At 63.4% G+C, this 57,671-nt stretch carries 52 protein-coding genes and 1 pseudogene (2 of these 53 running past the window's edge); 16 read left to right on the forward strand and 37 right to left on the reverse strand.

Annotation, left to right across the window (positions count from 1 at the left end):
• From dnaE to rpsB, 16 genes and pseudogenes are all read right to left on the reverse strand, one after another.
• Positions 1–507: the 5' portion of a DNA polymerase III subunit alpha gene (dnaE, locus tag AC5WNI_RS15260; protein WP_175089664.1), read on the reverse strand. It extends 2,994 nt beyond the left edge of the window; the window shows 507 of its 3,501 coding nt (coding positions 1–507); it begins with the start codon at positions 505–507; the stop codon falls past the left edge of the window.
• Positions 508–938: 431 nt separating this feature from the next.
• Positions 939–1,583 (reverse strand): annotated as a pseudogene (rnhB, locus tag AC5WNI_RS15265) (ribonuclease HII); the annotation flags it as partial.
• Between the two features lie 101 nt (positions 1,584–1,684).
• The gene (gene lpxB / locus AC5WNI_RS15270) at positions 1,685–2,836 is read right to left on the reverse strand and encodes a lipid-A-disaccharide synthase (protein WP_107335918.1); all 1,152 of its coding nucleotides are present in this window, start codon (positions 2,834–2,836) and stop codon (positions 1,685–1,687) included.
• A gap of 2 nt (positions 2,837–2,838) precedes the next feature.
• A complete protein-coding gene (lpxA, locus tag AC5WNI_RS15275; protein WP_175089666.1) occupies positions 2,839–3,606 on the reverse strand; it encodes an acyl-ACP--UDP-N-acetylglucosamine O-acyltransferase in 768 nt (255 codons plus the stop codon).
• Positions 3,603–4,046: a 3-hydroxyacyl-ACP dehydratase FabZ gene (fabZ, locus tag AC5WNI_RS15280; protein ID WP_175089667.1), complete on the reverse strand. Its 444-nt coding sequence runs from the start codon at positions 4,044–4,046 to the stop codon at positions 3,603–3,605. The genes lpxA and fabZ overlap by 4 nt, the downstream gene beginning before the upstream one ends.
• A gap of 193 nt (positions 4,047–4,239) precedes the next feature.
• Entirely contained in the window at positions 4,240–5,277 is a 1,038-nt protein-coding gene (gene lpxD, locus AC5WNI_RS15285) for a UDP-3-O-(3-hydroxymyristoyl)glucosamine N-acyltransferase (RefSeq protein WP_175089668.1), read from the reverse strand.
• Between the two features lie 92 nt (positions 5,278–5,369).
• Positions 5,370–5,882, reverse strand: a complete 513-nt coding sequence (locus tag AC5WNI_RS15290) for an OmpH/Skp family outer membrane protein (RefSeq protein ID WP_175089669.1) — start codon at positions 5,880–5,882, stop codon at positions 5,370–5,372.
• 145 nt (positions 5,883–6,027) lie between these two features.
• On the reverse strand, positions 6,028–8,364 hold the full coding sequence (gene bamA, locus AC5WNI_RS15295) for an outer membrane protein assembly factor BamA (RefSeq protein WP_175089670.1): 2,337 nt from the start codon (positions 8,362–8,364) through the stop codon (positions 6,028–6,030).
• 245 nt (positions 8,365–8,609) lie between these two features.
• Entirely contained in the window at positions 8,610–9,965 is a 1,356-nt protein-coding gene (rseP, locus tag AC5WNI_RS15300; RefSeq protein WP_175089671.1) for a sigma E protease regulator RseP, read from the reverse strand.
• Positions 9,966–10,053: 88 nt separating this feature from the next.
• Positions 10,054–11,307 carry a 1-deoxy-D-xylulose-5-phosphate reductoisomerase gene (ispC, locus tag AC5WNI_RS15305; RefSeq protein WP_282627910.1) on the reverse strand — a complete coding sequence of 418 codons (1,254 nt, stop codon included), beginning with the start codon at positions 11,305–11,307 and terminating at the stop codon, positions 10,054–10,056.
• Positions 11,304–12,107 (reverse strand): phosphatidate cytidylyltransferase, encoded by an 804-nt coding sequence (locus AC5WNI_RS15310; RefSeq protein ID WP_175089672.1) that lies wholly within the window; start codon positions 12,105–12,107, stop codon positions 11,304–11,306. The genes ispC and AC5WNI_RS15310 overlap by 4 nt, the downstream gene beginning before the upstream one ends.
• Positions 12,107–12,850, reverse strand: a complete 744-nt coding sequence (uppS, locus tag AC5WNI_RS15315) for a polyprenyl diphosphate synthase (RefSeq protein ID WP_175089673.1) — start codon at positions 12,848–12,850, stop codon at positions 12,107–12,109. The genes AC5WNI_RS15310 and uppS overlap by 1 nt, the downstream gene beginning before the upstream one ends.
• Positions 12,851–12,904: 54 nt before the next feature.
• Positions 12,905–13,462, reverse strand: a complete 558-nt coding sequence (gene frr / locus AC5WNI_RS15320) for a ribosome recycling factor (protein WP_043333023.1) — start codon at positions 13,460–13,462, stop codon at positions 12,905–12,907.
• 4 nt (positions 13,463–13,466) lie between these two features.
• Positions 13,467–14,204: a UMP kinase gene (gene pyrH / locus AC5WNI_RS15325; RefSeq protein ID WP_253064173.1), complete on the reverse strand. Its 738-nt coding sequence runs from the start codon at positions 14,202–14,204 to the stop codon at positions 13,467–13,469.
• A 115-nt stretch (positions 14,205–14,319) separates the two neighbouring features.
• Positions 14,320–15,189, reverse strand: a complete 870-nt coding sequence (gene tsf / locus AC5WNI_RS15330; RefSeq protein ID WP_175089675.1) for a translation elongation factor Ts — start codon at positions 15,187–15,189, stop codon at positions 14,320–14,322.
• 179 nt (positions 15,190–15,368) lie between these two features.
• On the reverse strand, positions 15,369–16,103 hold the full coding sequence (rpsB, locus tag AC5WNI_RS15335) for a 30S ribosomal protein S2 (protein ID WP_175089676.1): 735 nt from the start codon (positions 16,101–16,103) through the stop codon (positions 15,369–15,371).
• 315 nt (positions 16,104–16,418) lie between these two features.
• Between rpsB and map the strand changes: the two genes are divergently transcribed.
• The 7 genes from map (at position 16,419) to AC5WNI_RS15370 (ending at position 24,643) form a co-directional block, all read left to right on the forward strand.
• The gene (map, locus tag AC5WNI_RS15340) at positions 16,419–17,210 is read left to right on the forward strand and encodes a type I methionyl aminopeptidase (protein ID WP_175089677.1); all 792 of its coding nucleotides are present in this window, start codon (positions 16,419–16,421) and stop codon (positions 17,208–17,210) included.
• A gap of 5 nt (positions 17,211–17,215) precedes the next feature.
• The gene (locus AC5WNI_RS15345; protein WP_175089678.1) at positions 17,216–19,927 is read left to right on the forward strand and encodes a [protein-PII] uridylyltransferase; all 2,712 of its coding nucleotides are present in this window, start codon (positions 17,216–17,218) and stop codon (positions 19,925–19,927) included.
• 195 nt (positions 19,928–20,122) lie between these two features.
• Positions 20,123–21,322 (forward strand): succinyldiaminopimelate transaminase, encoded by a 1,200-nt coding sequence (dapC, locus tag AC5WNI_RS15350; protein ID WP_175089679.1) that lies wholly within the window; start codon positions 20,123–20,125, stop codon positions 21,320–21,322.
• 87 nt (positions 21,323–21,409) lie between these two features.
• The gene (locus tag AC5WNI_RS15355) at positions 21,410–21,811 is read left to right on the forward strand and encodes an ArsC family reductase (protein WP_368447747.1); all 402 of its coding nucleotides are present in this window, start codon (positions 21,410–21,412) and stop codon (positions 21,809–21,811) included.
• Between the two features lie 40 nt (positions 21,812–21,851).
• Positions 21,852–22,877, forward strand: a complete 1,026-nt coding sequence (gene dapD / locus AC5WNI_RS15360) for a 2,3,4,5-tetrahydropyridine-2,6-dicarboxylate N-succinyltransferase (RefSeq protein ID WP_175089680.1) — start codon at positions 21,852–21,854, stop codon at positions 22,875–22,877.
• 156 nt (positions 22,878–23,033) lie between these two features.
• On the forward strand, positions 23,034–24,233 hold the full coding sequence (dapE, locus tag AC5WNI_RS15365; RefSeq protein ID WP_495928556.1) for a succinyl-diaminopimelate desuccinylase: 1,200 nt from the start codon (positions 23,034–23,036) through the stop codon (positions 24,231–24,233).
• Positions 24,230–24,643 (forward strand): hypothetical protein, encoded by a 414-nt coding sequence (locus tag AC5WNI_RS15370; protein WP_043333036.1) that lies wholly within the window; start codon positions 24,230–24,232, stop codon positions 24,641–24,643. Before dapE ends, AC5WNI_RS15370 begins: the two co-directional genes overlap by 4 nt.
• Before the next feature lie 96 nt (positions 24,644–24,739).
• Here AC5WNI_RS15370 and AC5WNI_RS15375 read toward each other — a convergent pair whose 3' ends face one another.
• Entirely contained in the window at positions 24,740–25,204 is a 465-nt protein-coding gene (locus AC5WNI_RS15375) for a cold-shock protein (RefSeq protein ID WP_043333039.1), read from the reverse strand.
• Between the two features lie 596 nt (positions 25,205–25,800).
• On the opposite strand from AC5WNI_RS15375, the gene AC5WNI_RS15380 reads away from it, so the two are divergent.
• A complete protein-coding gene (locus tag AC5WNI_RS15380; protein ID WP_175089681.1) occupies positions 25,801–26,052 on the forward strand; it encodes a SlyX family protein in 252 nt (83 codons plus the stop codon).
• A gap of 134 nt (positions 26,053–26,186) precedes the next feature.
• Here the strand turns inward: AC5WNI_RS15380 and trxB are convergent, their stop codons facing one another.
• The 3 genes from trxB to AC5WNI_RS15395 form a co-directional block, all read right to left on the reverse strand.
• Positions 26,187–27,143: a thioredoxin-disulfide reductase gene (gene trxB / locus AC5WNI_RS15385; RefSeq protein ID WP_175089682.1), complete on the reverse strand. Its 957-nt coding sequence runs from the start codon at positions 27,141–27,143 to the stop codon at positions 26,187–26,189.
• Positions 27,144–27,494: 351 nt separating this feature from the next.
• A complete protein-coding gene (locus tag AC5WNI_RS15390; protein WP_043333044.1) occupies positions 27,495–28,097 on the reverse strand; it encodes a peroxiredoxin in 603 nt (200 codons plus the stop codon).
• Positions 28,098–28,383: 286 nt separating this feature from the next.
• On the reverse strand, positions 28,384–28,749 hold the full coding sequence (locus AC5WNI_RS15395; protein WP_175089683.1) for a zinc ribbon domain-containing protein: 366 nt from the start codon (positions 28,747–28,749) through the stop codon (positions 28,384–28,386).
• 377 nt (positions 28,750–29,126) lie between these two features.
• Between AC5WNI_RS15395 and acnA the strand changes: the two genes are divergently transcribed.
• A complete protein-coding gene (gene acnA, locus AC5WNI_RS15400; protein WP_175089684.1) occupies positions 29,127–31,886 on the forward strand; it encodes an aconitate hydratase AcnA in 2,760 nt (919 codons plus the stop codon).
• 118 nt (positions 31,887–32,004) lie between these two features.
• On the opposite strand, the gene AC5WNI_RS15405 is transcribed toward acnA, so the two are convergent.
• From AC5WNI_RS15405 to radC, 11 genes are all read right to left on the reverse strand, one after another.
• Positions 32,005–33,684: an NAD-dependent malic enzyme gene (locus AC5WNI_RS15405; protein ID WP_175089685.1), complete on the reverse strand. Its 1,680-nt coding sequence runs from the start codon at positions 33,682–33,684 to the stop codon at positions 32,005–32,007.
• Positions 33,685–33,995: 311 nt separating this feature from the next.
• Positions 33,996–35,240 (reverse strand): YeeE/YedE family protein, encoded by a 1,245-nt coding sequence (locus AC5WNI_RS15410; RefSeq protein ID WP_254627087.1) that lies wholly within the window; start codon positions 35,238–35,240, stop codon positions 33,996–33,998.
• A gap of 250 nt (positions 35,241–35,490) precedes the next feature.
• The gene (locus AC5WNI_RS15415; protein ID WP_175089686.1) at positions 35,491–36,504 is read right to left on the reverse strand and encodes a tryptophan--tRNA ligase; all 1,014 of its coding nucleotides are present in this window, start codon (positions 36,502–36,504) and stop codon (positions 35,491–35,493) included.
• A 186-nt stretch (positions 36,505–36,690) separates the two neighbouring features.
• On the reverse strand, positions 36,691–37,812 hold the full coding sequence (ald, locus tag AC5WNI_RS15420; RefSeq protein ID WP_175089687.1) for an alanine dehydrogenase: 1,122 nt from the start codon (positions 37,810–37,812) through the stop codon (positions 36,691–36,693).
• Between the two features lie 143 nt (positions 37,813–37,955).
• Complete coding sequence (locus AC5WNI_RS15425) at positions 37,956–38,462, reverse strand: acyl-CoA thioesterase (RefSeq protein ID WP_175089688.1); 507 nt, start codon at positions 38,460–38,462, stop codon at positions 37,956–37,958.
• On the reverse strand, positions 38,459–38,815 hold the full coding sequence (locus AC5WNI_RS15430; protein ID WP_175089689.1) for a putative signal transducing protein: 357 nt from the start codon (positions 38,813–38,815) through the stop codon (positions 38,459–38,461). Before AC5WNI_RS15430 ends, AC5WNI_RS15425 begins: the two co-directional genes overlap by 4 nt.
• Before the next feature lie 174 nt (positions 38,816–38,989).
• Positions 38,990–40,180 carry a class I SAM-dependent rRNA methyltransferase gene (locus tag AC5WNI_RS15435; protein ID WP_175089690.1) on the reverse strand — a complete coding sequence of 397 codons (1,191 nt, stop codon included), beginning with the start codon at positions 40,178–40,180 and terminating at the stop codon, positions 38,990–38,992.
• A 131-nt stretch (positions 40,181–40,311) separates the two neighbouring features.
• Positions 40,312–41,127 (reverse strand): bifunctional DNA-formamidopyrimidine glycosylase/DNA-(apurinic or apyrimidinic site) lyase, encoded by an 816-nt coding sequence (gene mutM / locus AC5WNI_RS15440; protein WP_175089691.1) that lies wholly within the window; start codon positions 41,125–41,127, stop codon positions 40,312–40,314.
• A gap of 156 nt (positions 41,128–41,283) precedes the next feature.
• Entirely contained in the window at positions 41,284–41,439 is a 156-nt protein-coding gene (rpmG, locus tag AC5WNI_RS15445) for a 50S ribosomal protein L33 (RefSeq protein WP_016417370.1), read from the reverse strand.
• 92 nt (positions 41,440–41,531) lie between these two features.
• A complete protein-coding gene (gene rpmB, locus AC5WNI_RS15450) occupies positions 41,532–41,768 on the reverse strand; it encodes a 50S ribosomal protein L28 (RefSeq protein ID WP_043336270.1) in 237 nt (78 codons plus the stop codon).
• A 440-nt stretch (positions 41,769–42,208) separates the two neighbouring features.
• Positions 42,209–42,883 (reverse strand): RadC family protein, encoded by a 675-nt coding sequence (gene radC, locus AC5WNI_RS15455; RefSeq protein WP_043336272.1) that lies wholly within the window; start codon positions 42,881–42,883, stop codon positions 42,209–42,211.
• A 298-nt stretch (positions 42,884–43,181) separates the two neighbouring features.
• Here radC and coaBC point away from each other — a divergent pair, with 298 nt between their 5' ends.
• The 5 genes from coaBC to slmA all read left to right on the forward strand — a co-directional run bounded on the left by coaBC (position 43,182) and on the right by slmA (position 48,416).
• Positions 43,182–44,525, forward strand: coding sequence for a bifunctional phosphopantothenoylcysteine decarboxylase/phosphopantothenate--cysteine ligase CoaBC (coaBC, locus tag AC5WNI_RS15460; RefSeq protein ID WP_175089692.1), 1,344 nt, complete (start codon positions 43,182–43,184; stop codon positions 44,523–44,525).
• Complete coding sequence (dut, locus tag AC5WNI_RS15465; protein ID WP_043336274.1) at positions 44,526–44,984, forward strand: dUTP diphosphatase; 459 nt, start codon at positions 44,526–44,528, stop codon at positions 44,982–44,984.
• A 171-nt stretch (positions 44,985–45,155) separates the two neighbouring features.
• Positions 45,156–46,538: a phosphomannomutase/phosphoglucomutase gene (locus AC5WNI_RS15470; RefSeq protein WP_175089693.1), complete on the forward strand. Its 1,383-nt coding sequence runs from the start codon at positions 45,156–45,158 to the stop codon at positions 46,536–46,538.
• 230 nt (positions 46,539–46,768) lie between these two features.
• A complete protein-coding gene (gene argB, locus AC5WNI_RS15475) occupies positions 46,769–47,686 on the forward strand; it encodes an acetylglutamate kinase (RefSeq protein ID WP_495928557.1) in 918 nt (305 codons plus the stop codon).
• Between the two features lie 112 nt (positions 47,687–47,798).
• Positions 47,799–48,416, forward strand: a complete 618-nt coding sequence (slmA, locus tag AC5WNI_RS15480; protein ID WP_175089694.1) for a nucleoid occlusion factor SlmA — start codon at positions 47,799–47,801, stop codon at positions 48,414–48,416.
• Positions 48,417–48,548: 132 nt separating this feature from the next.
• On the opposite strand, the gene AC5WNI_RS15485 is transcribed toward slmA, so the two are convergent.
• From AC5WNI_RS15485 to ftsY, 5 genes are all read right to left on the reverse strand, one after another.
• Positions 48,549–51,179 (reverse strand): putative bifunctional diguanylate cyclase/phosphodiesterase, encoded by a 2,631-nt coding sequence (locus AC5WNI_RS15485; protein ID WP_175089695.1) that lies wholly within the window; start codon positions 51,177–51,179, stop codon positions 48,549–48,551.
• A 196-nt stretch (positions 51,180–51,375) separates the two neighbouring features.
• Complete coding sequence (gene rpoH / locus AC5WNI_RS15490; protein WP_175089696.1) at positions 51,376–52,251, reverse strand: RNA polymerase sigma factor RpoH; 876 nt, start codon at positions 52,249–52,251, stop codon at positions 51,376–51,378.
• A 258-nt stretch (positions 52,252–52,509) separates the two neighbouring features.
• Positions 52,510–53,592, reverse strand: coding sequence for a permease-like cell division protein FtsX (gene ftsX, locus AC5WNI_RS15495; RefSeq protein WP_175089697.1), 1,083 nt, complete (start codon positions 53,590–53,592; stop codon positions 52,510–52,512).
• Entirely contained in the window at positions 53,589–54,257 is a 669-nt protein-coding gene (gene ftsE, locus AC5WNI_RS15500) for a cell division ATP-binding protein FtsE (RefSeq protein WP_043336289.1), read from the reverse strand. Before ftsE ends, ftsX begins: the two co-directional genes overlap by 4 nt.
• Positions 54,254–55,669 (reverse strand): signal recognition particle-docking protein FtsY, encoded by a 1,416-nt coding sequence (ftsY, locus tag AC5WNI_RS15505; protein WP_438940924.1) that lies wholly within the window; start codon positions 55,667–55,669, stop codon positions 54,254–54,256. The genes ftsE and ftsY overlap by 4 nt, the downstream gene beginning before the upstream one ends.
• A 397-nt stretch (positions 55,670–56,066) precedes the next feature.
• On the opposite strand from ftsY, the gene rsmD reads away from it, so the two are divergent.
• On the forward strand, positions 56,067–56,741 hold the full coding sequence (gene rsmD, locus AC5WNI_RS15510; protein WP_175089699.1) for a 16S rRNA (guanine(966)-N(2))-methyltransferase RsmD: 675 nt from the start codon (positions 56,067–56,069) through the stop codon (positions 56,739–56,741).
• Positions 56,742–56,923: 182 nt separating this feature from the next.
• Positions 56,924–57,184 (forward strand): cell division protein ZapB, encoded by a 261-nt coding sequence (gene zapB, locus AC5WNI_RS15515; RefSeq protein ID WP_175089700.1) that lies wholly within the window; start codon positions 56,924–56,926, stop codon positions 57,182–57,184.
• A gap of 198 nt (positions 57,185–57,382) precedes the next feature.
• Here the strand turns inward: zapB and AC5WNI_RS15520 are convergent, their stop codons facing one another.
• A protein-coding gene (locus tag AC5WNI_RS15520) for a GNAT family N-acetyltransferase (RefSeq protein ID WP_175089701.1) crosses the window boundary here: on the reverse strand, positions 57,383–57,671 show its 3' portion. It continues 230 nt past the right edge of the window; only the last 289 of its 519 coding nucleotides appear in the window; the start codon falls outside the window, past its right edge — the gene reads right to left on this strand; it ends in the stop codon at positions 57,383–57,385.

A 57,671-nucleotide genomic window follows, 5' to 3' on the forward strand; every position in this document is an offset into this window, starting at 1 on the left:
CAGCTCCAGATAGAAGCGATCCCCGAACACCGACTTCCATTCACCGAGCAGTGCCCGAGCGCTGTCCTCGTGGTCCGACAGTAGATGACGGCCGATCTCGCCTTCACGGCCGCCGGACAGCACGATCAGGCCCTCGGCCTGCTCGAAGATCCACTCTTTCTCGAGGTAGGCGCGGTCCTGCTTCTGGCCATCGGTCCAGCCGCGCGAGATCAGCTCGGTGAGATTGCGATAACCGGTGTCGTTCATCGCCAGCAGCGTGAGGCGATACGGGCGCGTGGCATCTTGGAGATTGATCAGCCACATGTCGGCACCGATGATCGGCTTGATGCCGGCAGCGCGCGCATTGGAGTAGAACTTGACCAGCCCGAACAGGTTGGCCTCGTCAGTCACCGCGACAGCCGGCTGGCCCGCCGCGGCGGTCGCCTTGATCAGCGGCTTGACGCCGGGCAGACCATCGACGAGGGAGAACTCGGTGTGAACGCGCAGGTGAACAAAGGGCGTGGTCATGGAATCGGCTCGTGAAGTCGGCGTGACGGTGAAGGATTCGGTTGCGGCTGGTGCTGTCGTCGCTGCGGGTGACGGCGGCTGCGAGGCTGAAGGCTCGGGCTTCAAGGATAGCCTGTCAGCGCCATCGTCTGAAGGTGCAGCGTCTGGCCGGACAGGCTCGACTGACGGGGATGCCGCGGTCTCACTGGCATCAGTCAGACCACGGCTGGTGGCTTTTTTGCCGTGGAATACTGGCTCGTCTCGCTTGCATCGCTCAGCATCGCGCTCGGCTCTGGCGTTGGCTCGACCTGCACTCCTGTCTGCGGCCCTGCCGGCGTGGCGCTGTCATCCAGCTCTGGCGTCGCCATTTCTGGAATCGCAGCCTCCGGGGTCGGAAGCGCGATCAGCGCGTCCGGTGGCACGGCCTGTGGCACGTGCCCCGACATGAACAGCCGCTTGACCGGCCCGAAGCTCTTGCGGTGCAGGGTGAGGATGCCATGTTCCTTGATGGCGGCCTGGTGCTCACGAGTCGGGTAGCCCTTGTGACGCGCGAAGCCGTAGACGGGGAAGCGCGAATCCAGCGCCGCCATCTGGGCGTCGCGATGCACCTTGGCCAGAATCGAGGCCGCGCCGATGGCAGCGTGACGCAGATCGCCCTTCACCACCGCCATGCCGGGAATCTCGTGCCCCGGCAGTCGATTGCCATCCACCAGCAGGTATTCCGGGCGCACGCCCAGTGCATCGATGGCACGCCGCATTGCCAGGTGCGTGGCCTGATAGATGTTCAGCTCATCGATCTCGTCACTGGAGGCCTCGGCGATCGCCCACGCCCAGGCACGCGCTCGAATCTGCTCGTAGAGGGCCAGACGCTTCTTCTCGCTGAGCTTCTTGGAGTCCGTGATGCCCTCGATGGGATCGCTCGGGTCCAGAATCACCGCTGCCGCCACCACCGGACCAACCAGCGGTCCACGTCCGACCTCATCGATACCGGCCAGCAACTGCCCCTGGTAGGGAATCACCAGCGGCGGGAAATCATCGGCGGGTTTACGCTTGCGCGCAGAAGGCGGAGTGGCGTGGCTGTCGGCAGAGTCGGTCATGATATCTCGAGGCGTAAGACAACAGGCAGAGCGCCAACGCGATCTGCCTGTCGAGGTGATTCAATCAAGGGTAGCGCTATGTCTGGCGGTGACACGCGGGATCAGCGTCCGGCCAGCTCACCTATGGCGATGGCGGCCGCAGCGCTGGCATCACAGGTCAGTTCACGATGCATGGCGGTGAAACGCTCTCGCAGTTCTCGTTGGCGGGCGACGTCACCGGCGGCACGCGACAGCAATGGCGCAAGGCTTTCCTCGATGGACTCCGGCGTGGCGGCGTCCTGGATCAGCTCCGGCACCAGCGTCTCGCGGGCGATCAGATTAGGCAGGGAAATCCACTCGGTCTTGACCATATGCCGCGCGATGCGATGTGTCATCGGCGCCATGCGATAGGCCACCACCATCGGGCGATGACAGAGCAGACATTCGAGCGCCGCTGTGCCGGACGCCAGCAGCACGGCATCGGCGGCGGTCATCGCTTCACGCGATTGGCCATCCACCAGATGGATGCGGCTGCGATCCAGACCTTCGCGCTCCGCCATCAGGGACTCGAGCTCGGTGCGCCGCAGCGGCGTGGCCGCCGGGATCACCACCTCAAGGCCAGGATAACGCTGACAGAGACGCTCGATGGCGGCCAGGAAGGTCTCGCCGAGAAAGCGGATCTCGTTGGCGCGGGAGCCCGGCAATACCGCCAGCAGCTGCACTTCCGGATCGATCCCCAACTGCCCACGGGCAGCAGCGCGATCATCCTCGAGCGGCAACTCATCGGCCAGCGGATGGCCGACGAAGGTCACCGGCACCTGATGCTCACGATAGAAGGCGGCCTCGAAGGGCAGGAAGGTCAACATGCGATCGACGGCGCGGCGAATGGTCTTCACGCGCCCCTGACGCCAGGCCCACACGGAGGGGCTGACGTAGTGCGCGGTGGTGATGCCCTGCTTGCGCAGACGCAGCTCGAGCCCCAGATTGAAGTCCGGGGCATCGATGCCGATCATCACGTCGGGCTGCCACTCAAGGGCGTCGCGCAACAGATGGCGACGCACCTTGATCAGCGCCGGCAGATGCTTGAGCACCTCGACCAGCCCCATCACCGACAGGGTTTCCAGCGGATAGAGGCTGTCAAAGCCCTCGGCCTGCATGCGCGGGCCGCCGATGCCACGGAACTCGACATCGGGATAGCGCGCCTTGAGCGCGCGCATCAGGCTGGCACCGAGGATGTCACCGGAGAGCTCCCCGGCTACCAGGTAGATGCGCATGCTCAGCGAGTCAGACCGCGTGTGGACGCCTTGAGCGAGGCGATGAAGACATCGCGCTCGGCCAGCGGCGGCTCGGCTTCCAGCTGCTCGAGGGCCTGGGCCAGCGTCAGCCCCTGACGGAAGACCGTCTTGTAGGCCGTGTTCAGCGCGGAGATGATCTCGCGGCTGAAGCCACGACGCTTGAGGCCGACGCTGTTGAGGCCATGCGCTTCCGCCGGATGACCATTGACCATCACGAAGGCCGCGATGTCCTTGGTGATGATGGAGCCACCACCCGCCATGGCATGTTCGCCGATATGGCAGAACTGATGCACCGCCGACAGGCCACCCAGAATGACGTGGTTGCCGAGGTGGACATGGCCGCCCAGCGTCGCCTGATTGGCCATGATGCAGTCGTCGCCGATGATGCAGTCATGACCGACGTGCGAGTAGGCCATGAACAGGTTGCGACTGCCGATACGCGTGAGGCTGGCATCCTGGACGGTGCCGCGATGCAGGGTCACGCCCTCGCGGATGACGTTGTCATCCCCGATCTCCAGACGCGTCGGCTCACCGGCGTACTTCTTGTCCTGGCAGTCCTCGCCCACCGACGCGAACTGGAAGATACGGTTGCGCTCACCGATGACGGTGGTGCCCTTGATGACGACATGCGGCCCCACCACCGTGCCAGCGCCGATCTCGACATCAGCCCCGATCACGCAGAACGGGCCGACCTCGACATCATCGGCCAGGCGGGCGCCGGGATCGACAATGGCAGTAGGATGTATCAAGCGACCTTCCTCTCGGCACAGATGATTTCGGCCTCGCAGACCACATCGCCATCGACCTTGGCCTGACAGGCGAATTTCCAGATGCCACGCTTCTCGCGCAGCACGCGGGCGCTGATCTCGAGCTGATCACCCGGCATCACCGGGCGCTTGAAGCGCACATTGTCGCTTCCGACGAGATAGTAGATGTAGCCATCGGCGGGACGTTTGTCGACGGTCTTGAAGCCGAGAATACCCGCCGCCTGAGCCATGGCTTCCACGATCAGAACGCCCGGCATGATCGGGTGCTCCGGGAAGTGACCATTGAAGAACGGCTCGTTGATGCTGACGTTCTTGCGCGCAACGATGAACTCGCCAAGGGTCAGGTCCATGACACGATCGATCAGCAGGAAAGGATAGCGGTGCGGGAGATACTCACGGATCTCGTTGACGTCCATAACCATTGGCTTGCAACCTCTGAAATAACGAAATGCCTGCCGCTCGCGGGCAGGCATGTAATGACGGTCCGGACCGCCGTTCGGGCAATGGCGCGCATTATAGCGTCCTTGCGCGTGGCTGGCAGCCGCTCATTGCCCGACAGTGCGCCAAGCAGGTGCGAGACCCCGCTCTGGACAGGTACTACCCGGGCTTGCAGTACTACTTGTCCTTCAGACTCTTCTCTACCTGATTCAAGCGTCGCGCCAACTGATCCAACTGCTTGAAACGCACGGCATTTCTGCGCCACAGGCCGTTGTCCATCGCGCCAGTACCGGAGGAATAGACGCCCGGCTTGGTGATGGAGTTGGTCACCAGGCTCATGCCGGTCACCTGCACGCCATCGGCGATTTCCAGGTGCCCCGCCAGACCCACACCGCCGCCCATCAGACAGTAGCGCCCGACCTTGGTGGAGCCGGCGATGCCGACACAGCCCGCCAGTGCCGAGTGATCCCCGATCTGGACGTTGTGCGCAATCTGGACCTGGGAGTCGATCTTGACGTCATTGCCGATGATGGTGTCGCCGAGCGCGCCACGATCGATACTGGTGCAGCTGCCGACTTCGACATCATCGCCGATCAGCACGCCGCCGAGCTGAGCGATCTTGTGCCAGCCCTTGCCATCGTGGGCAAAACCGAAGCCATCGGCGCCGATCACGCAGCTGCTGTGGAGCACCGCACGCGCACCGACCACCACGCCATGATAGAGCGTGACATTGGGATGCAGCAGACAGCCCTCGCCCAGCACGCTGTCGGCCCCGATCACGCAACCCGCCTGAATGCGCGTGTTGTCACCGATGCTGACGCCCGGACCGATCACGACCTGCGGGCCGACCTCGACATTGGCCCCCAGGGTTGCGGTCTCGTCGATGACGGCACTGGCGTGCACGCTCGCCTGAGGCTCGACCGCCAACGGATCGAACAGACGCGACAGCTCAGCGTAGGCCAGATACGGATTGTCCAGCACGAGGGCATTACCCTTGCACTCTTCAAGATGGCTTTCATGCAGCAGCACGGCAGTCGCGGCGGTTTCCCCGAGATACTTGAGGTAGGCGCGATTGGCGAGGAAGGCGATATCGCCGGGCTCAGCATCGACCAGCGTCGACAGGCCGGTGACCCGGACAGCCGGGTCACCGACGAGACGAGCGCCCAGCCGCTGAGCCAGATCCTCGAGAGTGTAAGAGAATTGTCGCTTTTTCATTCTGTCTCTGGGCGCTGAGCGCCTCTGGCTCGCATTCGCGTTGTCATGCTCGGATGCAATACATCCCGCACGCTTGCGCGCGCGGAATGCACTCAGTTGAGCGAGTTGAACACCTGAGTCACTTCATTGGTCAGATCCAAACCGTCCTTGCTGTAGACCGTCGCATTGCGGTCGACCAACAGCTCGATGCCATGCTTGTCGACGACCTGCTGGATGGCCTTGTCGAGCTTCGGCTTGGACTGCTTGAGGAAGGTCTGCTCCGCCTGTTGCTGCTGCTGCTGGACCTGACCACGCAGCTGCTGGAACTGGCCACCCTTCTGGCGCAGCTGCTGCTGCACGGACTGACGCTCGGAGTCGGACATCACGGCGCCGTCCTTCTGAAGCTTGGCCTGCAGGGATTCCAGTTCCTTGGCGAGAGCCTTGGCCTGGTCCTGCTTGCCGGCCAGCTGATTCTTGAGCTGGTTCATGGAAATCTTGGCCGAGTCGGAACTCAACAGCGCCTGGCGCCAGTCGAGGACCGCGACTTCGGTGGCCTGTGCCAGCATCGGAGTTGCCATGGCGGCAAGGCCACCAGCCAGACACAGGGCGCGGGTCAATTTACGCATCACACAAACTCCTTGTAGACCTGTTGCTCGGTCACTGATGACTCAGCGACCGACGGTGCGAAAACCGGCGACGGAACAGGGACAGCGCCGCCGGTGGTCGTGACGAAGGCCGCACCGGCTCTAGCGGGTGCGGCATCGTACGGCCTTAGAAGGTCTGGCCCAGCGAGAACTGGAAGATCTCGGTGTCATCGTCGTCATCGTCACCGATCGGCTGGGCGACACTGAAGGTCAGCGGGCCCACCGGCGTGATCCACGACAGGCCGATACCGGCACTGTAATTCAGCTCACCCAGGTCGACACCGCTTTCACAGCTGCTGGTGTCACTGGAGCTCACGTCGTAGCACGACGTCAGATAGGTGTTACCGGCATCGACGAAGAACGACGGCTGCACGGAGCGCTTGTCCTTGATGAAGGGCATCGGGAAGATCAGGTCCACCCCACCTTCGATCAGGATGTTGCCGCCGATGGTATCGTCGTCACCATCGTTCTGTTCGGTGGTAGCCTGCCCCAGAGTATTGGAGCTGTAACCACGCACGCTGCCCAGGCCACCGGCATAGAAGTTCTTGAAGAACGGATAGGTATCGCCGGAGAACGAGTTGGCATAGCCCAGCTCGGTACGGAACTTGAGTGACCAGTCCTGACTCAGCTCGAAGTACTTGGATCCCTTGTAGCGGAGCTTGTAGTAATCCGCATCGGAACCCGGCACCGCCACTTCCAGCGACAGCAGCTGAGAGCTGCCCGCCGTGGCCAGGATGCCACGGTTGAGGTTGTTGCGTGACCAGCTGGCTGTCAGCTTGTAGAGGTTGAAGTCTTCGCCTTCATCCTCGATGAACTGCGTGACCTCCGCCGGGCTGTCGTCGAAGTCCTTGACGCGCACGAACTCGTAACCGCCGCCGAAGTTCAGGCGTGACAGCTCATTGATCGGATACCCGAAGTTGATCCCGCCACCGAAGCTGTCGGTCGCGTAGCTGGCGACATCATCGTCATCGTCGTAGTCCACCTTGCGGTAGAACATGTTGTAGCCGCGCGAGATGCCATCCAGCGTCCAGTACGGGTCGGTGTAGCCGAAGCTGACGTTGGTGTAATCGTCCGACTTCTGGGCGTTGATGTTGACTTCGTTACCGGTGCCCAGGAAGTTCTTCTGCGACAGGCCAACCCCGTAGATGACACCATCACCCTGGGAGAAGCCGATCGACGCCGAGATCGAGCCTGACGGCTGCTCCTCGACGTTGTAGTTGACGTCCAGCTGGTCAGGCTCGCCGGCGACAGGGCGCGTGTCGACATCAACCTGCTTGAAGAAGCCGAGGCGCTCAAGCTTCTGCTTGGACTGCTTGATCTTGTCGGTGGAGGCCGGTGCGCCTTCCAGCTGGGTCATTTCACGACGCAGCACTTCGTCTGCGGTGGTGGTGTTGCCCTTGAAGTTGATGCGACGCACGTAGGCACGCTTGCCGGGGTCGACCGCGAAGGTCAGATCGACAGTGTCGCTCTCTTCGTTGACCTCCGGCACCGCGTTGACCTTGGCGAAGGCGAAGCCGTCAGCACCCAGTGCCTGGCGCAGCGCCTCGCTGGAAGCGGTCACATCACGCTGGGAATAGAGAGCATCCGGAGCGAGCTTGACCAGATCACGTGCCCGCTCTTCCTTCATCTTGATGTCGCCGGCGAAACCGATCTCACCGATCTTGTACGGCTTGCCTTCATCGACGTTGATGGTGACGAAGATCTCGGACTTGTCCGGCGAGATGGACACCTGGGTCGAGCGCACCTCGAAGTTGACGTAACCGCGATCGAGATACCAGGACTTGAGGGTCTCGATGTCGCCGGTCAGCTTCTCACGCGAATATTCATCATCCGAGAACCAGCCGAAGAACCAGCTCGGCTTGTCTTCCAGCTCCAGCTGTTCACGCAGGGTCTCGTCGTCGAAGGCATCATTGCCGACGATGTTGATCTGATGAATCTTGGCGATCGCGCCTTCCTTGACGTCGATGTTGACCTGTACGCGGTTGCGCTCGAGCTCCTCGACCGAGGTCTCGATACGCGCGCTGTAGCGGCCCTGAGCCTGATAGACACGCTCGAGCTCACGCTGCATCTCTTCCAGCGTGGAGCGCTGCAGAACCTGACCCTCGGCCAGCCCTGCTTCCTTGAGGCCCTTGCGCAGGTCTTCGTCGGGAATCTGCGAGTTGCCATCAATCTCGATCTTGGAGATCGTCGGGCGCTCGACCACATCGATGATCAGGACATCGCCATCACGCTTGAGGCGGATGTCGTCGAACAGGCCCGTATCGAACAGCTGACGCGCAGCCGACGACAGGTCCCCTTCTTCCACATTCTGATCCGCGGAGACGGGGAAGGCGTTGAAGACGGTGCCCGCAGACACACGCTGGAGGCCCTCTACCCGGATGTCCGAAACTTTAAAAGATGCGGCCAAGGCGCCCTGACTGGCCCCGAGCAGCGCAGCTGCCAATCCAATGGTCTTGAGTTTCATGCAGTCGCTTCGCTTCTCTGGATTCCGCCCGCTTGGGTGAACAGGCACCTTATACACAACCCCCTGCAACTGACAAGACAGCTACGAGTGAGGATCGGCAATCGGGGCCGAAGTCGTGTGGGCATGATGACGGGAGTTGATCGCATTGACCAGCCCGTGCAATGAATTGACCCCCATGGGCATCGACAGTTCAGATTCGGTTCATCGTGCGGGAGCCATCGAGTGCTGATGGCTCCCCGAATCTGTCACCAAAGACGCATGAGATCGAAGTAGATGGCCATCAGCATGAGGGAACCGACCAGCGCCATGCCGATCTTCAACCCCGCATTCTGGACCTCTTGCGAAAGTGGTTTGCCGCGCACGGCTTCCACCAGATAGAACAGCAGGTGACCGCCATCCAGCACCGGAATCGGCAGCAGGTTCAGGACACCCAGACTGATGGAGAGGTAGGCCATGAAGCCGAGGAAGGCCTCGAGGCCGGAGCGCGCCGTGTCGCCGGCGATACGCGCGATGGTGATCGGGCCTGACAGATTGGACGGCGCGATCAGGCCAACCAGCATCTTGCGGATCGAATCCAGCGTCAGCACCGTCATTTCGCCAGTCTTGCCGACGGCCTGCCCGACGGCCGCCAGTGGCCCGAAGCTGAGCTCGCGCTGATACTGCTCGGGCCAGCTGACATTCTGGACGCCGGCACCGACCTGCCCCACGACACGCCCGTCATCGAGCGAATTGCTGGCAGGTGTCAATGACAGCGTCTCTTCCTTGCCATCTCGCGCCACCAGTACCGACAGCGTCTCGCCCGGCGCACCACGCACGCGCTCGACGAAATCGATCCAGTCGACCACCAGGGTGCCATCGATGCTGACGATGCGGTCACCGGCCTGCAGACCTGCCGCCTGGGCGGCACCACCGTCCAGCACACGCCCCAGCACCGCCGGCAGCTGAGGACGCCAGGCCGTGATGCCCAGCGTCACCAGCGGACGCGGCGGGTCCTGATCGACCAGAAAGCGTGTCACATCGAGGGACTGCTCACGCGTGGTGCTGGCGCCCTCGGCACGCGTGGTAAACGTCAGGCTGTCATCGCCGATCGCACCGATCAAGCGCAGGTTGACCTCATCCCACGAGGGAGTGGCCTGACCATTGATGGCGACGATCTCGGTCTTCGGCGCAAGGCCAGCGCGGCCAGCCGGCGAGTCAGGCGCCACGGCACCGACCATCGGCACCACCGTGGTGGTACCGGCGACGAACAGCGCCCAGTAGGCGACGATGGCCAGCAGGAAGTTGGCCAGCGGGCCCGCCGAGACAACAGCGATACGCTTCCACACCGACTTGGTGTTGAAGGCCAGATGACGCTCGGCCGGATCGACCGGCCCTTCGCGCTCATCCAGCATCTTGACGTAGCCACCCAGCGGAATGGCGGCGACCCCGTACTCGGTGCCGTGGCGATCGGTCCACGACCAGAAGGGTTTTCCGAAGCCGATGGAGAAGCGCAGCACCTTGATGCCGCAACGACGCGCGACCCAGAAATGACCGTATTCATGGATGGTGATCAACACCCCCAACACGACGATCACGGCAAGAATATTCTGGATCACACCCATCACGCGCTCCTGGAGATTGGTGCCCGAGATGGGCAGCCTGCCTTGTTACGCTCACGAGGAAAGTGACAAGACAGTGCAAGATAGGATTTCAGGGCCCGGCGAGGGCCAACTCGGCAGCGGCCAGCTCACGCGCCGCCGCATCTTCGGCAAGAATCACCTCGAGGCCATCCACCGCCAGCGGCGGGCGCGCCTGCATGACGGCCTGCACCACTGCCGGGATACGATCGAAGGCCAGGCGACCCTCGAGGAAGGCAGCCACTGCCACCTCGTTGGCAGCATTCATCACCGCAGGCCAGGTACCGCCCGCCGCGATGGCCTCGCGCGCCAACCGCAGACACGGGAAGCGCGTCTCATCGGCGGCACGGAAATCGAGACGTGCGACCTGGAACAGGTCCAGCGGCTCGACGCCGGCATCGATACGCTCCGGCCATGCCAGCGCATAGGCGATCGGCGTGCGCATGTCCGGATTGCCCATCTGGGCCAGCACCGAGCCATCGCTGTAGGCCGCCATCGAGTGAATCACGCTCTGGGGATGCACGACCACCTGAATGTCATCCGGCCCGCAGGCGAACAGCCAGCAGGCCTCGATCAGCTCCAGCCCCTTGTTCATCAGGGTGGCGCTGTCGACGGAAATCTTGCGTCCCATCGACCAGTTGGGATGCGCGCAGGCTTCGTCCGGCGTCACCGTCGCCAGTCGCTCGGCAGGCCATTCGGCATCATCGCGGAACGGGCCACCGGAGGCGGTCAGCAACAGCTTCTCGACACCGATCGGCGCCAGGCCATCACGATGCCGGGCCGGCAGGCACTGGAAGATGGCGTTGTGCTCGGAATCGATCGGCAGCAGGGTCGCCCCGTGCTGTTTCACCGCATCCATGAACAGCTGCCCGGCACACACCAGCGCTTCCTTGTTGGCCAGCAGCACGCGCTTGCCGGCCCGCACCGCCGCCAGCGTCGGCAACAGGCCAGCCGCACCGACGATGGCAGCCATCACGCTATCGACTTCAGGCGCCTCACTGATGTCGACCAGCGCCTGCTCACCGTGGCGCACCTCGATGGGCGTGCCCTGATAGCTCTCGACGCCCTTGAGGGCCTCACTGAGCCATGCAGCCGCCTCGCACGAGGCGATCACCGCCACCTGCGGGCGATGCGTCAGACACAGCTCCAGCAGCGCCTCGTGACGCGTGGCAGCGCTGAGCGCATGCACTCGATAGCGCTCGGGATGGCGCGCGATCACATCCAGTGTACTGGACCCGATGGAGCCGGTCGCGCCGAGGATAGTGATGCGCTGCAACGCAGGTGCATCAGAAGGAGTCTCGTGATTCACGTTCACATTCGTGCTCACGCACCACCTCCCAGCACCCACGGCAACAGCAGGGCAAACAGCGGCACCGCCGCGGTCAGGCTGTCGATGCGATCCATCACGCCACCATGACCGGGCAGTAGATGGCTTGAGTCCTTCATCTGACGCTGGCGCTTGAACATGCTCTCGAGCAGGTCACCCAGCACCGAGACGGCTGTCACGCCCAGCGTGACCAGTAGCAGCGGCAGCCAGTCGGCCAGCCCCGCCAGCGCATAGCCGGTCGCCAGCAGACCGGTCGCCACCAGACCACCGTAGACGCCCTCCCAGGACTTGCCCGGGCTGACACGCGGCGCCAGCTTGCGCTTGCCGAAGCGCTTGCCGGAGAAGTAGGCACCGATATCGGCCGCCCACACCATCAGCAGCACATACAGCAGCCACTCGCCGCCACTGGCCTTGAGCTGCACGAAGCCGAACCAGGTCGGCAGCAGTGCCAGCACGCCGACGCCCAGCCGCACGCCGGTCGCCTGCCATTCCTGACTGGAGGCCGGATAGCGCATTACCCAGCGCAGATTGACCAGCCATGCCAGTGCCGCCAGATACAGCGGCCAACGCGCAAGAGCGCCATCGAGCTGCCAGACCAGCAGCATCAGCACGCTGAGCACCAGCGGGAACAGCAGGCGCGCCATGCCGGCACGCACGCCAGACAGATTGGACCACTCCCAGGCGGCCAGCGCGACGACAGCGCCGGTAAAGGTGGCAAAGGCGGCGCCGTCGAGGCCGAACAGCCCCCACAGCGCCAGCGGCGCGAGAATGAGCGCGGTGATGATTCGTTGTCTGAGCACTAGAGCCCCTCGGCGTCGAGTTGTTCGCTGGTCATGCCATAACGACGCTGACGCAGGGCGTAGGCGCTGAGCGCTTCATCGAAGGCTGCCGCATCGAAATCAGGCCACAGCACGGGCGAGAAATAGAACTCGGCATAGGCCAGCTGCCAGATCAGGAAGTTGGAGATACGCTGCTCACCGCTGGTGCGGATACACAGATCCACCTCCGGCAGATCGCTCAGGCACACTTCCGCCCCGAGACGTGACTCGTCGATGTCCGCTGCCTTGAGCTCGCCGCGCTCGACCTGCTCCGCCAGACGGCGAGCGGCCTCGGCGATATCCCAGCGGCCGCCATAGTTGGCGCAGATCACCACGTGCATGCCGCGATTGCCGCGCGTCATGTCTTCGGCGCTCTGGATATGCTTTTGAATCGAATTGGAAAAACGACTGCGCTCGCCGATGACCGAGAGTCGGATATCGTGGCGATGAAGCTTCTTGACCTCGCGCTTGAGCGCCAGCAGGAACAGCTCCATCAGCGCACTGACTTCATTGGCCGGGCGCTTCCAGTTCTCACTGGAGAAGGCGAACAGGGTCAGCACTTCCACGCCCTGCTCGGCAGCGCGACGGATGGTACTGCGGACAGTTTCGGCACCGGCGCGATGGCCGCGTATGCCAGCCCAGCCGCGGGACTTCGCCCAGCGGTTGTTGCCGTCCATGATGATCGCCACATGGCGTGGCGTGGAGGGGGAATTCGGTGACGTCATGGGGTCTCGCTACGAGCACCGGATGCCGCCGGCAGATGCCGGCGGCAGACCCGATCAGACCTGCATCAGGTCGGTTTCCTTGTGCTCCAGAGCACTGTCGACTTCCGCCACATACTTGTCGGTCAGCTTCTGGATCTCGTCTTCTCCGCGACGCGCGTCGTCCTCGGAGATGTCCTTGTCCTTGAGCAGGCTCTTGATGTCGCCGTTGGCATCACGACGCACATTGCGAAGCGCCACGCGGGCGTTTTCCGCTTCGGCGCGTGCCTGCTTGGTGTAACCACGACGAGTCTCTTCCGTCAGCATCGGCATCGGGACGCGAATCACGTCACCGGCGGTGGACGGGTTGAGACCCAGGTCAGAAGTCATGATGGCCTTCTCGACCTTCGGCACCATGGGCTTTTCCCACGGCACGACCGTCAGGGTACGCGCGTCTTCGGTGGTGATGTTGGCCACCTGATTCAGCGGTACCTGGCTACCATAGTAATCGACCGTCACGGCATCCAGGATGCTGGGATGCGCACGACCCGTACGGATCTTGCCGAAGGCGGCACCGAGGGACTCGATGGTCTTCTTCATGCGTGATTCGGCGTCTTTCTTGATGTCGTTGATCACAGTCTTACCCTCTATCAATCAGCGTGCCTTCCTTGCCACCCACCACCAGGTTGAGCAGCGCGCCTGCCTTGTTCATGTTGAACACCCGCACCGGCATGTCATGGTCACGTACCAGGCAGATGGCGGTCAAATCCATCACGCCAAGCTTCTGCTCCAGCGCATCATCGTAGCTGAGGCTGTCGTACTTCACGGCATCCGGGAACTTGACCGGGTCCTTGTCGTAGACACCATCCACCTTGGTTGCCTTGATGACGGCATCCGCGTCGATCTCGATACCGCGCAGACAGGCAGCGGAATCGGTAGTGAAGAACGGATTGCCGGTACCGGCGGAGAAGATGACCACATCGCCAGACGTCAGATAACGGATGGCGGTACGACGATCATAATGTTCTACCACGCCACTCATCGGGATGGCAGACATCACGCGCGAACGGATATTGGAGCGCTCCAGTGCATCACGCAGTGCCAGACCGTTCATGACGGTGGCCAGCATGCCCATGTGATCACCGGTCACGCGCTCCATGCCGGCTTCCTGCAGGGCTGCGCCACGGAACAGGTTGCCGCCACCGATGACGATGCCGACCTGGACACCGATGCCCACCAGCTGACCGATTTCCAGCGCCATGCGATCCAGCACCTTGGGGTCGATGCCGAAATCGCCATCACCCATCAGGGCCTCACCGGAAAGCTTGAGCAGTATGCGCTTGTACTTGGCATTGCGTTCAGCGGAAATGGTGGCCATGCGAATCTCTCCTGATACTGACATACGGGGACGGGGCGGCCCGAAGGCGGGGGCCAGATACACGATGGCGTGCGACTAAGCGCACGCCATCGTGAGAAGCGAAAACAGTCAGCCCTTACGCGCGGCTGGCCTGCTCACGGACTTCAGCTGCGAAGTCGACTTCTTCCTTCTCGATACCTTCACCGACTTCCATGCGAACGAAGGACACCACTTCACCGCCGGCAGCCTTGACGAACTCGGCGACGGTCTGGTTCGGGTCCTTGACGAACGGCTGTTCGGTCAGGCTGTTCTCGGCCAGGTACTTCTTCAGACGGCCCTGGGACATCTTCTCGGCGATTTCCGCCGGCTTGCCTGCCATGTCCGGCTGAGCAAGGATGATGGCCTTCTCGGCGTCCATCTGTTCCTGCGGCATGTCTGCCGGACGAGCACAGACCGGGTTGACGGCTGCGACGTGCATGGAAACGTCCTTGGCTGCGTCAGCGGTGCCGCCCTGCAGCAGGGTCAGTGCCGCGATGCGACCGCCGTGGACGTAACCACCGACGATGCCGCCAGCCGGTGCTTCAACCAGCTCGGCACGACGAACGGAGATGTTCTCACCGATCTTCTGAACCAGCTGACCACGAGTGTCTTCCAGCTCACCTTCCATCAGGGAGGCGATGTCGGTGTTCTTGGTTTCGAACACGCGGTCGGCGATCAGCTTGGTGAAGGCCTGGAAGTTGTCATCACGAGCGACGAAGTCGGTCTCGGAGTTGACTTCGACCATCACGCCGTAGCTGGCATCGTCGGCGACCTTGATGACGATGGCGCCTTCAGCGGCCACACGGCCAGCTTTCTTGGCGGCCTTCAGGCCGGAGTTCTTGCGCAGGTTCTCGATCGCGAGCTCGATGTCACCACCGGCTTCGGTAAGAGCCTTCTTGCATTCCATCATGCCGAGCGCGGTACGCTCACGCAGTTCCTTGACCATAGATGCGCTGATAGCTGCCATGGGATGAAACCTCTGTCGTGTCGACGTCTTTGAATACGGGAATTCGGTCACGACCGCTTGAACGGTCGCAAATGAGGGGGCCGTGGCCCCCTCATTGCCTGACCTGACTGCCGCCTGGCTAGGCCATGCCGCACCTAGTGTAGCGCAGCGTGTGTGACAGTCAGATCAAGCCGCCAGGATCACTCTGCTGCGTCTTCTTCAGAAGCAGTTTCGACGAACTCACCGGCCAGCTCTTCTTCCTTGTTCTTGCCACAGGCGCCTGCAATTGCCTGGACATAGATCTGGATGGCGCGGATGGAGTCATCGTTACCCGGGATGACGTAGTCCACGCCGTCCGGGTTGGAGTTGGTATCGACGACGCCGATGACCGGGATGCCCAGCTTGTTGGCTTCGTTGATCGCGATGCGCTCGTGGTCAACGTCGATCACGAACATTGCGTCCGGCAGGCCGCCCATGTCCTTGATACCGCCGATGGAACGCTCGAGCTTTTCCTGCTCACGAGTGGCCATCAGGACTTCTTTCTTGGTCAGCTTCGCGAAGGTACCGTCTTCATGCATCTGCTCGATTTCGCGCAGACGCTTGATGGACTGACGGATGGTCTTGAAGTTGGTCAGCATGCCGCCCAACCAGCGATGGTTGACGTACGGCTGGCCAGCCTTGCGAGCTTCTTCCTTGATGATCTTGCCGGCAGCGCGCTTGGTGCCCACGAACATGATCTTGTTGCCATTGGCAGCCATCTTCTCGACCACTGACACGGCTTCGTTCAGCGCCGGCAGGGTGTGCTCGAGGTTGATGATGTGGATCTTGTTGCGAGCGCCGAAGATGAACTTGGACATCTTCGGGTTCCAGTACTTGGTCTGGTGACCGAAGTGTGCGCCTGCCTTGAGCAGATCGCGCATGTTGACTTGCGCCATGTGAATATCTCCTGGATATCGGGTTGGGCCTCCACGTCCCCCATGGATCCGACCGCTTGCGCGGCACCCGGGACCATGTGACGGAACGTGTGTGGATTGGGGTTATGTACGTCAATCCTTCAATCTCGCCTCGGCCAGGCGCCCGGAGGTGGCCGATCGAGGAGAATTTGCAGGAAAGCGCGCGGCTTTATACCATAGCTCGACCACGATATGAAGTCGCCACTGCCCGACGCGGCATGCGATGCGTCGCGCCATTCCCCCGTCACGCGCGGCCTGGCGGCGTTTCATCCCTCTTATCTCCTGCCTCGAGTCCTCATGAACATTCCCATCAAGACAGCTGAAGAAATCGACAAGATGCGCGTCGCCGGCCGTCTGGCGGCTGAAGTGCTGGAGCTGCTCGACGAGCATGTCCGTCCCGGCGTCACCACGGGCGAGCTCAACCGCATCGCGCACCACCACATCACCGAAGTTCAGGGCTGCATTCCGGCGCCGCTCAACTACCACGGCTTCCCGAAATCGATCTGCACCTCGATCAATCACGTGGTCTGTCACGGCATCCCCGATGACAACAAGAAGCTCAAGAAAGGCGACATCCTCAACATCGACATCACCGTGATCAAGGACGGCTATCACGGCGACACCTCGAAGATGTACATCGTCGGCGAGCCGAGCATCCAGGCCGAGCGTCTGTGCCGCATCACCCAGGAATGCCTTTATAAAGGCATCGAGCTGGTACGTCCGGGCGTGCGCCTGTCAGAAATCGGTCGCGCGATCCAGAAGCATGCCGAAGCGGCTGGCTACAGTGTCGTGCGTGACTTCTGCGGCCACGGCATCGGCGCCGGCTTCCATGAAGACCCGCAGGTGCTGCACTATGACGGCTACGAAGCCCGTGCTGACGCCGAGCTTCTGGAAGGCATGTGCCTGACCATCGAGCCTATGGTCAATGTCGGTGGCTACAAGGTGAAGGTCCTCAAGGACGACTGGACGGCTGTCACCAAGGACAAGAGCCTCTCGGCCCAGTGGGAGCACACTCTGCTGGTCACCGCCACCGGCGTTGAGGTGCTGACACGTCGCACGGAAGAGGACCTCTCCTTCCTCGAGGGTTGATCAAGATGCTCCTGCACCACTATCACTTCGTCGAGCGTGAAGCGCTCTACGATGCCGTCACCCTGGACGGCGAGCTGGCCACGACGAAGACCCCCATCCCGCTGTTCAAGCGGGCTCTGGCACAGGTACAGGAGCGTCTCGAGGCTCGCTTCAAGGCGGGCGCCGACATCCGCGACCTCATCCATGGTCGTGCCCGCGCCATCGATCGCCTGCTGGCCATCGCCTGGCAACGTCAGGCCTGGCCGGATGACGGCATCGCCCTGCTCGCCGTGGGCGGCTACGGCCGTGGCGAGCTGCACCCGCATTCCGACATCGACCTGCTGCTGTTGCTGGAGCAGGACGACGACACGCCCTATCGTGAGGCGCTGTCCGACTTCATCACCTTCCTGTGGGACATCGGTCTCGAGATCGGCCAGTCCGTGCGCTCGCTGAATGACTGCGAACGTGAGGCACGCGCCGATGTCACCGTGATCACCAACCTGCTGGAATCCCGCGTCATCGCCGGCCCGCAGCGGCTGCGCGAGGCCATGCGCGAACGCCTGGCCACCGACCGCCTGTGGCCGGCCGAAGCCTTCTTCGAGGCCAAGTGGCAGGAGCAGATCGCGCGTCACCACAAGTTCGCCAACACCGAATACCACCTCGAACCCAACATCAAGTCGTCGCCGGGCGGCCTGCGTGACATCCAGATGATCGGCTGGGTCGCCAAGCGCCACTTCGGGGTCGAGCGCTACGACAACCTGGTCGCACTGGGCTTCATGAATGATGCCGAACTGCGCATTCTCAGCCAGGGCCAGGCCTTCCTGTGGCAGGTGCGCTTCGCGCTGCACATGCTGGCCGGGCGTGCCGAGGACCGGTTGCTATTCGACCACCAGCGCACCATCGCCGAGCTGTTCGGCTTCCGCGACACGCCCGAGCATCTGGCGGTCGAGCAGTTCATGAAGCGCTACTACCGCCATGTCACCGCCCTGGCGGGCCTCAATGACATGCTGCTGCAGCACTTCGACGAGGCCATCCTGCGTCATGACGAACCGGTCAACATCGTGCCGCTCAATCCGCGCTTCGAGATCCGCAGCGGCTACATCAGCCTGCGCGAGGAAGGCGTGTTCCGCCGCCGCCCCGCCGCGCTGCTGGAGCTGTTCCTGCTGATGGCGCAGCATCCGGAGATCGAGGGCGTGCGCGCCGACACCATCCGCGCGCTGCGTGATCATCGCCACCAGATCGACGACGCCTTCCGCGACGACGTGCGCCACCAGAGCCTGTTCATGGAGCTGATGCGCTGTGGCGGCAACGTGCCTCGCGTGCTCAAGCGCATGGCGCGCTACGGCATCCTCGGCAAGTACCTGCCGGCCTTCGGGCGTGCCGTGGGACTGATGCAGCATGACCTCTTTCACGTCTACACCGTCGATGCACACACGCTGCGTCTGCTCAAGGTCGCCCAGGAATTCCGCGCCCCCGATGCCGAGGAGGAGTTCCCGGTCGCCGCGACCCTGATCCGCGAGCTGCCCAAGCTGGAGCTGCTGTGGATCGCCGGGCTCTATCACGACATCGGCAAGGGCCGTGGCGGTGACCACTCCGAGATCGGCGCCGAGGAAGTCGAGGACTTCGCGCGCCGCCATGACCTCAGCCCGCGCGATACCCGTACGCTGAGCTGGCTGGTGCGCCACCACCTGCTGATGTCGATGACCGCCCAGAAGCAGGACATCGCCGACCCCGAGATCATCACGCGCTTCGCCGAGATCGTCGGCGACGAGACGCACCTCGATTATCTCTACGTGCTGACGGTGGCCGACATCAACGCCACCAACCCGTCGCTGTGGAACGGCTGGCGTGCGGCATTGCTGCGCCAGCTGCACATGGAGACGCGCCGGGCGCTGCGCCGTGGCCTCGAACATCCGCCGGAGCGCCACGAGTGGATCACCGAGACCCGTGAGGAGGCACTGTCCCTGCTGGCCGGCATGGGCACCGCCCGCACTGACGCCGAGGCGCTGTGGGCCAGCCTCGGCGACGACTACTTCGTACGCTACGCGCCCAGCGAGGTGGCCTGGCACACCCAGGGCATCCTGGCGCGCCAGGCGGCACCGCAGCTCGACGAGCATGGCGAGCCGCTGCCGCTGGTGCTGACCAGCGCGCCCACCGAGGAGATGACCGAAGGCGGCACCAAGGTCTTCATCCATACCCGCTCGGTGGACAACCTGTTCGCGGCCACCGCCGCGGCGCTGGAACAGCTGGGACTCTCGATCCACGATGCGCGCATCGCCACCTCCAGCCACAACTGGACGCTCAACACTTTCATCCTGCTCGACGATGAAGGTGAGCCGATCCGCGATGCCGCACGCCTGGCCGATATCCGCACCCATCTGGTCGAAGAGCTGGATGACCCGGATGACTACTCGGTGATCGTCAATCGTCACACGCCGCGCCAGCTCAAGCATTTCCGCATCGCGCCGCGCATCACGCTGAGCCAGGACTACACCAACGGCCGCAGCGTACTGGAAGTGATCGCCTCGGACCGCCCGGGCCTGCTGGCGCGCATCGGCCGCGTGTTCATGGAGCATGAGATCGCCATCGATGCCGCCAAGATCGCCACCCTCGGCGAGCGCGTCGAGGATATCTTCTTCATCACCGACCGCGCCGGCGAACCCATCACCGACCCCGAGCGCCAGACACGCCTGCGTGACGCCCTCACCGAAGTCCTTGAGGTCGGCGAGCGCGGCTGAGACGCGTGACGGCACATGACGGCACGTGACGAGAGTACAGAGGGAAAGCGCCGGCCGGCACCCCGCGATTGAGGGGACCGGTCGGCTTCCCTATAATCGCGAGTCGACCTGCATGGCAGTCCGGTGACTCGCGGACGCCTTCCTTCCTGCTCGGCCGGCAGCCTGACTGCCACGGCCATCACCCATGGAACGTGCATGAACCCGGATCTCGACCAGCTCAAGCCCTACCCGTTTGAAACCCTGGCCAAGCTGCGCGAGGGCGTCGTGCCCAATCCCGCCCTGGACCCGATTGCACTGACCATCGGCGAGCCGCGTCATGCGCCGCCCGAATTCGTGCTCGACACCCTGCGCGAGCACATCATGGGCGTGGCCAAATACCCCGCCACCGGCGGTCTGCCGGAATTGCGCCAGGCGATTGCCGACTGGCTCGAAAAGCGCTTCTCGCTCAACGCCACGCCGGATATCGATCAGCAGGTCCTGCCGGTCACCGGCACCCGCGAGGCACTGTTCGCCTTCATCCAGGCCTCGCTGGACAGCACGCGTCCGGCGCGCGTGCTGGTGCCGAATCCCTTCTATCAGATCTACGAAGGCGCGACGCTGCTGGCCGGCGGCGAGGTCACCTACCTGCCCTGCCCCGCCGAGAATGGCTTCCGTCCCGACTACGCCGCGGTGTCGGCTGAGGTATGGCGTGATACACAGATCGTCTTCGTCTGCTCGCCGGGCAACCCTACTGGCGCCGTGACACCGCTGGAGGACTTTCAGCAACTGATTCGCCTCGCCGACGAGCATGACTTCCTGATCGCCTCCGATGAGTGCTACTCGGAGCTGTACCTCGACGAGTCCATGCCGCCGCCGGGCCTGCTGCAAGCCTGTGCCGCCATGGACCGCGACGACTACGCGCGCTGCGTGGTCTTCCACTCGCTGTCCAAGCGCTCCAACCTACCGGGCCTGCGCTCCGGCTTCGTGGCCGGCGATGGCGAGGTGATCCGTCGCTTCCGCCACTACCGCACCTATCACGGCTGCGCGATGCCGCTGCATCACCAGTACGCCTCCATCACCGCCTGGAATGATGAAGACCATGTGCTGGCCAATCGCAATGCCTACCGCGAGAAATTTGCCGCCATGACCGAAATCCTTGCGCCGGTAATGGACTTCCCGACACCGGAAGCCAGCTTCTACCTGTATCCCGCTGTTCCTGGTGGTGACGATGCCGCCTTCACCCGCGAGCTGCTGCGTGAAGAGGCCGTCGGCGTACTGCCGGCAAGCTACATGGCGCGCGAGGTGGACGGCGTGAATCCGGGTGCCGGACGCATTCGTCTGGCGCTGGTGGCCGAACTGGAACAGACCGTCGAAGCCGCCCAGCGCCTGCGTCGCTTCGTCGAACGCCTGCGCTGAGGGCAAGACCCGCACGGGCTGACAGCGCCGCACTGACAGCGTTGCACTGGCAGATCAGCAGCGTACTGGACAGCAGCCCGACACTGGATGACAGCCCCGCCCGGCGGGGCGGATTGGCTCAAGGAGACCGCCATGCACGTGCTCTACGGCATCAAGACCTGCGATACCTGCCGCAAGGCGCGCCGCGCCCTCGACGACCGGGGCGTGCCCTACCGCTGGCATGACCTGCGCGAGGATGGTCTCTCCGCCAGCCTGCTGGAATCCTGGCTGGAGCAGACCGCCTGGAGCAGCCTGCTCAACAAGCGCAGCACCAGCTGGCGCAACCTGAGCGATGAACAACGTGACAGCCTCGATGCCAATTCGGCACGCGCATTGATGCTGGAGCACCCGACCCTGATCAAGCGTCCCATTCTCGAGCGTCATCCCGCCGACAATGAGATGGATCTGGTGATCGGCTATGACAAGGCGGTCTACGAACCGCAGGACTGAGTTACCCCTTACACCACTGGACACCCCGGAGATTGACACGATGTTGAGCCTTGCCCTCGGAATCGGCACCCAGAACACCACCGGCGACTGGCTGGAAGTCTACTATCCTGCCCCGCTGTTCAAGCCGACCGCTGCCGTTGTTGACGCCGCTCGCAAGGCACTGGACGCACCGGCTGGCACCACCGCCACCAGCTTCCTGCCGGAACACTGCGCCGCCCTGGCCAGCGCCCTGCGCGACGCCGGTGACAGCGCCCAGGCCGAACTGGCCGAGAGCCTGGCCGCCAGCCAGCGCCCGCTGGTCGCCATGTTCATCGAGGAAGATGCCGCCCCGCAGAGCGTGCCGGAGGTCTACCTCAAGCTGCATCTGCTGTCTCACCGTATGGTGCGCCCGCACGGCATCGACCTGACCGGCATGTTCGGTCTGCTCAAGAATGTCGCCTGGACCAGCGAAGGCGCCATCGACATCGAAGAACTGCCGACGCGTCGCCTCAAGGCCCGCCTGGAAGGCCGGACCCTGTCCGTGGACTGTGTCGACAAGTTCCCGAAGATGACCGACTACGTGGTGCCGACCGGCATTCGTATCGCCGATACCGCGCGTGTGCGCCTGGGCGCCTACCTGGGCGAAGGCACCACCGTGATGCACGAAGGGTTCTGCAACTTCAATGCCGGTACCGAAGGTCCGGGCATGATCGAAGGCCGCATCTCCGCGGGCGTCTTCGTCGGCAAGGGGTCTGATCTGGGCGGCGGTTGCTCCACCATGGGCACCCTGTCCGGTGGCGGCAACATCGTCATCAAGGTCGGTGAAGGCTGCCTGATCGGCGCCAATGCCGGTATCGGCATCCCGCTGGGCGATCGCTGCACCGTGGAAGCTGGCCTCTACATCACCGCCGGCACCAAGGTCATGGTCTTCGACAACGAAGGCCAGGAAGTCGAGACGGTTGCGGCCCGTGAGCTGGCGAGCCAGGACGACCTGCTGCTGCGCCGCAACTCCGTCACCGGCCGTGTCGAGTGCCGCACCAACAAGAGCGCCATCGCGCTCAATGATGCCCTGCACGCCCACAACTGAGGCGTGTGACGACAGCCTGCCGGAGACTCCCTCTCTGGCAGGCCGTCATGGTATTTCCCGGCTCGGGCAGCAGCGTCTGGGCCGGCGTGAAGACACTTCGCCTCTCCCCGAATTTCGCGCTGTCGCTCCTCGCGATGACGCCTGCAGCGATGGCCCATGATGACTGATTCAAACGCACCGCTTCCGCCACGCCCCGCCGATCTGTCTCCGACGCTGGAGCTGGCCTTCGATCTCATCTCACGCCCCTCGGTCACGCCGGACGACCTGGACTGCCAGACCCTGATGATCGAACGCCTCGAGGCGCTGGGCTTCACCATCACGCGGCTGCCCTTCGGTGATGTCGACAACTTCTGGGCAGTGCGTGGACATCATGGTCCGGTGCTGGCCTTCGCCGGCCACACCGATGTCGTGCCGACAGGCCCGGAAGCCAACTGGCAGTATCCGCCGTTCTCGCCGTGCATCGATGATGCCGGCTTCCTGTGTGGCCGTGGCGCCGCCGACATGAAGGGTTCACTGGCCGCGATGCTGACTGCCACCGAGCGCTTCGTGACCGCCAACCCGGACCACGAAGGACGCATCGCCTTCCTGATCACCTCCGACGAGGAAGGCCCGGCGGTTCACGGCACTCGTGCAGTGGTCGAGTACTTGCGTGAGCATCATGAGCGCCTCGATTACTGCATCGTCGGCGAACCGTCCTCCACCGACTACGCCGGGGACGTGATCAAGAATGGCCGTCGCGGCTCGCTGGGTGCAGTCATGCACATCAAGGGCATCCAGGGCCATGTGGCCTACCCGCATCTGGCGCGCAACCCGATCCACGATGCCGCCCCGGCCCTGGCTGACCTGGCTGCCGAGCATTGGGACAACGGCAATGACTTCTTCCCGGCGACCAGCTTCCAGATCTCCAACATCCGTGGCGGTACCGGCGCGACCAACGTCATCCCCGGCGAGCTGGAAGTGGTCTTCAACTTCCGTTACTCCACCGAGCTGACCGCCGATGACCTCAAGCGCCGCACCTATGAGATCCTCGAGAAGCACGGTCTGGACGTCGAGATCGAGTGGAACCTGAGCGGCGAGCCCTTCCTGACGCCGGAAGGCGCGCTGGTCGATGCGGCCGTGCACGGCGTGGAACGCGCACTGAGACGCAAGCCTGTCCTGTCCACCTCAGGCGGCACCTCCGATGGTCGCTTCATCGCCACTCTCGGCACTCAGGTCGTCGAGCTGGGGCCGGTCAATGCGACCATCCACAAGATCGATGAACGCGTCATGGCCAGCGATCTGGACCGACTCTCCAGCGCCTACGAGCACATCCTGGAATATCTGTTTGTCCCCGCGACCCAAGAGACCACGGCATGAGCGACACCCCGCACAATGACGCCGATGAGCAATATCCGGACATCGAGATCTACCTCAAGCCCTTGAGCCTGGAAGCACTGGGCGCCTGGCTGGGCGAGCAGTTCGGTCAGGTCGTCGTCTTCCAGCCGGCCGGCAAGCTGCAACACCGTACGCGCCTCACGCGAGATGGCGCCGAGATCGCGGTACTGGTTGTCGAGAAAGTCGCCGATGGCTTTGCCAGCCTGTGGTTCGACAGCGCCAGCACCCCTTGGGCGCGCGATGTCGACTGCGCACGCGCCGCCGCTCGGGCCCTGCAGGTCGAGACGCGCTGCTCGCTGGGCAGCTGGCAGCCCGGTGATGAGCCGGACCGCTTCTTCCGCGTCATGGCTGATGGCAGCGAAGAGGCCTTCACCTGGCCGGACAAGGGCTGAGTGACCCGTCCCTTCCGGCAAGACAAGCCCTGAAACGACAACGCCCCGCAGGCTGGCCTGCGGGGCGTTGTCGTCTTTCACTGAGCGAGTCAGCGATCAGGTGATGACCGTCACGTCATCCGCCTGCAGGCCACGCTCATTGCTGATGACGTGGTAACGCACTTTCTGACCTTCGGCCAAGGTACGGTGGCCCTTGCCACGTATGGCACGGAAGTGAACGAAGACATCTTCACCACTTTCACGGGTCACGAAACCGTAGCCCTTGTTGACGTTGAACCACTTGACCTCGCCGATCTCACGATCGTCGTCCTCGACTTCAGCCAGTACCGCAGAGCGCGGAGACAGCACCGGAATGGCAAGCGTCGCGATCAACAGCAGGATGAACACGGCCGCGACGGCAGCCGCGTACGCCAGCTCGAAGCCCTCGACGCTAAGCGCCTGGCTCAGGGTGTCGGCCAGCTGGCCGCCGGTCAGGGTGATGAAGACAGCAATCAGCAATGGTGCCGGCAGTGCCAGCAGCAGGCTGATGATGAAACAACGGAAGAACGTCTTGGAACTCATCAAGATAAACTCTCTAGGTAATGGGTGGAGGTGTAACGCGAGGGCAGAAATGAGTGCTTCGGATGATCCCTATCAGAATGTTCTGCCCTTGATCGCAATGGACAGCGCCTGACCGCACGACAGGGTTACAGCAGCTATCGTCAGTCGGGAAACTGCCTGAATGCAGCGCCTCACGGCGGTGCCCGTCACCGTCACCGATACACGCGAAGATACCTGTGCATCGCTCTGGTGACGTCGTGGCTCGTGATGCAGGTAACTCCACATCAGTCGATGGAACCGGCCCTGTCAATGACGCGCGAAGCGCAGGCGATCGAAGGCCGTCAATGGGTGCGATATACGAAAAACAAGTCAATCGCACTGTCAACAGTCTATCACGCCTCTTCCTGATGCGTCTGAGGCAACTCAGTGACAATCCTTAAACACTTTGCGGCACTTCGACAACGATCCTGGCAATGTTCCCGGCAACGACCGCAGCAACGATTCGGCGTGCCATCGTTCAGAAATCCTGGCATGAGTCGTCATCCAACGGCGGCCGTTTCCCCCTCTTGTCCCACCGCCCACACGGACCATTACCTCACCCTCTGGAGCCCAGATGCATGACAACCTCGACTGATCCCAACTTGGAAGCCCGACTGGAAGCACTGGAATCGCGCCTCGCGCATCAGGATGACTGGCTCGAGACCCTCGATGGCACCGTCATCGCCCAGCAGCGCCAGATAGATACCCTCGAGCGCCTCACCGCGCTGATGGCCAGCCAGCTCCGCACCCTGCGCGAACAGCAAGGCGATGCAGACTCGACAGCAACTTTCAGTGCGCAGCCACACGACGAGCTGCCACCCCATTACTGAGCCTCAGCCCTCCCAGCCAATTCCTGACAGGGCCTTGAACGCAGACCGGCCCCGCAGCGAGGCTGCGGGGCCGGTCGGGCAGTGCTGAATCAGACTTTCTTGAATCAGTCAGTGTTGCTACAGACTGGGCGATCTCAGGCGATGAGGCCGTCCAGATAACGCTCGGCATCCAGCGCCGCCATGCAGCCGGTACCGGCAGAGGTGATCGCCTGACGGTAGACATGGTCCATCACATCGCCGCAGGCATAGACGCCGGGGATGCTGGTCTGGGTGGCATTGCCTTCCAGACCGGACTGGACCTTGAGATAGCCGCCCTGCATCGCGAGCTGGCCTTCGAACAGGCTGGTATTCGGACGGTGGCCGATGGCGATGAACACGCCCATCGAGCTCAACTCCTTGGTGGCGCCGCTTTCGACATGACGCAGACGCACGCCGGTGACACCGGAGTTGTCGCCCAGCACTTCGTCGAGGGTGTGGTGCCATTCGACCGCCATGTTGCCGTTCTCGACCTTGTCGAACAACTTGTCCTGCAGGATCTTCTCGGCGCGTAGGCTGTCACGGCGATGCACCAACGTGACCTTGGAGGCGATGTTGGACAGGTACAGCGCTTCCTCGACAGCGGTGTTGCCACCACCGACCACCACGACTTCCTGATTGCGATAGAAGAAGCCGTCACAGGTCGCACAGGCCGAGACGCCCTGGCCCATGAACTGCTGCTCACTCGGCAGACCCAGGTACTGCGCGCTGGCGCCGGTAGCGATAATCAGGGCGTCACAGCTGTAGCTGCCGTTGTCGCCCTTGAGCAGGAAGGGGCGCTCACCGAGGGTCACTTCATTGATGTGATCGAACAGGATCTCGGTCTCGAAGCGCTCGGCGTGACGGCGCATGCGCTCCATCAGCTCCGGCCCCTGCACGCCGGCATCATCACCCGGCCAGTTGTCGACATCGGTGGTAGTGGTCAGCTGGCCACCCATCTGCATGCCGGTGATCAACAGCGGTTTGAGATTGGCACGCGCGGCATAGACGGCAGCGGTGTAACCCGCCGGGCCGGAACCAAGGATGATCAGACGTTCGTGACGGACATTGCTCATGGATGACCTCGAGACAGATAAAGGCGGAGAAATTCACCAGTCGCCGCAGCGACGGCTGATGATCAATGTGCTGAGCGATACGGACAGCGAGCGCGATCGGCATGGCTCAGGACACGGTGGTGATGGAACGGAGGACTGCGCAGAGTAGCGCAGACGGGCCAGGCTTTCAGCACTGCGCTCAGACCGGCATCGCAGATGCTTATGACGCAAGCTTCAGATACACGGAAGCCGCCGCCAGGGGCGACGGCTTCGGGTTCGCCTGCCTGTCGATACTCTCACGCAGAGGTGTCGAAGGCAGGCGCTCGATCAGTCAGCCATGGAATGCATGCACTGATCTCGTCCAGTAGCGACTTACAGGCTGCTGGAGTGGCCTGCCAGGTACTTGGCAACACCTTCAGCGGTGTCCTTCATGCCTTCCTGACCTTCTTCCCAGCCTGCCGGGCAGACTTCGCCGTTGGTCTGGTGGAACTGCAGGGCCTTGACCATGCGGACCATCTCGTCGACGTTACGACCCAGCGGCAGGTTGTTGACGACCTGGTGCTGAACGACACCATCTTCGTCGATCAGGAAGGAAGCGCGCAGAGCGACGCCAGCTTCCGGGTGCTCGATGCCGTATGCCTGGGTGACTTCGTGCTTGACGTCAGCCACGATCGGGAAGCCGACTTCACCGATGCCGCCAGCGTCCGGAGAGGTCTTGCGCCATGCGTGGTGAGTGAACTGGGAATCGATGGACACACCGATGACTTCGACGCCGAGTTCCTTGAACTTCGCCAGACGGTTGTCGTGGGCGATGATTTCAGACGGGCAAACGAAGGTGAAGTCCAGCGGCCAGAAGAACAGCACGCGCAGCTTGCCGTTGGAATCAGACAGCTTGTAGTTGTCGACGATGGTACCGTCGCCCAGCACTGCTGCGGCTTCGAAATCCGGGGCCTGACGTCCGACCAATACGCTCATGGTGATCTCCTGAGGAATAATGATGATAAAGGCAGCGGACCGCCTTTGTGATGAATCGCCACACAGACTAATCGCCACGTGTGGCAGATGCCAAATGTTTGCTGCAATCGCCACCATAGAGATTGCCTATGGCAGCTCGATGACGCCAACAGCGAGTGTCGGGATCATAAGTGACCTTGGCTGCAGAATACAGCATCTACCGCGCCCTGCCCCCTGCAAGCCTGTCACTTTGCGCCACTGACGCCTGCCGGCACCGGCTCCTGCGTGGCGTGAGTGAGAGATGCCGTCACAGCACGTCGTCATCCTGGCCGATATCCAGCCCTTCGAGCTCACCGCTGACCGGGTCGACCTGCTGGCGCACCTGGATCGGCTGACAGCAACGCTCGCAGTCGATGATGTTGGTCAGACTGCCCTCGTCCAGATCCAGGAACACCGTGAAAGGCGTGTCGCAGTAGGGGCAGTGGATTTCCGCCTCATGCAGCGCCTCATTGACCGCTCCTTCCTGCCTGTCTTCCAGCAACTCATGGCCCGGCCATTCATCGGACTGTCCCGAGGAATGCTCCGCCAGCCACTGTTCGACCGCCGCATCCAGAACCTCATCATCTTCCGGCAGCTCACCGGACTCGCTCGGTCTGCGCCCTTGTTCATTCATGACAGCCTCCATTGTGCCTGATGGTGAACGCGACGGACGTTGCGGACGGGCCCGTCTGGGGTGCCACCGTTCTGGATACCCCTGCCCCGGATACCACTGACCCGGATACCTCAGAGGCCGCATTCACGCCGCATGAGAGTCGTGGCGGCAAACTCTATGGCAGCGAACGCGACGCAGGGTTCCTTGCGTCACACTATCCTCGATGATGGTGTGCGCTTGAATTCCTGTCACATGATGACCATAGCCTTATACAGGTAACCATACGCGACCTGGCAGTCGCTCTCGCGACGCGTCGCATCCGGCCAAGGCACCTGACGCGCCTGTTGGATGACACTTCAGCAGTCTGGCCGGTGAAGACAACGACAAGGAGGAGAATCATGGGTTCCCAGCGCTCTCAGTCACTGGATTCGCTTGACACCCTCTCCGAGCTGGAAGTCGGAGACAAGCGCTATCACTACTACTCGCTAAAGAAGGCGGCCGACACGCTTGGCGACCTGACACGACTGCCCTTCACGCTCAAGGTGCTACTGGAAAACCAGCTGCGCTTCGAGGACGGTGAAACCGCGACCAAGGAAGACATCAAGGCACTGGCCGACTGGCAGAAGACCGCCTCCAGCACCCACGAGATCGGTTATCGTCCAGCGCGCGTACTGATGCAGGACTTCACCGGCGTACCCGGTGTGGTCGATCTGGCCTCCATGCGTGATGCCGTCAAGATACTCGGCGCCGACCCCGAGAAGGTCAATCCGCTGACTCCGGTGGACCTGGTCATCGACCACTCGGTGATGGTGGATCACTACGGCGATCCGAGCGCCTTCAAGGACAACGTGCGCATCGAGATGGAGCGCAACCGCGAACGTTACGAGTTTCTGCGCTGGGGCCAGCAGGCCTTCGACAACTTCTCCGTCGTCCCGCCAGGCACCGGTATCTGCCATCAGGTGAACCTGGAATACCTCGGCCGCGCTGTCTTCACCCGTGAAGTGGATGGCAAGACCTTCGCCTACCCCGATACCCTGGTCGGCACCGACTCCCATACCACCATGATCAACGGCCTCGGCGTTCTCGGCTGGGGCGTCGGCGGTATCGAGGCGGAAGCCGCGATGCTCGGTCAGCCGGTCTCGATGCTGATTCCGGAAGTGGTCGGCTTCAAGCTGACCGGCAAGCTCAACGAAGGCATCACCGCGACTGACCTGGTACTGACCGTCACCCAGATGCTGAGAAGCCGTGGCGTGGTCGGCAAATTCGTCGAGTTCTACGGTGATGGCCTGGATGACCTGCCGCTGGCGGACCGCGCGACCATCGCCAACATGGCGCCGGAGTATGGCGCTACCTGCGGCTTCTTCCCGCTGGATGACGAGACGCTCAACTACATGCGCCTGTCCGGTCGCTCCGATGAGCAGGTCGCGCTGGTCGAGGCCTATGCCAAGGAGCAGGGCCTGTGGCGCGAGCCGGGCCACGAGCCGGTCTTCTCCGATACGCTCGAGCTGGACATGACTGATGTCGTCGCCTCCCTCGCCGGCCCCAAACGCCCGCAGGACCGCGTCGCGCTCACTGACATCAAGCAGACCTTCGAGAAGATTCTCGGCGATCAACTGGGAGAAGTGCCGGACATCGAGGACGGCAAGTGGCTGTCCGAAGGTGGCCAGACCGCCGTCGATGTCGAGCAGAGCTACGACAAGCAGAGCGAGGTGAAGAACGGCGATTACAGCGAGCTGAATGGCGAGACCTTCCGCCTCGACCACGGCGATGTGGTCATCGCCGCCATCACCTCCTGCACCAACACCTCCAACCCCAGCGTGATGCTGGCGGCAGGCCTGGTGGCACGCAAGGCGCGTGAGAAAGGCCTGAGCAGCAAGCCGTGGGTCAAGACCTCTCTGGCGCCGGGCTCCAAGGTCGTCACCGACTACCTGGCGACTGCCGGCGTGCAGGATGACCTCAACGAGCTGGGCTTCAACCTGGTCGGCTATGGCTGCACCACCTGTATCGGCAACTCCGGGCCGCTGCCGGAACCGGTCGAGGACGCCATCAATGCGCGCGACCTGACGGTCGCCTCGGTGCTGTCGGGCAACCGCAACTTCGAGGGACGCGTGCATCCCAACGTGCGTACCAACTGGCTGGCGTCGCCGCCCCTGGTGGTCGCCTATGCTCTCGCCGGCACCGTGCGGGTCGATCTCTCCAAGGAGCCGCTGGGCAAGGACACCGAGGGCAATGACGTCTTCCTCAAGGACATCTGGCCGAGTCAGGCCGAGATCGCCGAGGCCATCGAGCAGGTACGTACCGAGATGTATCGCAAGGAGTACGCCGAGGTCTTCGACGGTGATGAGACCTGGCAGGCCATCGACGTGCCGGAAGCCGAAGTGTATGAGTGGAAGGATTCCACCTACATCCAGCATCCGCCGTTCTTCGAAGGCATGCAGCGTGAGCCCGAAGCCGTTCAGGATGTCGAGAATGCCCGCGTGCTGGCGATGCTCGGTGACTCGGTGACCACCGACCACATCTCGCCGGCCGGCGCCATCAAGCCGGACAGCCCGGCGGGTCGCTACCTCAAGGAGAACGGGGTCGAGGTCAAGGACTTCAACTCCTACGGCTCGCGTCGCGGCAACCACGAAGTGATGATGCGCGGCACCTTCGCCAACGTGCGTATCCGCAACGAGATGCTCGATGGTGTCGAGGGCGGCGAGACCCGCCACGTGCCGTCCGGCGAGCAGATGGCCATCTACGATGCCGCCATGAAGTACGCCGAGGAAGGCACGCCGCTGGTGGTCGTCGCCGGCAAGGAGTACGGCACCGGCTCCTCACGTGACTGGGCCGCCAAGGGCACCCTGCTGCTGGGCGTGCGTGCGGTGATCGCCGAGTCCTACGAGCGCATCCACCGCTCCAACCTGATCGGTATGGGCGTGGTGCCGCTGCAGTTCCCACAAGGCGAGAGCCGCCAGTCGCTGGGGCTGACCGGTGATGAGGAAATCAGCATTAGCGGCCTGAATGACCTGACGGCCGGCGGCAAGGTCCAGGTCACCTTCAAGAGCGACAAGGGTGAGCAGAAGATCGAGGCGCTGTGCCGCATCGATACCGACAACGAGCTGGAGTACTACCGCCACGGCGGCATCCTCCACTACGTGCTGCGCGGCATGCTGTAACCCGCCAGCCGCTCACCGCAGCGCTGACTGCCACACAAAAGCCCCCGCAGGCATGGCCTGCGGGGGCTTCTTCATTTACGCAATCTGTACCATGCGCTCAATGACGGCGCAGGCGCGATCAGAACGCCTTGCGACGGTAGGCGCGGTAACGCGGCTGCCAGAAGTTCTTCTCGATGTTGGCCTGGATGATCTCGTCGCTGGAGGTCAGCGCCACGCCATCGGCCTGGGCCTGACGCGCCACGTCGAAGGCGATCTGGCGGCTGATATCCTGGATGTCGCCCAGTGACGGCAGCAGCGCGCCCTCGCCCTTCAGGACGATGGGAGCGTTATTGGCCAGCGCGTTGGCGGCGGCCATCAGCATGTTGTCGGTGATGCGCGAGGCATTGGACGCCAGCACACCCAGACCGATGCCCGGGAAGATGTAGGCATTGTTGCACTGAGCGATCGCGTGGGTGTGGCCATTGTGCTCGACCGGCGCGAACGGGCTGCCGGTGGCGACCAGCGCCTTGCCGTCGGTCCACTCGATGACTTCCGCCGGTGTCGCTTCGACGCGCGAGGTCGGGTTGGACAGCGGCATCACCAGCGGGCTCTCGCAGCCGGCCTGCACGGCACGGATCACGTCTTCGCTGAACAGGCCACGCTGGCCGGACACACCGATCAGCACGCTCGGCTTGGCGGCCTTGACCACATCCAGCAGGCCGCGGTCACCGAAGTCGGTCACGCTGTCGACGTCGTGGGCCAGACGGCTCTGGAAGTCGTAGAGGTCTTCCATGTCGCTGGTCAGCAGACCGAAGCGATCGACCATGAAGACGCGCTTGCGGGCCTCGGCCTCGTCCATGCCTTCCTTGACCATCGCCACCACGATCATCTCGGCGATACCGCAACCGGCGCTACCAGCACCCAGGAAGGTGACGCGCTGGTCGGAGAGCTTCTCGCCCTTGGCCTTGCAGGCAGCCATCAGGGTCGCGACCACGACGGAGGCGGTGCCCTGGATGTCGTCGTTGAAGCAGCAGACTTCATCGCGGTAACGCTCGAGCAGCGGCATGGCGTTGGCCTGCGCGAAGTCCTCGAACTGGATCATGGCCTTCGGCCAGCGGCGCTTCACGGCAGTGATGAACTCGGCCACGAAGGCGTTGTAGTCCTCACCGGTGACGCGCTCGTGACGCCAGCCCATGTAGCGCGGGTCGTCGAGTAGCTTCTGGTTGTTGGTGCCAAGATCCAGCGAGATCGGCAGGGTGTAGGCCGGGCTGATGCCGCCACAGGCGGTGTACAGTGACAGCTTGCCGATGGGGATGCCCATGCCACCGATGCCCTGATCGCCCAGCCCCAGGATACGCTCGCCATCGGTGACGACGATGACCTTGACGTTGTCCTTGGTCGCGGAGCGCAGGATGTCATCCATGTGCTCGCGGTCCGGGTAGGAGATGAACAGGCCGCGGTGGTTGCGGTAGATGTTGGAGAACTCTTCGCACGCCTGACCGACGGTCGGGGTGTAGATGATCGGCATCATCTCCTCGAGGTGTTCCTCGATCACGCGGAAGAACAGGGTCTCGTTGTCGTCCTGCACCGAGCGCAACAGGATATGCTTGTCGAGGTCGGTGGCGCACTGCTGATACTGGCTGTAGACGCGCGCGACCTGCTCTTCGATGCTCTCGACATTCTGCGGCAGCAAGCCCATCAGATTGAAGCTGACACGCTCCTCGAGGCTGAAGGCGCTGCCCTTGTTGAGCAGCGGCATCTCGAGCAGGCTCGGGCCGGCGTAAGGAACATACAGGGCGCGCTTGGAAGTATCCGTCATGGCGAGACTCTTGAATCAGTGGGGACGACCTCACGCTCGGCAAGCTTCTCGGCATGCCGGCAGACAAGCGCAGCATGCCCGCTGAAGCACCGCAGAAGACCTGCTGGCAACCGGGCGTCCGAGGGACCTTTCGACGTGCAGTTTCCACGTGCGAACAAGGCATGATGATAGCACGCGCAGTGCTATCTCCGGCAGCCTGTGCAAGGTCGGCGTGCGTTGCGCAGACAAGGGTACTGCATGACGAGAAACGCCTCGCTCATCCCCCTGACGGGGAAGGAGCGAGGCGTTCGCGGTCACGTGCGAGGAATGGCTCAGGCCAGATCGGCACGCGATGCCGGCTTGCGCGGCGCAAGGGCGAAGAAGGGACGCAGCTTCACGCCCAGCATGTTGCCGACGAAGGCCATCACCAGCCACAGCCAGCCATGCAGGCTACCGGAGGAGATGCCGCCGAAGTAGGCGCCGATGTTGCAGCCGAAGGCCAACCGCGCGCCGTAGCCCAGCAGCAGGCCACCCAGCACGGCAGCCACCAGCGAGCGCAGCGGAATGTTCCACTTCGGTGCGAACTTGCCGGCCAGCAGCGCCGCCGCCAGCGCCCCCACCACGATGCCGATGTTCATTACCGTGGTGATGTCCGTGTAGAGCGGTGCCGCCAGTGCCTTGGCATTGCCCGCCGCCTGCCAGTAACCCCAGTCACTGACATCGAAGCCCAGCGTGGTGTAGACCTTGGTGCCCCACAGCGCGAAGGCCGAGGTGATACCCCACGGACGCCCGGCCAGTGCCAGGGTGGCGAAGTTGAGCAGCGCCAGCGCCACGGCACCCGCCAGCAATGGCCAGGGGCCGCGCAGGAAACGTGACAGGCCACGCGGCTGACTATCGGTCACGGCGGCCTTCTCGAGCTCACCGTGACGACGCTTCTCCAGCGTGCGTGTCACCAGCACGATGATGGCGAACAGCACCAGGCTGACGATGATGCCGCCCAGTGCACCGAAGCTGTCCACCAGCGAGACGGCGGGCAACGACGGCAAGCTCTGCCACCAACTGAAGTGCGCGGTGCCGATCACCGAGCCGACGCAGAAGAAGATCAGGGTGATCACCATGCGCGCATTGCCGCCGCCGACGGTGAACAGCGTGCCCGAGGCGCAACCACCACCCAGCTGCATGCCGAGGCCGAACAGGAAGGCGCCGACCACGACGGAGGTGCCCAGCGGCGAGACGAAGCCGGAGACGTCCTGCCCCCACAGGCTGCCCGCTGCCAATACCGGGAAGAACAGCACCACGGCGATCGCCAGCATCAGCATCTGGGCACGCAGGCCGCGACCACGACGCTCGGTGATGAACACTCGCCAGGCGGAGGTGAAGCCGAAGGCCGCGTGATAGAGCACCACGCCCAGCGCGCCACCGATCAGCAACAGCAGGCCCTGGCGCCAGCCGGCGACCAGACTCAGCAGCACGGAGGCAATGACCAGCAGCCCACCCGCCCAGACGGCGCGAGGATTGATGGCGGTAGTTGGCTGGACAGGCTCACTGGCCTTGCCCGGCATCGCGTGTTGACTCATGTCGTACCCCCTTGTGTATTCAGCATGCTTCGAGCATTGATGCGGCAAGCCTAACGCTTCGCTTTATAGCTGTGAATGAATTTACAGCATGCTTTTCATTCCCTTCAGGTATATACCTGACATCACGCCCCGGATGCCATCAGCACGACAGCCTCGATGACGCCGCCCTCTGAAGCGACGGCGCCAGTAACAGAAACCCCCGCCATCCGGGAAGATGACGGGGGCCGATCGAGCAGCGTGGACAGGCGATCTAGAGGAAGTTGCCCAGACCTACAGCGCGACGCAGACGCTCCATCATCGGTGCGGCCTCTTCACGGGCACGCTCGGCGCCACGCTTGAGGATCGCCTCGACGTGCGCCGGGTCTTCCATCAGCTCGACGTAACGCTCGCGCGGCGCCTTGAGGTGATCATTCAGGTATTCGAACAGCTGGTTCTTGGCGTCGCCCCAGCCGATGCCGGCCGCGTACTGCTCACGCATGGCAGCGACTTCCGCCTCGGTGGCGAAGGCCGAATAGATCTGGAACAGCGAACAGGTATCCGGGTCCTTCGGCTCGCCCGGCTCCAGCGAGTTGGTCTTGATCTTGCGCACACTCTTGAGCAGCTGCTTCTCGGTGCCGAACAGCGGAATGGTGTTGTTGTAGCTCTTGGACATCTTGCGGCCATCGAGGCCCAGCAGCAGCTGGGATTTCTCGTCGGTCACCGCCTCGGGCATGGTGAAGTAGTTGCCCTTGAAGAGGTGGTTGAAGCGTCCGGCCATGTCGCGCGCCATCTCGATGTGCTGGATCTGGTCACGCCCCACCGGCACCTTGTGGGCATTGAACATGAGGATATCCGCCGCCATCAGCACCGGATAGCTGAACAGACCCATGTTGATGCCGCGATCGAGATCCTCGATGCCCGCTTCCTCATTCTCGGCCACGGCGCCCTTGTAGGCATGCGCACGGTTCATCAAGCCCTTGGCGCACACGCAGTTGAGCAGCCACATCAGCTCCGGGATTTCCGGCACGTCCGACTGGCGGTAGAAGATGGCATTGTCGGTGTCCAGACCCAGTGCCAGCCAGGTGGCAGCGATCTCACGACGCGACTCCTGCACGCGCTTCGGGTCCTGGCACTTGATCAGAGCGTGGAAGTCGGCGAGGAAGTAGAAGGACTGGACCGTCGGGTCCTGACTGGCTTCGATGGCAGGCTTGATGGCGCCGACATAGTTGCCGAGATGAGGGGTGCCGGTGGTCGTGATGCCGGTAAGAACGCGGGTCTTGGTCATGGATGCACTTCTTGGGCGTCTGGGTCGGGAGGTCGTGCCGCGGGGCCGCACTCGCTCACAATGGATCACGACAGGTCGCGGCAACGCCCGCTCGAATCCCTCGAACGCAGCCACCATGACCTGTCGCTATATGTCCCACATCTTACCCTGAGGCGTGCAGCCTTCGTAAGGGCCGGCGCGCCCGACTCACTCCTTCGCCAGCGCCTCGGCGAGCGCAGTGACCGGCATGTCGAAGGCCTCGCCGACTTCCGGCAGGATCAATTGCCCCGCGTGCACATTGAGGCCCGCGGCAAAGTGGCTGTCCCGGCTCAGCACCTCGCGATAGCCGCCATTGGCGAGGCGCACGATATACGGCAGCGTCGCGCTGGTCAGCGCCTGGGTCGAGGTACGTGCCACCGCGCCGGGCATGTTGGCCACGCAGTAATGCACGATGCCATCCACCACGTAGGTCGGCTCGGCGTGGGTGGTCGCCTGGCTGGTCTCGAAGCAGCCGCCCTGATCGATGGCGACATCCACCAGCACGGCGCCTGGCGTCATCTTGCGCAGATGCTCGCGGCGAATCAGCTTGGGGGCCGCCGCCCCGGGCACCAGCACGGCACCGATGATCAATGCCGATTGCCGCACCGCTTCCTCCAGCGCCTCGGAGGTCGAGTAGACGGTACGAATCTGGCCCTGATAGCGATGGTCCAGCGTCTCGAGACGCGCCAGTGAAGTATCGAGAATCACCACCTCGGCGCCCAGCCCCAGCGCCATACGTGCCGCGTTCTCCCCCACCACGCCACCGCCGATCACCGTGACCCGCGCCGGCGGCACACCGGGCACGCCGGGCAACAGCACGCCCATGCCACCCTGCGCCTTCTCCAGCGCGTGCGCGCCGGCCTGGATCGCCATGCGTCCGGCGACACGACTCATGGGTGCCAGCAGCGGCAGGCCTCCGTCGGCATCCGTGATGGTCTCGTAGGCGATGGCCGTCACGCCGCTCTCCAGCAGGCTCTCGGTCAGCTCACGGGCGGCGGCCAGATGCAGATAGGTGAACAGGGTCTGGCCGCGGGCGAGCCGGGCGACCTCGGCCGGCTGCGGCTCCTTGACCTTGAGAATCAGCTCGGCGTCGCGAAAGACCCGCTCGACGTCCGACTCAAGACGCGCGCCCACGCCCTGGTATTCGGCATCGGGGTAGCCACTGCCCTCCCCGGCACCAGACTCGACGATCACCTCATGGCCCTGGGCGATCAGCTCACGCACGCCGGCAGGCGTGAGGGCGACGCGATACTCGTGGTTCTTGATTTCCTTCGGCACGGCAATCTGCATGGTGAACTCCTTGCACTGCTGGCGGAATACACTGACGTCATCACGACGCCTGCTACAAGCACAGCAGACTCGTCAGCGTCTTGCCAATCAGATACCAGCAAGATTCACCAAAACACGCCAATGATGCAGTGGAATGCGAGGAATCATCGCTGACTGACAGTTTCCTCGCTCACCAGCGCCGCCGAATAGCATTCACGATAGGCTCCGGGCATGCGTCGGGCACGTCCGCTCGAGAGCTCGATGCAGACAAAGCGAGTACGCGCCTCCAGCAGTGTCTGGCCATCAGCGCAACGGCGCAGCTGGAAACGACGCGTCAGACTCAGGCGACCATCGCAATCCACCAGCCAGGTCGCCAGCATCAGCGAATCGCCAAGTCGTGCGCTGGCCAGATAGTCGATCTCGTGACGGTGTACTGCCATGCCGCGGTCCTGCTCACGGTAGTGCTCGAGACCAAGCCCCAACGCTTCAGAGTGTGCCCAGCTGATGTCCTCCAGCCAGCGCACATACTCGGCATTGTTGACGTGACCATAACCATCCAGCGCCTTCTTCTTCACGCTGATCGGCAACAGGAACGGCCGTGGCAGCGCCCAGCCGGGGAAATCTTGCGTCAACGGCGGCGCGTCGCTCGCCTTCGGGGCGCCTTTGCTCATGCCACGAACTCCGGGTCCTCATCGCGCGGGGGCGCCTGTGGTGCGGGCTGCTGCGGCGCGCTTGCCCCACACGCCCAGCACTCGCTGAAGCTGCCCTCGAGACGCTCGCCACAGGCACACTGCCAATCCGGCAGGGGCGGCGCGGCCTCGATGCTCGCCAGCAGGCGGCGGGCACGTGGAAGGTCATGCTCTGCCACCCACAGCTGGGGCTCGCAGTCGAGCACGGGCAACTCGCCCGCGGCCGAGCCGAGCAGGCGATTGCGCAGCTCACAGGGGATGCCCTCGCTTTCCAGCAGGTTGCGCCAGTGATCGAGCAGCACGAGATTGTGATGAGATGTCAGTCGTCTATACATGCCGTCAGACTATCAGAGTCCATGAGCCATGGACGATTAGCCAAAAGCGAGCCGCAGTCGATAGACAAGCCACAGACGCCCCACATTCCACAGACGACAACGCCGCCCCGAAGGGCGGCGTTGTCATCGATGCCGGATGGCACAGCCATCAGTCCTGATATCCGTCAGGCGTCATCAGTCGCGATAGACGCGCACACCGAGGGCCTTGAGGTAGGACGTCTCGGGAATGGACGGGTGCACAGGGTGGTCACTGGCCTGATGGCCCTGGAAGATGACCTGACCGTGGCGGTCCTGGTGACGCACGGCGCCACGCACCACATCCATCAGGCGCTCCGGCGCCAGATGCATGGAGCAGGAGCCGGACATCAGCAGACCGTCACGGCCCAGCAGGCGCATGGCTTCACGGTTGAGGCGTGCATAGGCGCGCTCGCCGTTGGTGATGTCCTTGCGCTTGCGGATGAAGGCGGGCGGATCCGCGATGATGACGTCGAACTGCTCGCCTTCCGCACGCAGGGCCGAGAGGGCCTCGAAGACGTCCGACTCCGCGATGGAGACGCGATCCTCGACACCGTTGAGCACGGCGTTGTCCGACACACGCTCGAGCGCCGCGCCGGAAGCATCGACACACAGCACTTCGCTGGCGCCATGCGCCGCCGCCTGCACGCCCCAACCGCCGACGTAGCTGAACAGGTCCAGCACGCGCTTACCTTCGACCTGACGGTTCAACCAGTCACGGTTGGCGCGGTGGTCGTAGAACCAGCCGGTCTTCTGGCCGTCGAGCACCGGTGCCGTGAACTGGACGCCGTTCTCCTCCAGCAGCACGCTTTCCGGCAGCTCGCCATAGACGACTTCGACGTTGCGCTCGAGCTGTTCCTGACGGCGACCGCTGGAATCGTTCTTGAACACGATGGCTGTCGGCTTGACGACCTTGAGCAGCGCATCGACGATCACTTCCGCCAGACGCTCCATGCCGAAGGTGTTGAGCTGGCAGACCAGCACATCGCCGAAGCGATCGACGATCAGGCCCGGCAGCAGGTCGCCTTCGCCGTGGACCAGGCGATAGAACGGCTTGTCATAGAGGCTCTCGCGCAGCGACAGCGCCTGGTTGAAGCGGTGCACCAGCAGCGAGCGATCCAGGCGCTGCTCCGGGTTGCGCGACACGATGCGCGCGCAGATCAGCGAGTTCGGGTTGACGTAGGCAACACCCATCGCACGCCCATTGCTGGCCTCGATGATGGCCTGGGCGCCCGGTTCGAAGTTCTTGAGCGGTGTCGCGACGGTATCGACTTCATTGGAGTACAGCCACAAATGGCCGGCCTTGAGGCGGCGATCAGCATTCTTCTTCAGGCGCAGACGTTCAGTCACGGGAAATATCCAGAAAGCAGAGGAAGGGACAGGACGACGACAGGACGCGCCCGAACGGGCCTATTCTAGTCGTCATGGCGGCCCCGGTCACGGAGCCCCCCGGTCTAGCAGTGGTCTGATGCGGCTCGCCGCTAGTGCTGACAACAAGGGCAGAAGCAGCTGGCGCGCTGGCCCAGTACCAGACTCATGATCTCGTGGCCGCATTCGCGGCATGGCTCGCCACCCCGTCCGTAGACGTTGAGGCTTTGCGCGAAGTAGCCCGGCTTGCCATCTCCGCCGACGAAGTCACGCAGCGTGGTGCCGCCCTGGTCGATCGCCGCTGCCAGCACGCTGCTGGCAGCGTTGGCGAGGCGCTCGCACTCCTCGCGCGTCACTTCACCGGCAGGACGGCGCGGGTCGACACCGGCCATGAACAGCGCTTCGCTGGCGTAGATGTTGCCCACGCCCACCACGTTGGCGTTGTCCATCAGAAACGGCTTGATCGCCACACGGCGCTTGCGGGAGCGCGCAAAGAGGTGCTCGCCATTGAAGGCATCGGACAACGGCTCCGGCCCGAGTCGCACCAGGCGCTTATCGGCATGCGGGTCACCGCGTACGAAGTCGACGAAGCCGAAGCGACGTGGGTCGTGATAGCGCAGCACATGGCCATTGCCGAGCACGACATCGACATGATCATGCGTACGTGGCGGCGTGCCGATAGGCACCAGCCTGAGACTGCCGGACATGCCCAGGTGCCAGAGCAGATGGCCATCGGCGATCGGCAACAGCAGGTACTTGGCGCGACGTGCAAGCGTGCCGAAACGCTGACCCACCAGCCACTCGGCGAGCTCGCCGGGCACGGGGGTACGCAGACGCGGCTGACGCACGATCACCTCGGTGACCTCCTGGCCCTCGACCAGCGGCGCGATACCGCGACGGGTCGTCTCGACTTCCGGTAATTCGGGCATGTTCTCTCCTCGGCTGACCGCCAGACGCACAACAGGGTGACGACAGAAGCCGCCACCCTGTTGCAGGATGCCCAGAACAGCGACATCCAGATACTCGAAAACCCGGTCAGGACCGGGTTTTCGAGGGTTCCGACAGCACGCTGGCGGGAGACAAGATCACTTGATCTTGGCTTCCTTGTACATCACGTGCTTGCGAACGACCGGATCGTACTTCTTGAATTCAAGCTTGTCCGGAGTGTTACGCTTGTTCTTGTCGGTGGTGTAGAAGTGGCCAGTACCGGCACTTGACACCAGCTTGATCTTGTCACGCATTTTCAGTTTCCTTCCACAGTCGCATTCACCGAGCGATTGAGAGCGTTGCCCTCGGCTCGGTTGCCATTGCTACAGGGGCTGTCTTCTAGTGTTTAGAAGCGCTCGCCACGTGCAGTGAGGTCCTTGAGGACTTCGTCGATACCCTTCTTGTCGATGATGCGCATGCCCTTGGTAGAGACGCGCAGCTTGACGAAACGCTGCTGGGATTCAACCCAGAAACGGTGGGTGTGCAGGTTCGGCAGGAACCGGCGACGAGTCTTGCGCTGGGAGTGAGAAACATTGTTACCAGTCACCGGGCGCTTGCCGGTAACCTGACATACTTTGGACATTGGAGCCTCCAACCGCTGCGTTGGCTAAGTTGTTCAAAACCTGTCGGGCAAACCGGAAGTGGCAGGCGCCGCCTCATGCCCTGATTTCAAAGTGTTTACGTCCGTTCCGGAAGACAAGCTTTCGGGTGCTGGAACGTGCAGGCGCAGCATTTTACCCGAAGAGGAACGTGAAAGCACGTCCTATACGGATTTTTTTCGCCAGCATGCCCGTGCCCGAGGTGTCGCATCGGTACAGACGCTTCTCAGCCAAACGCTTCACTCAGCCAATGTCGGCCAGAGTGGTCGCGAATTCTGTGGTGGGTGATACGGGAGGCGCAACATTACCACAACCAGTGCCCTGGTTTGCAATCCCTGCGCATTTCTCATGCCAGTGGCGACCGCATCTGGCGGGGCTGTGCCGTCATCGAGCACTCAGCGACTCAGCTTCGTGGACGCCTCAGCTACAGCCAGCCGCGCTCGGCAAACGAGACCACCTCGCCGTCCCCGACCACGAAGTGATCCAGCACACGAATATCGAAAAGTCCCAGCGCCTCTTCCAGTCGCTGCGTGATGCGCCGGTCAGCCTCGCTGGGCTCCGCGACGCCAGAGGGATGGTTGTGAGCGAGAATCAGGGCGCCGGCATTGAGCGCCAGCGCCCGCTTGACCACTTCGCGAGGATAGACGGCGGCGGCATCCAGCGTGCCGGTGAAGAGTGTCTCGAAGCGGATGACGCGATGCTGGCTGTCGAGAAACAGCGCGGCAAATACCTCATGCGGCAGGTCGCGCAGATGCGAGGAAAGATAGCGCCGCACCAGCAGGGGCGATGTCAGGGCGGCCCCGCGCATCAACAGGCTCTCCAGATGGCGACGCGACAGCTCAAGCGAAGCCTGCAGCTGCACATACTTGGCGTCACCCAGTCCGCGCGCTGCGCAGAAGTCCTGCTGGGTTGCCTCCAGCAACGGCCTGAGACCGCCGAAGGTGTTCAGCAGGTCGCGCGCCAGATCCACCGCCGAACGCCCTTTTATACCCACGCGCAGAAAGATGGCCAGCAGCTCGGCATCTGACAAGGCCCCTGCCCCTGACGACAACAGTTTCTCACGCGGACGCTCTCCGACCGGCCACTCTCGAATCCCCATGCACTCTTCTCCCATCCCCTGCCGCCCGAATGGCTGACAGTCCAAAGCATGAGAAGCGTGGTCACATGCGGTCTCTTTCGCCATCGCGAGCATCAACGCTTGCCGCCCTGAGGGCCTGCGTCTGGTCCCTGCATGCCATCAGATGACAGCCCCGCCCCATGAAGCGAGCGCTCGCATGGACCAAAGCGACACTCGGCGTCGCGGGCCAGCGGCGCTACGCAAGGTTGCATCACGGTGATATGGTAGAGGGCAAACGCGCGAGCGTAGCAATCGACGCATCAGGGACGCAGGACACACCATGCATTCACTCGCCGGAAGGCGCATTCTGCTGGGCATCAGTGGCGGCATCGCGGCCTACAAGGCCGCTCTGATCACCCGCCTGTTGAAAAAGGCGGGCTGTGAGGTGCGCATCGCCATGACCGAAGGAGCTCAAGCCTTCATTACACCGCTGACCTTGCAGGCGTTGTCGGGCAATTCGGTGCATACCTCCCTGCTGGACCCCGAGGCCGAGGCCGGCATGGGGCATATCGAGCTGGCCCGCTGGGCGGAGGTCATCCTGATCGCGCCCGCCACCGCCGACCTGATGGCCCGCCTGGTGCATGGCCATGCCGATGATCTGCTCACTACCCTGTGCCTGGCCAACAGCGCGCGCTGGGTAATGGCCCCGGCGATGAATCAGGCCATGTGGGCGCACCCCGCCACCCAGCGCAATGCCCGCCAGCTCAGTGCCGATGGCTGGGCGCTGCTCGGCCCGGCCAGCGGCGAACAGGCCTGTGGCGACGTGGGAGCGGGCCGCATGCTGGAGCCGGAAGAGATCGTCGCGGCGCTGGGCGATCTCATGCGCCAGAGCGACCCCAGCGGCCAGAGCAATGAGATGTCATTGCCGGCCGCAGGCCTGACGGTGACCATCACCGCCGGCCCGACCCGCGAGCCACTGGACCCGGTGCGCTACCTGAGCAACCACAGCTCCGGCAAGATGGGCTATGCGCTGGCCGCAGAGGCCGCGGCGCTGGGCGCCAGCGTGCGCCTGATCAGTGGCCCGGTGGCACTGACGACCCCGACTGGCGTCGAGCGCATCGATGTCGAATCCGCGCTGGACATGCAGGCCGCCGCCGAGGCGGCCGCCGGCGAGAGCGACCTCTTCATCGGCTGCGCGGCAGTCGCCGACTTCCGCCCGGCCACGGTCGCCGACCACAAGCTCAAGAAGCAGTCAGGCGAAGAGCAGATGCAGGTCACGTTGATCCGCAATCCGGATATCATCGCCGGCATCGCCGCCCAGACGCAGGCACGCCGCGCCGCCGGCCAGCGGGCGCCACTGGTGATCGGCTTCGCCGCCGAGACCCGCGATGTGATGCGCTATGCACGCGACAAGCTCGCGCGTAAACAGCTCGACATGATCGTCGCCAATGATGTGAGCACGCCTGGCCTTGGCTTCGGCAGCGACAGCAATGCCGCCACCCTGCTGTGGCAACCGCTCGATCAGAACACGCAACACGAACAGGCCATCGCGGCCTGTCCCAAGACGGAACTGGCGCGCGCGATTCTGAAGCGCGCCCTGGCACTCCATCAGCACAGGGTCAGCCTCGACCCTGCCATCCAGACCGTTACACCGACTGTCACCGACGATCAGGAAGCACCTTAGATGACCCGCCCCCGGCTCGAACTCAAGATTCTCGACGAGCGCGTTCGCGATTACCCGCTGCCGCATCACGCCACTCCCGGCAGCGCCGGCATGGACCTGCGCGCACTGCTCGACGCGCCGCTGACCCTGGCGCCGGGCGCCTGTGAGCTGGTGCGCACAGGGCTGGCGATCCATATCGCCGACCCCGCGCTGGCCGGCATGATCCTGCCGCGCTCCGGTCTGGGGCACAAACACGGCATCGTGCTGGGCAATCTGGTCGGACTGATCGATTCCGACTATCAGGGCGAACTGATGATCTCGGTCTGGAACCGCGGCGAGAGCGAGTTCGTGCTGGAACCCGGCGAGCGTCTGGCACAGTACGTGCTAGTGCCAGTGGTACAGGCGGAGCTGGTGGAAGTCTCTGAATTCGAGGCCAGCCAGCGCGGCGAAGGCGGCTTCGGCCACTCCGGTCGCCACTGATTGCCCCGTCATGCCACAGGGCAGCCGAGCGGCAGGCTCGCACCGGCTGCCGGGCTTCCGGTCACAAGGAAGCCCGGCAGATTTCCACACTGATCGTCATGCAGCGATAGCGTTCGAGACGCATGACGCCTCAAGCGACTTCACGATTGATTCAACCGACAGGGATGCACCATGAGTCAGGTACCCGCTTCAATTTTCCGCGCCTACGATATCCGTGGCATCGTGGATGAGACCCTCACCGAAGACGGCGTGCGCGCCATCGGCCAATCCATCGGCAGCGAAGCCGCGGCACGCGGTGAATCTACCGTCGTGGTCGCGCGCGACGGCCGTCTCTCCGGCCCGCGCCTGTCCAAGGCGCTGATCGCGGGTCTGCGCGATGCCGGCCGTGATGTCGTCGACATCGGCATGGTGCCGACACCGGTGCTCTACTACGCCACCAATATCCTGGAAGGCACACGCTCCGGCGTGATGCTGACCGGCAGCCACAACCCGGCCAACTACAACGGTCTGAAGATCGTGCTGGCCGGCGAGACCCTGTCCGGCGACACCATCACCGACCTCTATCGTCGCCTGCAGGAAGGCGATCTGGCGCAAGGCGAAGGCAGCCTGCGTGAAGAGGACGTGCGTGAGCGCTATCTGGAGCAGATCACCGGTGATGTGGTCGTCAAGCGTCCGCTCAAGGCCGTGGTCGATTGCGGCAACGGCGTGGCCGGCGAGCTGGGCCCGGAGCTGATCCGCCGCCTGGGCGTCGAAACCGTGCCGCTGTTCGAAGAGATCGACGGCAACTTCCCCAATCACCACCCGGACCCGGGCAAGCCGGAAAACCTGCAGGACCTGATCAAGACCATGCAGGAAACCGGCGCGGACATCGGCCTGGCCTTCGATGGTGACGGCGACCGTCTCGGTGTCGTGACGCCCAAGGGTGAGATCCTCTACCCGGACCGCCTGATGATGGCGCTCTCGGAAGACCTGATCGAACGCGTACCGGGCGCGCGCATCATCTTCGACGTCAAGTGCACCGGCAATCTGGCGACCGTGATCGAGAAGGCCGGCGGCACACCGGAAATGTGGCGCACCGGCCACTCCTTGATCAAGGCACGCATGAAGGAAACCGGCGCGGCACTGGCCGGCGAGATGAGCGGCCACATCTTCTTCAAGGAGCGCTGGTTCGGCTTCGATGACGGCATCTACGGTGCCGCGCGCCTGCTGGAAATCCTCGCCAAGCAGGATGTCGATGCCGACACCTTCTTCGCCCGCTTCCCGCAGGACCTCGGCACCCCCGAGATCAATGTGGAAGTGACCGACGAGAACAAGTTCGCTATCGTCGAGCGACTGGCCAGTGAAGGCGACTTCGGCAGCGATGGTGTCAAGACAACGCTGGACGGCATTCGTGTCGACTACGCCGATGGCTGGGGCCTGTGCCGCGCCTCCAACACCACCCCGATGCTGGTGCTGCGCTTCGAAGGCAAGTCGGAAGCCGCACTGGAGCGCATCAAGGACAGCTTCCGCGCTGCGCTCAAGCAGGCCGAGCCGAGCCTCCAGGCACCGTTCTGATCCCGCATTGGCTCGCCATCGACAGGATGGCATGAGTCGCAACGGGGCGGCGGTCTACCGCTTGATCGCCGCCCTTGTCTTGCCAGGCACTGCAGCCGCTCATCCGGGCGCATCAGGTGCCTGAAGCAACCGATTTGCATGACAGCGCGCACCGCGCGTGCTGAAAGACCGTTTCGAGTGACAGTGTCCGGACTCTCTTTCCGGACCATTTTCTGTGGAGTGATACGCTGATGAGCCACGCCAACCGCGACCCGCATCAGGTGGTCGAGGTCCTGTCCGAAGCCCTGCCCTATATCCAGCAGTTCTCGGGCAAGACCGTGGTGGTCAAGTACGGCGGCAACGCCATGACCGAAGAAGCCTTGATCGACTCCTTCGCTCGCGACATGGTGTTGATGAAGGAAGTCGGCATCAATCCGGTGGTCGTGCATGGCGGCGGCCCGCAGATCGGCGCGCTGCTCGAGAAGCTGAACATCGAATCGCGCTTCGTCGATGGCATGCGCGTCACGGATTCCGAGACCATGGACGTGGTCGAGATGGTGCTGGGCGGCCTGGTCAACAAGGGCATCGTCAACCTGATCAACCAGAGTGGCGGCAAGGCCATTGGCCTGACCGGGAAGGACAGCGGTCAGATTCGCGCCCGCCAGCTCAAGGTCAGCGGCCAGGCACCGGGCATGAATGCCTCTGAAATCATCGACATTGGTCATGTCGGTGAAGTCGAACATGTCTCCACGGACCTGATCGAACTGCTGACACGCAACGATTTCATTCCCGTCATCGCGCCCATCGGGGTCGATGCCGAGGGCCGCAGCTACAATATCAATGCCGACCTGGTCGCCGGCAAGGTCGCCGAGGCACTGGGCGCGGAGAAATTGATGCTGCTGACCAACGTGGCTGGCCTGATGAACGCACAAGGCGAAGTCATGACCGGCCTGACCACCGAGGCGGTGGATGGCCTGATCGAGGATGGCACCATCTACGGTGGCATGCTGCCCAAGATCAGCTGTGCACTGGACGCCGTGAAGCAAGGCGTGCGCAGTGCCCACATCATCGATGGCCGCGTGCCACATGCGACCCTGCTGGAAATCTTCACCAATGCCGGGGTCGGCACGTTGATCAGCAACGCGGAAGCGGACACTGACAAGGCGTAAGGTGACAAGCCGGGGCTCGGCCCCGGTATTTCGCGCGAGGCAAGCGACACGCCTCAGGACACGGACCCGCCCGTAGCACACTGCTGCAGGCCGCGATAAACGACAAGATTCCATGACGCAGGCGAATCCAAAACAATCACGTCGCGAACAGATCCTCCAGGCACTCGCCCTGATGCTGGAAGAGGACAGCGGCAAACGCATCACGACTGCAGCACTGGCACGACAGGTCGGTGTCTCGGAGGCGGCGCTCTATCGTCACTTCCCCAGCAAGGCGCGCATGTTCGAAGGACTGATCGAATTCATCGAGAGCACGCTGTTCGAGCGTATCGCGCTGATCATTCAGGACAACGACACCGCGCATGCCAGGGTGCACCACATCCTGAGCCTGCTGCTGGGCTTTGCCGAGAAGAATCCGGGCCTGTGTCGTCTCCTCAACGGTGATGCCCTCACCGGCGAGACGGCACGCCTGCGCACGCGCATGGCGCAGCTGTTCGAGCGCCTCGAGACGCAGATCAAGCAGGTACTGCGCGAAGCCGAACCTCGCGAAGGACTGCGACCGGCCATCACCGTCACGGCAGCGGCCAACCTGCTGATGGCATGTGCGGAAGGCCGCATCGGCCAATACGTGCGCAGCGACTATCGCAAGCGCCCGACCGAGCACTGGGAAGACCAGTGGCAGCTGCTGAGCCGCGACCTGCTGCTGAGCAGTCAGGAGCGCATTGCCGTCTGAGAGGCCTTGCCTGGCGCGTATGAGCCGCACCAGAACGAATGCCCCGCCTGCAGTCATTGCAGGCGGGGCATTTTTCCAGGTCAGGCCATCTCATGTCACGACCTGGAGAGGCCGGATTGCACGGACGGCCCCTCAGGCGTTGACGCTGAAGCGCTCCAGTATGGCCTCGGCGGACATCGGCCGCGCCAGCAAGTAGCCCTGGTAGGTATCACAGCCCAGACGCTTTAGCTCCTCGAACTGCACATCCGTCTCGACTCCCTCGGCGACGATCTCATGACCCAGCGAGTGCCCCAGGCTGATCACGGCACCGACCAGCTGGATGGCCTGCTGATTGGGGCAGCGGATACCGCCATCAGAGCCGGCGACCGCATCCATCTTCATCACGAAGCTGCGGTCGACCTTGAGCACATCCAGCGGCAGGGATGACAGATAGGACAGCGACGAATAGCCCTGCCCGAAGTCATCCAATGCCACACGTACCCCCAGCTCACGCAGCGCGCCGAGCACGGCAAGCCCCCCTTCCATGTCCTGGATCAGCAGCGTCTCGGTCACCTCGACTTCCAGCCGGGTCGGTGACAGCTTCTGGCTTTCCAGCACGCCGAAGACTTCATTCTCGTAGCCCGAGGTCAGCTGGCGCGCCGACAGATTGACCGCCATGCGCGGCATGTGAAGGCCGGCTTCCTGCCAGCGCACCATCTGGGCACAGGCCTCCTCGAGCACGAAACGCCCGAGGCGGAAGATCAGGCCGGTCTCCTCGGCCAGCGGAATGAACTGGGCTGGCGAGATCATGCCCAGCTCCGGGTGCTGCCAGCGCAGCAGCGCCTCGACACCCTGCAGCTCACCATGACTATCCAGCTGCGGCTGGTAATGCAGATAGAGCTGCTCGCTGCCGATGGCTTGACGCAGATCCTGCTCCAGCGTCATGCGCGAGGCGACATGCTTGTCCAGCGAGGACTCCCAGCGCAGCGCATGATCGCCGCGCGACTTGGCGTGATAGAGCGCCACATCGGCATTCAGCATCAGCGCCTGGGCATCGCCATTGGTCTCGGACAGCACATACCCTGCCGTCAGACTGATGATCAGCGGGCGCCCCAGAATCGTGAAGGGACGCTCGACCTTCTGCTGGATCTTGTCCACCACCTGCGCCGGATCACCATTGCCATGCGGCAGATAGAGGCCGAACTCATCGGCCCCCAGACGCGCCACCAGACCGCCCGGCGGCAGCAGACGGCGCAGACGCTCGCCGACCGCGACCAGCAGCTGGTCACCGGCTTCATGGCCCAGGCCATCGTTGACGGTCGAGAAACGGTCAATGTCGGCGTAGATCATCAAGCCACCCGCCGCGACACGCTCATCGGCCGCCGCCATGAAAGCCTTGCGGTTATAGAGTCCCGTCAGGGCATCATGGCGCGCCAGGAAATCGAGCTGACGCTCGGATTCCTTGTGCGCACTGATGTCGAGCAGCAGGCCTTCCCAGTAGCGCACGCCATCCTCGCCCTCGATCATCACGCTGCGATCAAGCACCCAACGCTCATGGTCGGCGATGATGCGGAAGACCTGCTCATGGCGCATCTGCGCGCACATCGCCCAGTGGCGAGCGGCGCTGACGGACTGACGGTCTTCCTGATGGATCAGCTCGGTCAGGGTGATGCCGGCCCCGACAAGCGATTCGGCCGAGCGGCCGAACAGCTCGGCCGAGCCGTTGCTGATGAAGGTCAGCACTCCGGTGTTGACCTCGATGCGATACACCACGCCCGGCAGGTTATCCATCAGCGTCACCAGGGTGCGAGAACGCGCCGTCATCGACTCGAGCGCCCCCTCCAGCTCATCATGACGCTCAGCGCGCTTGCGCTCTGCACGCGCCACCACGACCACCAGCACGACCAGGAAGATGCCGCCGAGCAGCATGCCGAACCAGATACGATGCCACCACAGCCACCACAGGCTGGAGATCGGCTGACTCACGACGCTGAACAGCTTGAGCGGTGCGATATAGCTACCCGCCGCCATGCGCGGCTGGCCGTCGAAGCCCGGCACATGGTAGCGACGCACACCACGCTCGGAGATGTACTTGCCCATGTTGGCCATCGAGGACAGCGGCAGCTTGCCGGTCACGCCCAGCGCATGCTCCTGGGGGCTCGAGAACAACAGCAGGCCGTTGGTGGAAAACAGACGCAGGCGCTGTCCATCATCGGAATTCGGGTTGGCCAGCAGGCTACGTGACTCGGAGAAATCCAGGCAGCCGATCAGCAGCCAGGACATGCCTTCGATATCCATATGCCGATAGAACGGCAAGCCTGGCTGACCGGATGCCAGCGGCAGTGCGGAGCCGAACAGCAGGCTGCTGCGTCCGGGCAGCGCCTGGGCTTCCGGCTGGGTCAGCTGCCAGCTGCAACTGCGCCCCACGCCGATCTGACGCAGGCTGCTGCCGCGGTAATCGGCAAACGGCACCACCATCAGCGAGACCAGAGAAGGATGACGACCCAGCGCGCTATCCAGCGAGCCACGCCACAGCTCCTTGCCTTCACTGCCCAACACGCGCTCCAGCACCATCATCTCGCGTGAGACATTGGCGATCAGCTGCTCGGTGGAGATATGCAGCTGGGTATCCAGCAGCTCCAGGCGACGCATTTCCTGTTCACGCACATCAAACCATTGGCTGGCCAGAAACAGGCCACCCAACACCACCATCAAGGCCGCATTGAGCCCAAAGATTCGCCACAGCGAATGTGTGCCATTGACGTGCGAGGAAATCGGGTCCACGGGGCCACCAGTAGAAATGTTTCATGTCTTAGTGTGACAGAATGAAACATTGTGTTGCACTGTTCAACCAATAACGACGGATTCCTCGGGATCCACTCTCCCTCAACGAAAATGCCCCACCGGGAAACCCGGCGGGGCATTTTTCACGTGACAGCGAGCCGGAAGGTCATGGGCTCATGCCATGGGGCCATCAGACTCAGGCAGCGAAGCCTTCGCTCATGTCACCCATTGATTCACGCAGCTTCTTCATCGCGTTCTTCTCGAGCTGACGGATACGCTCGGCAGAGACGCCATAGATGTCAGCAAGCTCGTGCAGAGTCGACTTGTTGTCACTCAGCCAACGCTGCTGGAGGATGTCGCGCGAGCGCTCATCCAGTGCCGCCAGTGCCTTGAGCAGACGATCGTGGGAGTCGTCTTCCAGGTCCTGCTGTTCCACCTGGGCAGCCGGATCGAGGCTGTGATCTTCCAGATAGTTGGCCGGCGCCTGATAGGCCGAGCTTTCGTCATCGCTGGGGCCGGCATCGAAGCCAGCATCGTGGGCGGAGAGACGGCTTTCCATCTCACGCACCACGGAAGGTTTGACGTCCAGATCGCCTGCGATGGCATCCACTTCATCGTTGTTCAACCAGGCGAGGCGCTTCTTTGCGCCACGCAGGTTGAAGAACAGCTTGCGCTGAGCCTTGGTGGTCGCGACCTTCACGATGCGCCAGTTACGCAGCACGAACTCGTGGATCTCGGCCTTGATCCAATGCACGGCAAAGGAGACGAGGCGCACGCCCTGATGCGGATCGAAACGCTTGACCGCCTTCATCAGACCGACGTTACCTTCCTGGATCAGGTCCGCCTGCTGCAAGCCATAGCCGCTGTAGCTGCGCGCGATGTGCACGACGAAGCGCAGGTGCGACATGACGAGTCGACGGGCCGACTCCAGATGATTCTCTTCATGCAACCGCAGGGCCAGCTCATGCTCTTCTTCGGCAGTAAGCACAGCGATACGGTTCACCGACTGAATATAGCCGTTTAGATCTTGACCCGGTGACAGGTGGCCAAGTGGCTGAAGACTGGTGCTCATAGTGCAGATGTCTCCATGGTTGCCTAACACGCATGCAAGTAGTGAGACTGTGAAGGTTGGGACAGGTTCCCGTCAATAGCTGTACATGACGTGTACAATTGTCATGACGAGTAGCACTTCGTAACGCTGTCGGGTGTGTGGTGCGTTTAACCACCCACCAGCCCCCTTCACTGACGCCCGACGTGAATGTTGTCAGAACGTAACTGTTGACCTTCCTGGGCAGAAATAATGGCTGAAAACCGCGAAAAATAATCGGAATCAGCGCGGAGAAATACTCGCCAGATGACGTCCGACCGCGATCCAGGCCCCTATCCAGCCCAATATTGTACTCGAAAACAGCAGCGTGGCACCCCCTGCAATGCCCAGCGCGGGCAACACATAGTTGCCGCCATAACTTTGTACAAGAGCCGTCACGGGTGCCGCCAGCCAGTTGCCGCCAAGCGCCAGGATCCCGCAGGCCAGCAGCCCCCCCCCCAGACCGTACCAGGCACCGCTGTAGAGGAAGGGACGCCGCACGAAGGCGTGGGTCGCCCCGATCAGCGTCACGACCTCGATCTCCTGGCGGCGACTCTCCACGGACAGGCGGATGGTATTGCCCACCACCAGCAACACGCCCAGCCCGAAGAGTAGCGCGAGACCCAGCGTCACTTTCTGACCCAGCTCACCCAATTGACGCAGACGCTCGAGCCATGCCAGGTCCAGGCGTGCGCTGGCGACACCCGGCTCGCTCTCGAGACGCGTGGCCAGGGCACGGACAGACTCCGGCGTGGTGTCCAGTGGCGTGATGACGATGCTGGCCGGCAAGGGGTTGTCATCCAGCAGGCTCAGTGAGCGCTTGAGGTCCAGCGCCTGGGCGAATTCCTGCATGCCCTCGGCGGCGGTGATCAGACGCACTCCTCCGACACCGGCGGCGTCGCGCAGCGAGTCCGACAGCGTCAGCGCCTGGCTCTCATCGACCGAGGTTTCGAGATAGAGGGTGAGCTGAGCGCTGTCATTGAGTTCATTATCGAGCAGGCGCGCGCTGTCCAGTGCCAGCCACAGCGCCGCCGGCAACGTCAGCGCGATGGCGATGGCCAGCATGGTCAGCAGGCTGGCGATGGGCGCGGCCAGCAGGCGGCGTGCGCTGTCGCGCGCCATGGCAGCGTGATGACGCAGCCAGCTGCGATAGCGGCTCTCGACCGAGACACGACTGGAGCGCGCGCCCTTGCGCGCTGCACGCTCGGCGGCCTCCGACGATTCAGGCGCCTGCGCGGCGGCCTTGCGGGCACGCGTCTCGGCGCGGGACTGACCACGCTCGCGTGAAGAAGAGGGGGAATCGTTGCGGGAACGCGGGGGACTCATCGGGCATCCTTGTCGGCGATCAGACGACCATCGGACAGCTCCAGCGTGCGATGGTGCAGACGGGCGATCAGCGCCAGATCGTGACTGGCAATCATCACCGTGGTTCCGATGCGATTGAAGTCCTCGAACAGACGCATGATATCGGCGGACAGTGCCGGGTCCAGATTGCCGGTCGGCTCATCGGCCAGCAGCAGCGCGGGCTTGTTGACCACGGCGCGCGCGATGCCGACCCGCTGCTGCTCACCACCGGACAGCTCGATCGGCAACGCCTTCTCGCGATGCAGCAGACCGACCTTGTCGAGCGCCGCCCGCACCCGCCGTGCCTGTTCACGCGGCGGCACCCCCTGGATCATCAGCGGCAGGGCCACGTTGTGGAAGATGTTGCGGTCGGTCAGCAGCTGGTGGTCCTGGAAGACCACGCCGATCTGGCGGCGGTAATACGGCACCTGGGAGGTATGCAGCCGCCCGATATCATGCCCCGCCACCAGAATGCGCCCACGCGAGGGGCGCTCGAGGAGCATGATCAGCTTGAGCAACGAGCTCTTGCCGGCACCGGAATGGCCTGTCAGAAAGACCATCTCGCCACGCTCGACCCTGAAGTCGAGCCCGGCCAGTGCATCGAAGCGCCCTCCATAGCGCTTGCCGACATGCTCGAAGGCAATCATGCCTCGCGCGACTCGGCGTCGGCCTCTTCGCTTGCCTCATCGCCCGCGCGTGCGAACAGGGCACTGACGAAGTCATCGGCCGCGAAGGGACGCAGGTCATCGACACCTTCCCCGACACCGATATAGCGGATCGGCAGATTGAGCTGCTTGGCCAGCGCGAAGATGATGCCGCCCTTGGCGGTCCCATCCAGCTTGGTCAGCGTAAGGCCCGTGATGTTGACCGCTTCATGGAAGGTGGAGGCCTGTGACAGGGCGTTCTGCCCGGTACCGGCATCCAGTACCAGCATCACCTCGTGAGGCGCGGACACATCCAGCTTGGCCATCACGCGCTGCACCTTCTTGAGCTCTTCCATCAGGTGGCTCTTGTTGTGCAGGCGGCCCGCGGTATCGGCGATCAGGATATCGACGTTGCGCGCCTTGGCGGCTTCCAGAGCGTCATAGATGACCGAGGCACTGTCGGCGCCGGTATGCTGAGCGATGACCGGCACCTTGTTGCGCTCGCCCCACACCTTGAGCTGCTCGACCGCCGCGGCGCGGAAGGTATCGCCCGCCGCCAGCATCACGCTGCGGCCCTGGCTCTGATAGCGCTTGGCCAGCTTGCCGATGGTGGTGGTCTTGCCGACGCCGTTGACACCGATCATCAGGATCACGAAGGGGCCGCTGCCCTTGGCCGGCAGCTCCAGGTCCTTGGCGACCGGTGCCAGCATCACGCGCAGCTCTTCCTGCAGCGCTTCATAGAGCGCCTGCGGCTCCTTCAATTCCTTGCGCGAGATGCGCGCGGTCAGGTTGTCGATGATCTCGGTGGTCGCCTCGATGCCCACGTCTGCCATCAGCAGCTGGGTCTCGAGGTCTTCCATCAGCTCATCATCGATCTGCTTCTTGCCGAGGAACAGGCTGGCGACGCCTTCGGTCAGATTGGCGCGCGTCTTGCCAAGGCCGGCCTTGATGCGCGCGAAGAAGCCACGACGTGGCTTTTCGCGCCCGTCGCGGGCCGTTTCACGCGCCTCGTCGTCCTCGACCACGGCGTCTGCGCCAGCGGCGGCAGCCTCGGCGGCACGTGCCTCTTCTTCCTGGCGAGCCTGTTCCAGCGCGGCCTGCTCTTCGGCCTCGATGGCGGCCAGCTGCGCGGCGGCCTGACGCTCTTCTTCCTCGCGAGCCGCGATACGCGCCTCTTCGGCACGCGCTTCACTGGCGGCTTCTTCCGCACGGGCCTGAGCGGCCTGTTCGGCAGCGATACGCTCGGCCTCTGCCTGAGCGGCCTGCTCGGCAGCCAGACGCTGTGCCTCTTCCCGGGCGGCCTTTTCGGCGGCGACGCGTTCTGCAGCGGCCTGCTCCTGGGCGATGCGCTCGGCTTCGTCTCGGGCGGCCTGTTCCTGAGCGGCCTGCTCCTGCGCTGCGCGTTCCTGCGCGATGCGCTCGGCTTCAGCTTCGGCTCTCTGCTCTTCGAGCCTCTGAGCCTCGGCCTGCTGATCTTCGACCTTCTGAGCCTCGTCCCGAGCGGCCTCTTCACCGGCAAGGCGCTCTGCCTCTACCTTCTCGGCCTCGAGACGCTTCGCCTCGAGCCGCGCTGCCTGCTCGGCATCGGCTTGCTCGTGAGGCGTGGCGTCTTGTGTCTGTTCAAGAGCCTGTTGCTCGAGGGCCTGCTGCTCGGAGGCTTTCTGCTCCTGAGCCTTGTGTTTCTTGCGCTTGAAAAAACCGAACATGGCGAGACAGTCCTGAACTCGTGAAAGTGGCGTCATCCTACCATCCCTTCGGGGCTGAAGGTACGCACCGCGCGGCATCCGGCGTCGCACATGCTAGACTCGCGGCATGAAAAAACGCGCATCCTCCCAAGGCCCCGCACGGGGCAGATCCAACGCGCCCTCGCGCGCTGACAAACAGAGCGGCAAGCGTGGCCAGGCCGCCGGTGGGCCAGGTCGCCTGCGCATCATCGGCGGGCGCTTCAAGCGCCGCCTGCTCAACGTGATCGACGCACCGGGCCTGCGCCCGACACCCGACCGCGTGCGTGAGACGCTCTACAACTGGCTGGGCTTTCATGTCGGCGGCGCCCGCGTGCTTGACCTCTACGCCGGCAGCGGCGCGCTGGGCCTCGAGGCGCTGTCGCGTGAGGCGGCGCATGTCACCTTCGTGGAACGCGACAGCCGCGTCGCGCGTGCGCTCGAAGCCAATCTCGCGACCCTCGCCAACGGTGACAGTCTGCCAACACAGGTGGTGACCGGCGATGTCCTGCACTGGCTCGAGACGGCCACTCCCGCCGCGGGCGGCATGGATCTGGTGCTGCTCGATCCGCCCTTCCGGCTCGAGCTGGCCGCCGCGAGCTGCGCACTGCTCGAAGCGCATGGCTGGCTGAGCGATGACGCCATGATCTATCTGGAAGTGGAATCCGGCCTCGGCCCCGTGGTGCCCGCCAACTGGCAGCTGCACCGGGAAAGCCGTGCCGGCGACAGTCATGGCCGCCTGTATCGGCGCCATCCGCCCGCCTGAGCCACCTTCCCACTTGTGTCGACTCAGGCGGCGTCGTAGTCTGCCTGCAGGCGGGTATCGCTGCGCCATCCGGCAAGGATTCCCGACATGGCCGATATTCATCGCACCAGCATTTACCGTATATCTTTACCGCCCTCAACGAACCCCCTCGGGCCACGACCGTGACTCGACAAGGAGATAGCATGAGCACCGAACTCTTTACCCAACTTGAGCAGAAAGTCGGCCAGGCCATCGACAGCATCGAGATGCTGAAGATGGAAGTCGAAGAGCTGAAGGAAGAGAACCAGCGCCTGACCGAAGCCAAGACAGGTCAGGGCGAAGAGCTGGAGCAGCTGCGCCAGACCAACGCTCAACTGCAGGAAGAGCGTGAGCAGTGGGCGAGCCGTCTGGAAGCGCTGGTCGCACGCTTCAGCGAGACCGAGAGCGAAACCCAGAGCGCCTGATGCTCCCGCGTGTCCTGAGCGCTGGGCCGCGTGAACATGCACTCTTGAACAATGACTCTTGAACAGGAGCGCTTGAACAAGAGTGCATGAACAGGGCCTCATGAAAACGCCGCCGACAGGAGACTGTCAGCGGCGTTTTCGTATCGGTGCCAGCACCAGAGTTGTCGTCGGAACCCAGGGTTGCGCTGGATACGGCTCTCACATCAGCGGCAGCGACATGAGCCAGGCATCTTCACGCCCGCCATCCACCATCGGGTAGTAGCCCTTGCGCACTCCATCCCGGGTGAAACCGACTTTCGCGTAGAGAGCTGCGGCGGCGGCATTGCTGGCGCGTACCTCCAGCAGCAGACGCTCAAGCCCCGAGTCACGTTGCCAGTCACGCGCCTGCGCGATGGCGGCGGCCAAAAGGCGTGCACCAACGCCCTGCCCGCGCTGCGCGGCGTGCACGGTGATCGCCTCGATCTCGGCCTCGAAGGGCCCGCGCGCC

This window comes from Cobetia sp. PDI-12MA (assembly GCF_059507695.1).

Bases quoted from the DNA above. Each gene is read 5' to 3' on its own strand.
- lpxB (WP_107335918.1), bottom strand. From the start codon at position 2,836: ATGCGCATCTACCTGGTAGCCGGGGAGCTCTCCGGTGACATCCTCGGT.
- fabZ (WP_175089667.1), bottom strand. From the start codon at position 4,046: ATGGTTATGGACGTCAACGAGATCCGTGAGTATCTCCCGCACCGCTAT.
- lpxD (WP_175089668.1), bottom strand. From the start codon at position 5,277: ATGAAAAAGCGACAATTCTCTTACACTCTCGAGGATCTGGCTCAGCGG.
- AC5WNI_RS15290 (WP_175089669.1), bottom strand. From the start codon at position 5,882: ATGCGTAAATTGACCCGCGCCCTGTGTCTGGCTGGTGGCCTTGCCGCC.
- bamA (WP_175089670.1), bottom strand. From the start codon at position 8,364: ATGAAACTCAAGACCATTGGATTGGCAGCTGCGCTGCTCGGGGCCAGT.
- rseP (WP_175089671.1), bottom strand. From the start codon at position 9,965: ATGGGTGTGATCCAGAATATTCTTGCCGTGATCGTCGTGTTGGGGGTG.
- uppS (WP_175089673.1), bottom strand. From the start codon at position 12,850: ATGACGTCACCGAATTCCCCCTCCACGCCACGCCATGTGGCGATCATC.
- pyrH (WP_253064173.1), bottom strand. From the start codon at position 14,204: ATGGCCACCATTTCCGCTGAACGCAATGCCAAGTACAAGCGCATACTG.
- tsf (WP_175089675.1), bottom strand. From the start codon at position 15,189: ATGGCAGCTATCAGCGCATCTATGGTCAAGGAACTGCGTGAGCGTACC.
- rpsB (WP_175089676.1), bottom strand. From the start codon at position 16,103: ATGGCGCAAGTCAACATGCGCGATCTGCTCAAGGCAGGCGCACACTTC.
- map (WP_175089677.1), top strand. From the start codon at position 16,419: ATGAACATTCCCATCAAGACAGCTGAAGAAATCGACAAGATGCGCGTC.
- AC5WNI_RS15345 (WP_175089678.1), top strand. From the start codon at position 17,216: ATGCTCCTGCACCACTATCACTTCGTCGAGCGTGAAGCGCTCTACGAT.
- dapC (WP_175089679.1), top strand. From the start codon at position 20,123: ATGAACCCGGATCTCGACCAGCTCAAGCCCTACCCGTTTGAAACCCTG.
- AC5WNI_RS15355 (WP_368447747.1), top strand. From the start codon at position 21,410: ATGACAGCCCCGCCCGGCGGGGCGGATTGGCTCAAGGAGACCGCCATG.
- dapD (WP_175089680.1), top strand. From the start codon at position 21,852: ATGTTGAGCCTTGCCCTCGGAATCGGCACCCAGAACACCACCGGCGAC.
- dapE (WP_495928556.1), top strand. From the start codon at position 23,034: ATGATGACTGATTCAAACGCACCGCTTCCGCCACGCCCCGCCGATCTG.
- AC5WNI_RS15370 (WP_043333036.1), top strand. From the start codon at position 24,230: ATGAGCGACACCCCGCACAATGACGCCGATGAGCAATATCCGGACATC.
- AC5WNI_RS15375 (WP_043333039.1), bottom strand. From the start codon at position 25,204: ATGAGTTCCAAGACGTTCTTCCGTTGTTTCATCATCAGCCTGCTGCTG.
- AC5WNI_RS15380 (WP_175089681.1), top strand. From the start codon at position 25,801: ATGACAACCTCGACTGATCCCAACTTGGAAGCCCGACTGGAAGCACTG.
- trxB (WP_175089682.1), bottom strand. From the start codon at position 27,143: ATGAGCAATGTCCGTCACGAACGTCTGATCATCCTTGGTTCCGGCCCG.
- AC5WNI_RS15390 (WP_043333044.1), bottom strand. From the start codon at position 28,097: ATGAGCGTATTGGTCGGACGTCAGGCCCCGGATTTCGAAGCCGCAGCA.
- AC5WNI_RS15395 (WP_175089683.1), bottom strand. From the start codon at position 28,749: ATGAATGAACAAGGGCGCAGACCGAGCGAGTCCGGTGAGCTGCCGGAA.
- acnA (WP_175089684.1), top strand. From the start codon at position 29,127: ATGGGTTCCCAGCGCTCTCAGTCACTGGATTCGCTTGACACCCTCTCC.
- AC5WNI_RS15405 (WP_175089685.1), bottom strand. From the start codon at position 33,684: ATGACGGATACTTCCAAGCGCGCCCTGTATGTTCCTTACGCCGGCCCG.
- AC5WNI_RS15410 (WP_254627087.1), bottom strand. From the start codon at position 35,240: ATGAGTCAACACGCGATGCCGGGCAAGGCCAGTGAGCCTGTCCAGCCA.
- AC5WNI_RS15415 (WP_175089686.1), bottom strand. From the start codon at position 36,504: ATGACCAAGACCCGCGTTCTTACCGGCATCACGACCACCGGCACCCCT.
- ald (WP_175089687.1), bottom strand. From the start codon at position 37,812: ATGCAGATTGCCGTGCCGAAGGAAATCAAGAACCACGAGTATCGCGTC.
- AC5WNI_RS15425 (WP_175089688.1), bottom strand. From the start codon at position 38,462: ATGAGCAAAGGCGCCCCGAAGGCGAGCGACGCGCCGCCGTTGACGCAA.
- AC5WNI_RS15430 (WP_175089689.1), bottom strand. From the start codon at position 38,815: ATGTATAGACGACTGACATCTCATCACAATCTCGTGCTGCTCGATCAC.
- mutM (WP_175089691.1), bottom strand. From the start codon at position 41,127: ATGCCCGAATTACCGGAAGTCGAGACGACCCGTCGCGGTATCGCGCCG.
- rpmG (WP_016417370.1), bottom strand. From the start codon at position 41,439: ATGCGTGACAAGATCAAGCTGGTGTCAAGTGCCGGTACTGGCCACTTC.
- rpmB (WP_043336270.1), bottom strand. From the start codon at position 41,768: ATGTCCAAAGTATGTCAGGTTACCGGCAAGCGCCCGGTGACTGGTAAC.
- radC (WP_043336272.1), bottom strand. From the start codon at position 42,883: ATGGGGATTCGAGAGTGGCCGGTCGGAGAGCGTCCGCGTGAGAAACTG.
- coaBC (WP_175089692.1), top strand. From the start codon at position 43,182: ATGCATTCACTCGCCGGAAGGCGCATTCTGCTGGGCATCAGTGGCGGC.
- dut (WP_043336274.1), top strand. From the start codon at position 44,526: ATGACCCGCCCCCGGCTCGAACTCAAGATTCTCGACGAGCGCGTTCGC.
- AC5WNI_RS15470 (WP_175089693.1), top strand. From the start codon at position 45,156: ATGAGTCAGGTACCCGCTTCAATTTTCCGCGCCTACGATATCCGTGGC.
- argB (WP_495928557.1), top strand. From the start codon at position 46,769: ATGAGCCACGCCAACCGCGACCCGCATCAGGTGGTCGAGGTCCTGTCC.
- slmA (WP_175089694.1), top strand. From the start codon at position 47,799: ATGACGCAGGCGAATCCAAAACAATCACGTCGCGAACAGATCCTCCAG.
- rpoH (WP_175089696.1), bottom strand. From the start codon at position 52,251: ATGAGCACCAGTCTTCAGCCACTTGGCCACCTGTCACCGGGTCAAGAT.
- ftsX (WP_175089697.1), bottom strand. From the start codon at position 53,592: ATGAGTCCCCCGCGTTCCCGCAACGATTCCCCCTCTTCTTCACGCGAG.
- ftsE (WP_043336289.1), bottom strand. From the start codon at position 54,257: ATGATTGCCTTCGAGCATGTCGGCAAGCGCTATGGAGGGCGCTTCGAT.
- rsmD (WP_175089699.1), top strand. From the start codon at position 56,067: ATGAAAAAACGCGCATCCTCCCAAGGCCCCGCACGGGGCAGATCCAAC.
- zapB (WP_175089700.1), top strand. From the start codon at position 56,924: ATGAGCACCGAACTCTTTACCCAACTTGAGCAGAAAGTCGGCCAGGCC.